Source organism: Paenisporosarcina quisquiliarum (genome assembly GCF_043641925.1).
GTDB lineage: Bacteria > Bacillota > Bacilli > Bacillales_A > Planococcaceae > Paenisporosarcina > Paenisporosarcina quisquiliarum_A.
Window position 1 is genome coordinate 1 of sequence record NZ_JBHZRU010000024.1, and the last position, 56761, is coordinate 56761.

The 56761-nt window shown below is 39.0% G+C and carries 55 protein-coding genes, 2 tRNA genes and 1 pseudogene; 55 read left to right on the plus strand and 3 right to left on the minus strand.

From position 1 onward, the window contains the following. Positions 1-1120: 1120 nt before the first annotated feature. The 10 genes from ACHUE4_RS15300 to rsmI all read left to right on the plus strand — a co-directional run bounded on the left by ACHUE4_RS15300 (position 1121) and on the right by rsmI (position 8276). Positions 1121-2548: an aminotransferase class I/II-fold pyridoxal phosphate-dependent enzyme gene (locus ACHUE4_RS15300; protein WP_394191594.1), complete on the plus strand. Its 1428-nt coding sequence runs from the start codon at positions 1121-1123 to the stop codon at positions 2546-2548. Further along, a complete protein-coding gene (gene tmk, locus ACHUE4_RS15305) occupies positions 2545-3189 on the plus strand; it encodes a dTMP kinase (protein ID WP_394191596.1) in 645 nt (214 codons plus the stop codon). Before ACHUE4_RS15300 ends, tmk begins: the two co-directional genes overlap by 4 nt. 56 nt (positions 3190-3245) lie before the next feature. After that, positions 3246-3575: a cyclic-di-AMP receptor gene (locus ACHUE4_RS15310; RefSeq protein WP_394191598.1), complete on the plus strand. Its 330-nt coding sequence runs from the start codon at positions 3246-3248 to the stop codon at positions 3573-3575. A 20-nt stretch (positions 3576-3595) separates the two neighbouring features. Continuing rightward, a complete protein-coding gene (locus tag ACHUE4_RS15315) occupies positions 3596-4036 on the plus strand; it encodes a YaaR family protein (protein WP_394191600.1) in 441 nt (146 codons plus the stop codon). Between the two features lie 72 nt (positions 4037-4108). After that, positions 4109-5113 (plus strand): DNA polymerase III subunit delta', encoded by a 1005-nt coding sequence (gene holB / locus ACHUE4_RS15320; protein WP_394191602.1) that lies wholly within the window; start codon positions 4109-4111, stop codon positions 5111-5113. Next, positions 5106-5933, plus strand: a complete 828-nt coding sequence (locus tag ACHUE4_RS15325; RefSeq protein WP_394191604.1) for a PSP1 domain-containing protein — start codon at positions 5106-5108, stop codon at positions 5931-5933. Before holB ends, ACHUE4_RS15325 begins: the two co-directional genes overlap by 8 nt. 12 nt (positions 5934-5945) lie before the next feature. After that, positions 5946-6311, plus strand: a complete 366-nt coding sequence (gene yabA, locus ACHUE4_RS15330; protein ID WP_394191606.1) for a DNA replication initiation control protein YabA — start codon at positions 5946-5948, stop codon at positions 6309-6311. A 63-nt stretch (positions 6312-6374) separates the two neighbouring features. Further along, positions 6375-7121, plus strand: a complete 747-nt coding sequence (locus ACHUE4_RS15335) for a tRNA1(Val) (adenine(37)-N6)-methyltransferase (RefSeq protein ID WP_394191608.1) — start codon at positions 6375-6377, stop codon at positions 7119-7121. Then, positions 7108-7383: a GIY-YIG nuclease family protein gene (locus ACHUE4_RS15340; protein ID WP_394191610.1), complete on the plus strand. Its 276-nt coding sequence runs from the start codon at positions 7108-7110 to the stop codon at positions 7381-7383. Before ACHUE4_RS15335 ends, ACHUE4_RS15340 begins: the two co-directional genes overlap by 14 nt. After that, the gene (gene rsmI / locus ACHUE4_RS15345; RefSeq protein WP_394191612.1) at positions 7380-8276 is read left to right on the plus strand and encodes a 16S rRNA (cytidine(1402)-2'-O)-methyltransferase; all 897 of its coding nucleotides are present in this window, start codon (positions 7380-7382) and stop codon (positions 8274-8276) included. Before ACHUE4_RS15340 ends, rsmI begins: the two co-directional genes overlap by 4 nt. A 25-nt stretch (positions 8277-8301) precedes the next feature. Here the strand turns inward: rsmI and ACHUE4_RS15350 are convergent, their stop codons facing one another. Then, positions 8302-8580, minus strand: coding sequence for an AbrB/MazE/SpoVT family DNA-binding domain-containing protein (locus tag ACHUE4_RS15350; RefSeq protein WP_394191614.1), 279 nt, complete (start codon positions 8578-8580; stop codon positions 8302-8304). A 339-nt stretch (positions 8581-8919) separates the two neighbouring features. Between ACHUE4_RS15350 and metG the strand changes: the two genes are divergently transcribed. From metG to ACHUE4_RS15485, 28 genes and pseudogenes are all read left to right on the plus strand, one after another. Beyond that, positions 8920-10881 carry a methionine--tRNA ligase gene (gene metG, locus ACHUE4_RS15355; protein ID WP_394191616.1) on the plus strand — a complete coding sequence of 654 codons (1962 nt, stop codon included), beginning with the start codon at positions 8920-8922 and terminating at the stop codon, positions 10879-10881. A gap of 263 nt (positions 10882-11144) precedes the next feature. Next, positions 11145-11915: a TatD family hydrolase gene (locus ACHUE4_RS15360; RefSeq protein ID WP_394191618.1), complete on the plus strand. Its 771-nt coding sequence runs from the start codon at positions 11145-11147 to the stop codon at positions 11913-11915. 130 nt (positions 11916-12045) lie between these two features. Beyond that, positions 12046-13254, plus strand: a complete 1209-nt coding sequence (locus ACHUE4_RS15365) for a ubiquitin-like domain-containing protein (RefSeq protein WP_394191620.1) — start codon at positions 12046-12048, stop codon at positions 13252-13254. A gap of 120 nt (positions 13255-13374) precedes the next feature. Next, on the plus strand, positions 13375-13941 hold the full coding sequence (gene rnmV / locus ACHUE4_RS15370) for a ribonuclease M5 (RefSeq protein ID WP_394191622.1): 567 nt from the start codon (positions 13375-13377) through the stop codon (positions 13939-13941). Beyond that, positions 13934-14815 (plus strand): 16S rRNA (adenine(1518)-N(6)/adenine(1519)-N(6))-dimethyltransferase RsmA, encoded by an 882-nt coding sequence (gene rsmA, locus ACHUE4_RS15375; protein WP_394191624.1) that lies wholly within the window; start codon positions 13934-13936, stop codon positions 14813-14815. Before rnmV ends, rsmA begins: the two co-directional genes overlap by 8 nt. 160 nt (positions 14816-14975) lie before the next feature. Beyond that, positions 14976-15239 carry a biofilm formation stimulator Veg gene (veg, locus tag ACHUE4_RS15380; protein ID WP_394191626.1) on the plus strand — a complete coding sequence of 88 codons (264 nt, stop codon included), beginning with the start codon at positions 14976-14978 and terminating at the stop codon, positions 15237-15239. A 109-nt stretch (positions 15240-15348) separates the two neighbouring features. Next, positions 15349-15537: a small, acid-soluble spore protein, alpha/beta type gene (locus ACHUE4_RS15385; RefSeq protein WP_394191628.1), complete on the plus strand. Its 189-nt coding sequence runs from the start codon at positions 15349-15351 to the stop codon at positions 15535-15537. A gap of 287 nt (positions 15538-15824) precedes the next feature. After that, a complete protein-coding gene (gene ispE, locus ACHUE4_RS15390) occupies positions 15825-16691 on the plus strand; it encodes a 4-(cytidine 5'-diphospho)-2-C-methyl-D-erythritol kinase (protein ID WP_394191630.1) in 867 nt (288 codons plus the stop codon). A gap of 56 nt (positions 16692-16747) precedes the next feature. Next, positions 16748-17578: a pur operon repressor gene (gene purR, locus ACHUE4_RS15395; RefSeq protein WP_394191632.1), complete on the plus strand. Its 831-nt coding sequence runs from the start codon at positions 16748-16750 to the stop codon at positions 17576-17578. Beyond that, on the plus strand, positions 17578-17952 hold the full coding sequence (locus ACHUE4_RS15400; RefSeq protein ID WP_394191634.1) for a RidA family protein: 375 nt from the start codon (positions 17578-17580) through the stop codon (positions 17950-17952). Before purR ends, ACHUE4_RS15400 begins: the two co-directional genes overlap by 1 nt. Positions 17953-18406: 454 nt before the next feature. After that, positions 18407-18601, plus strand: a pseudogene (locus tag ACHUE4_RS16625) (IS110 family RNA-guided transposase); the annotation flags it as partial. Positions 18602-18947: 346 nt separating this feature from the next. After that, positions 18948-19244, plus strand: coding sequence for a septation regulator SpoVG (spoVG, locus tag ACHUE4_RS15405; protein ID WP_394191636.1), 297 nt, complete (start codon positions 18948-18950; stop codon positions 19242-19244). Positions 19245-19404: 160 nt separating this feature from the next. Beyond that, positions 19405-22422 carry an efflux RND transporter permease subunit gene (locus tag ACHUE4_RS15410; RefSeq protein WP_394191638.1) on the plus strand — a complete coding sequence of 1006 codons (3018 nt, stop codon included), beginning with the start codon at positions 19405-19407 and terminating at the stop codon, positions 22420-22422. A gap of 168 nt (positions 22423-22590) precedes the next feature. Then, positions 22591-23961, plus strand: a complete 1371-nt coding sequence (glmU, locus tag ACHUE4_RS15415) for a bifunctional UDP-N-acetylglucosamine diphosphorylase/glucosamine-1-phosphate N-acetyltransferase GlmU (protein WP_394191640.1) — start codon at positions 22591-22593, stop codon at positions 23959-23961. Between the two features lie 17 nt (positions 23962-23978). Next, positions 23979-24938: a ribose-phosphate diphosphokinase gene (locus tag ACHUE4_RS15420; protein WP_394191642.1), complete on the plus strand. Its 960-nt coding sequence runs from the start codon at positions 23979-23981 to the stop codon at positions 24936-24938. A gap of 74 nt (positions 24939-25012) precedes the next feature. After that, the gene (locus tag ACHUE4_RS15425) at positions 25013-25654 is read left to right on the plus strand and encodes a 50S ribosomal protein L25/general stress protein Ctc (RefSeq protein ID WP_394191644.1); all 642 of its coding nucleotides are present in this window, start codon (positions 25013-25015) and stop codon (positions 25652-25654) included. A gap of 290 nt (positions 25655-25944) precedes the next feature. Then, positions 25945-26508, plus strand: a complete 564-nt coding sequence (gene pth, locus ACHUE4_RS15430; protein ID WP_394191646.1) for an aminoacyl-tRNA hydrolase — start codon at positions 25945-25947, stop codon at positions 26506-26508. A gap of 55 nt (positions 26509-26563) precedes the next feature. Further along, complete coding sequence (locus tag ACHUE4_RS15435) at positions 26564-26791, plus strand: anti-sigma-F factor Fin (protein ID WP_394191648.1); 228 nt, start codon at positions 26564-26566, stop codon at positions 26789-26791. 66 nt (positions 26792-26857) lie between these two features. Continuing rightward, positions 26858-30400, plus strand: coding sequence for a transcription-repair coupling factor (gene mfd, locus ACHUE4_RS15440; RefSeq protein ID WP_394191650.1), 3543 nt, complete (start codon positions 26858-26860; stop codon positions 30398-30400). 89 nt (positions 30401-30489) lie between these two features. Then, entirely contained in the window at positions 30490-31026 is a 537-nt protein-coding gene (gene spoVT / locus ACHUE4_RS15445) for a stage V sporulation protein T (protein WP_394191652.1), read from the plus strand. Positions 31027-31168: 142 nt separating this feature from the next. Then, positions 31169-32791, plus strand: a complete 1623-nt coding sequence (locus ACHUE4_RS15450) for a putative polysaccharide biosynthesis protein (RefSeq protein ID WP_394191654.1) — start codon at positions 31169-31171, stop codon at positions 32789-32791. After that, positions 32791-34260 (plus strand): bifunctional methyltransferase/pyrophosphohydrolase YabN, encoded by a 1470-nt coding sequence (gene yabN / locus ACHUE4_RS15455; RefSeq protein ID WP_394191656.1) that lies wholly within the window; start codon positions 32791-32793, stop codon positions 34258-34260. Before ACHUE4_RS15450 ends, yabN begins: the two co-directional genes overlap by 1 nt. Further along, positions 34257-34547 carry an RNA-binding S4 domain-containing protein gene (locus ACHUE4_RS15460; RefSeq protein ID WP_394191658.1) on the plus strand — a complete coding sequence of 97 codons (291 nt, stop codon included), beginning with the start codon at positions 34257-34259 and terminating at the stop codon, positions 34545-34547. The genes yabN and ACHUE4_RS15460 overlap by 4 nt, the downstream gene beginning before the upstream one ends. 82 nt (positions 34548-34629) lie before the next feature. Further along, positions 34630-34929: a sporulation protein YabP gene (yabP, locus tag ACHUE4_RS15465; RefSeq protein WP_394191660.1), complete on the plus strand. Its 300-nt coding sequence runs from the start codon at positions 34630-34632 to the stop codon at positions 34927-34929. Beyond that, the gene (yabQ, locus tag ACHUE4_RS15470) at positions 34926-35384 is read left to right on the plus strand and encodes a spore cortex biosynthesis protein YabQ (RefSeq protein WP_394191662.1); all 459 of its coding nucleotides are present in this window, start codon (positions 34926-34928) and stop codon (positions 35382-35384) included. Before yabP ends, yabQ begins: the two co-directional genes overlap by 4 nt. A 63-nt stretch (positions 35385-35447) precedes the next feature. Beyond that, a complete protein-coding gene (locus ACHUE4_RS15475) occupies positions 35448-35870 on the plus strand; it encodes an FtsB family cell division protein (protein WP_394191664.1) in 423 nt (140 codons plus the stop codon). Between the two features lie 129 nt (positions 35871-35999). Next, positions 36000-36422 carry a S1 domain-containing RNA-binding protein gene (locus ACHUE4_RS15480; protein ID WP_394191666.1) on the plus strand — a complete coding sequence of 141 codons (423 nt, stop codon included), beginning with the start codon at positions 36000-36002 and terminating at the stop codon, positions 36420-36422. Between the two features lie 794 nt (positions 36423-37216). Beyond that, positions 37217-37684, plus strand: coding sequence for a DinB family protein (locus ACHUE4_RS15485; RefSeq protein ID WP_394191668.1), 468 nt, complete (start codon positions 37217-37219; stop codon positions 37682-37684). Between the two features lie 43 nt (positions 37685-37727). On the opposite strand, the gene ACHUE4_RS15490 is transcribed toward ACHUE4_RS15485, so the two are convergent. Next, positions 37728-37799 (minus strand) — tRNA-Glu (locus ACHUE4_RS15490). Between the two features lie 184 nt (positions 37800-37983). Continuing rightward, positions 37984-38057: transfer RNA gene (locus ACHUE4_RS15495), tRNA-Met, on the minus strand. A gap of 184 nt (positions 38058-38241) precedes the next feature. Between ACHUE4_RS15495 and ACHUE4_RS15500 the strand changes: the two genes are divergently transcribed. The 17 genes from ACHUE4_RS15500 (at position 38242) to lysS (ending at position 56438) form a co-directional block, all read left to right on the plus strand. Beyond that, positions 38242-40659: a SpoIIE family protein phosphatase gene (locus tag ACHUE4_RS15500; protein ID WP_394191670.1), complete on the plus strand. Its 2418-nt coding sequence runs from the start codon at positions 38242-38244 to the stop codon at positions 40657-40659. 28 nt (positions 40660-40687) lie between these two features. Next, a complete protein-coding gene (tilS, locus tag ACHUE4_RS15505; RefSeq protein WP_394191672.1) occupies positions 40688-42103 on the plus strand; it encodes a tRNA lysidine(34) synthetase TilS in 1416 nt (471 codons plus the stop codon). Continuing rightward, on the plus strand, positions 42097-42639 hold the full coding sequence (gene hpt / locus ACHUE4_RS15510; RefSeq protein WP_394191674.1) for a hypoxanthine phosphoribosyltransferase: 543 nt from the start codon (positions 42097-42099) through the stop codon (positions 42637-42639). The genes tilS and hpt overlap by 7 nt, the downstream gene beginning before the upstream one ends. A 130-nt stretch (positions 42640-42769) precedes the next feature. Further along, complete coding sequence (gene ftsH, locus ACHUE4_RS15515) at positions 42770-44794, plus strand: ATP-dependent zinc metalloprotease FtsH (protein ID WP_394191676.1); 2025 nt, start codon at positions 42770-42772, stop codon at positions 44792-44794. 145 nt (positions 44795-44939) lie between these two features. Further along, positions 44940-45704 (plus strand): type III pantothenate kinase, encoded by a 765-nt coding sequence (locus ACHUE4_RS15520; protein WP_394191678.1) that lies wholly within the window; start codon positions 44940-44942, stop codon positions 45702-45704. An 18-nt stretch (positions 45705-45722) separates the two neighbouring features. After that, positions 45723-46604, plus strand: a complete 882-nt coding sequence (hslO, locus tag ACHUE4_RS15525; RefSeq protein WP_394191679.1) for an Hsp33 family molecular chaperone HslO — start codon at positions 45723-45725, stop codon at positions 46602-46604. Further along, positions 46588-47526, plus strand: a complete 939-nt coding sequence (locus ACHUE4_RS15530) for a peptidyl-prolyl cis-trans isomerase (RefSeq protein ID WP_394191680.1) — start codon at positions 46588-46590, stop codon at positions 47524-47526. Before hslO ends, ACHUE4_RS15530 begins: the two co-directional genes overlap by 17 nt. Before the next feature lie 200 nt (positions 47527-47726). Continuing rightward, positions 47727-48650 carry a cysteine synthase A gene (gene cysK / locus ACHUE4_RS15535; RefSeq protein WP_394191681.1) on the plus strand — a complete coding sequence of 308 codons (924 nt, stop codon included), beginning with the start codon at positions 47727-47729 and terminating at the stop codon, positions 48648-48650. 287 nt (positions 48651-48937) lie between these two features. Beyond that, complete coding sequence (locus ACHUE4_RS15540) at positions 48938-50356, plus strand: anthranilate synthase component I family protein (protein ID WP_394191682.1); 1419 nt, start codon at positions 48938-48940, stop codon at positions 50354-50356. Next, entirely contained in the window at positions 50353-50946 is a 594-nt protein-coding gene (gene pabA, locus ACHUE4_RS15545; RefSeq protein ID WP_394191683.1) for an aminodeoxychorismate/anthranilate synthase component II, read from the plus strand. Before ACHUE4_RS15540 ends, pabA begins: the two co-directional genes overlap by 4 nt. Beyond that, positions 50946-51788: an aminodeoxychorismate lyase gene (gene pabC, locus ACHUE4_RS15550; protein WP_394191685.1), complete on the plus strand. Its 843-nt coding sequence runs from the start codon at positions 50946-50948 to the stop codon at positions 51786-51788. Before pabA ends, pabC begins: the two co-directional genes overlap by 1 nt. Before the next feature lie 11 nt (positions 51789-51799). After that, on the plus strand, positions 51800-52651 hold the full coding sequence (gene folP, locus ACHUE4_RS15555; protein ID WP_394191687.1) for a dihydropteroate synthase: 852 nt from the start codon (positions 51800-51802) through the stop codon (positions 52649-52651). Positions 52652-52664: 13 nt separating this feature from the next. Next, a complete protein-coding gene (gene folB / locus ACHUE4_RS15560) occupies positions 52665-53033 on the plus strand; it encodes a dihydroneopterin aldolase (RefSeq protein ID WP_394191689.1) in 369 nt (122 codons plus the stop codon). Further along, the gene (gene folK / locus ACHUE4_RS15565) at positions 53030-53548 is read left to right on the plus strand and encodes a 2-amino-4-hydroxy-6-hydroxymethyldihydropteridine diphosphokinase (RefSeq protein ID WP_394191691.1); all 519 of its coding nucleotides are present in this window, start codon (positions 53030-53032) and stop codon (positions 53546-53548) included. The genes folB and folK overlap by 4 nt, the downstream gene beginning before the upstream one ends. Next, positions 53500-53733, plus strand: a complete 234-nt coding sequence (locus ACHUE4_RS15570; RefSeq protein WP_394191693.1) for a helix-turn-helix domain-containing protein — start codon at positions 53500-53502, stop codon at positions 53731-53733. The genes folK and ACHUE4_RS15570 overlap by 49 nt, the downstream gene beginning before the upstream one ends. Beyond that, positions 53730-54755, plus strand: a complete 1026-nt coding sequence (gene dusB / locus ACHUE4_RS15575) for a tRNA dihydrouridine synthase DusB (RefSeq protein WP_394191695.1) — start codon at positions 53730-53732, stop codon at positions 54753-54755. The genes ACHUE4_RS15570 and dusB overlap by 4 nt, the downstream gene beginning before the upstream one ends. A 192-nt stretch (positions 54756-54947) precedes the next feature. Further along, complete coding sequence (gene lysS, locus ACHUE4_RS15580; RefSeq protein WP_394191697.1) at positions 54948-56438, plus strand: lysine--tRNA ligase; 1491 nt, start codon at positions 54948-54950, stop codon at positions 56436-56438. Positions 56439-56761 lie beyond the last annotated feature (323 nt).

The following is a 56761-nucleotide window of genomic DNA, read 5'->3' on the forward strand; positions in this document are numbered from 1 at the left end:
GTCGCTAGGCACTAAGAAATCAGTACCGAGAGGTACTGGTTTTTTTGTGTTCTTTTTTAGGTTTAGCGTGGTAGGGGGAGTCTTGCATTCTCCATTTCGCGGGTGGTATTCAAGGATTGGCTGATGGTGTTCTCCATTTGGACGGTGATATTCTAGCATTCGCATGGGCTATTCAAGGATTCGGGCATCCCATTCTAAAATTCACGAAATCCAAACAATTGAACGCGCAAGAATGATGTCAGTTGGCGCACCAATTGACACGTTTTCTGTACGTGCGGTCTGATTTACTGGATGAATGGCAGTACAGGTTGTATTTTTTTAAGTATAAAGTGGTCAGAAAAAAGACATTCTCCATTTCGCGGGTCGTATTCAAGGATTGGATGAGGGTATTCTCCATTTGGCCGGTGTTATTCTAGATTTCGAATGGCCTATTCAAGGATTCGGACATCCTATTCTAAAATTCACGAAATCCAAACAATTTCACGCGCAAGAATGGTGTCAGTTGGCTCACCAACTGACACGTTTTCTGTTCGTGCAGTCTGTTCTTCTGGATGACAGGTTGGAGTTTTTTAAGTATAGAGTGGTAAGAAAAAGACATTCTTCATTTCGCGGGTGGTATTCAAGGATTGTATTCTCCATTTGGCCGGTGCTATTCTAGAATTGACAGGGCCTATTCAAGGATTCGAGCATCCCATTCTAAAATTCACGAATTCCAAACAATTTAACGCGCAAGAATGGTGTCAGTTGTCTAACCAACTGACACGTTTTCTGTTCGTGCGATGTTTTCTACTGATAAACGCACTTGAAATGTTGTAAGCAGCACAATTTTTGGCATGTTTTATTATCTATGCGGTGTGTTGATTGAAATGAAGGGGGCGACTCCGAGGGGAAACAGCACGAGCTGAAGACCCTGGCGCGGTTCTTGAAGGAACAAAGACTAAGAACGCCACATTGTGTGGCAACGTCTTTGAAACCAACATCCTGTTTTCCTCGTGCCCCCGGAAAGCGTCCCCCGCAATGAAAATCAGCCACATTGTTCATTAGTTCAAGATATAATTATCAGCCTAACTGATCAATACTGTATAATTGTTACCATATGGGAAGAACGGAGACGTTAATAATGGGGAAACGACCAATAGTGGAACGGATGGTTCAATTTTATGAGAATAAACCGGTCTCTTTTCATGTTCCTGGACATAAGCATGGATTATTAACCGAATTACCACGTGCATTTCGTGATGTGATGAGGTTTGATTATACGGAGTTAAGTGGACTGGATGATTATCATCATCCGGAAGACGTGATTGAGGAAGCTCAAGTTATGCTGGCGAATGCGTATGGAGCAGATCAAAGCTTCTTTTTGGTGAATGGATCGACTGTTGGGAATTTGGCCATGGTTTATGCAACCTGTACAGAAGGCGATTTCGTATTGGTTCAGCGTAATGCCCATAAGTCGATATTTCATGCACTGCAATTAGTGGGTGCAAATCCGGTGTTTTTAACACCTGAGTGGGATGGAAAGACCGAAACAGCGACTCATATTAGTGAGGATACGTTAAAAAATGCACTGGACATGTATCCTGGCGCAAAAGCATTGATTTTAACGCATCCGACTTATTATGGCGTTATTAATCCATTAATGAAGAAAAGCATTGAACTTGCTCACGCATCGAATATGCCAGTGCTTGTCGATGAAGCGCATGGAGCTCATTTTAGTGCCAATGAAACATTCCCTGCCTCTTCGCTTGATCTAGGAGCCGATGTGGTCGTTCAGTCGGCTCATAAAACGTTACCAGCATTGACGATGGGATCCTATTTACATATTCAATCAAAGCGCGTGTCATCCAAAAAAGTAAATACATATTTGAGAATGCTCCAAACGAGCAGTCCTTCTTATTTATTATTAGCTTCACTAGATGATGCTAGAGATTATATAGAGACTTTCTCGCAAGAAGATGCCAATTCTTTTATTCGCACGAGAAATCAATTTGTAAGTGGATTAAACTTAATTAAGAATTTAAGCATCGTTGAGGTTGAGGATCCACTGAAGTTGCTACTGAGAGTGAATGGGTATTCGGGATTTGAATTACAAAAGAAGTTAGAAGAACAGGGAGTCTATGGTGAATTAGCTGATATGACGCAAGTGCTTTTCATCTTACCTCTAGTAAAAAGAAAACATACATTTCCATTTGCCGATATTCGGGTGCGCATTAAGTTAGCCGTTGAACAGTTGATGAAGCAACCGAAAAGCAAAATTCAAATTGATTATACACATGATTTAGAAGCTATTTCTCGACTTGCAACGTCATACAAAGAAATGGACGAGCATGGTTCTGAATGGATTCTTTATTCGAAAGCGGTGGGTAGAATTTCTGCTGGTATGGTAATTCCTTATCCACCAGGGATTCCGCTTTTCATTCGCGGTGAAAAAATTACGACGAATAAATTAGAAATGCTTGCTGATTATTTAGCGAGTGGGGCAACGATACAAGGGGAGCATGATTTAAGCCGGAAACAGTTGCTTGTTTTGAAGGAGGAAATTAAATGAATACTACTGGATTTTTTATTACCATTGAAGGACCTGAAGGGGCTGGGAAAACGACGGTTATGCAAGATGTGTTTGAGCAGCTTCAATCTGAAGGATATGACCTTATTTCAACGAGGGAGCCAGGGGGCATTCGAATTTCAGAACGAATTCGTGAAATCATTTTAGATAATGAGTTTACTGAAATGGATGGTCGAACGGAAGCCTTGCTGTATGCTGCTGCTAGAAGACAGCATTTAGTAGAAAAAATTGAGCCAGCTTTGGCACAAGGGAAGATTGTTTTATGTGATCGTTTTGTCGATGCGTCTCTAGCTTATCAAGGATACGCACGTGGACTAGGAATAGATGAAGTGTTATCGATTAATGAATTTGCTATCGGTAAACTAATGCCAGACCTCACGTTATATTTTGACGTTGAACCAGAAATTGGTCTTAATAGGATTGCGAAGAACGATAGTAGGGAATTAAATCGGCTAGATGTCGAGAGTTTAGCGTTTCATCAGGCAGTTCGTACGGGGTATCAAGAAGTCGTGAAAAGGTATCCGAATCGTATTCATGTGATCGATGCATCACAGTCACAAGAAGAAGTAACAAATTATGTGCTGAATGTTCTGAAAAAAACTCTTGAGTCACGCATGAATTGATGCTTCCATTCATGTTATAATAGTAGGAAGTATTTCCGAAAAAAGGGGATGAGCTTATGAAGTTAATAGTAGCGGTTGTTCAAGATCAAGATAGTAATCGATTATCAAGTGCTTTAACAAAAGGTGATTTTCGTGCAACAAAATTAGCAAGTACAGGTGGTTTTTTACGATCTGGAAACACGACATTCTTAATCGGTACAGATGATGAACTAGTTGGAAAAGCACTCGACTTGATTCGTGATAATTGTCGATCTCGAGAACAGATGGTTGCGCCAGTTTCTCCAATGGGAGGAAATGCTGATTCGTATATCCCTTACCCAGTTGAAGTAGAAGTAGGCGGAGCTACAGTGTTTGTACTTCCGATTGAACAATTCCATCATTTTTAAGACACGGAGGTTGATTTCACATGAAAATTAACCAAGACGTTCGTGTAGGTGTAGATAAGCTTCGCAAAGATTCATCACAACCATTGCAACCTGCGAATCGGTTTGGACAATTAGTAGCAAAACAAGAAAATAGAATGCAGACCGAACAGTTAACTAGATTATTAGGTGATATTTCGACTGCAGGTGACCGTTTAGCGAGGTCACGAAATCTGCGTGAAATGGCCAAATTTAAAATGTTGGTTAAACGTTTTTTATCGGAAGCGGTAGATTACGGGATGGGTTTGAAACAATCACATACATGGAACCGCTTTGGTGAAGGTAGACGATTGAAAATCATAGAAACCATTGATGAAAAGTTGGTTGAGCTTGCACAAGAAATTTTAGTGCAAGAAAAAGAATCAATTGATTTATTAGACAAAATAGGTGAAATTAAAGGATTGTTAATCAATCTTTACACGTAAAATCCCGTGTCTTCCGGATGTCCGGGACACGGGTTTTTTAAAAAAATTCAGCAACAAAGGTGTGAGCAAAACGTGATACAGTCTATTTCAGAAGTTTTAAAGCTTCAACCGGTTGTAATGAAACAACTTCAAATGATCTACCAAAAACAACGGATTGCTCATGCCTATCTTTTTGAAGGTGGTAAAGGCACCGGGAAGCAAGCAGTAATGCGGGCTTTTGTAAAATTATTATTATGTGAAAATCCTCTTCAAAATGTTCCATGTGAAACGTGCCGAGGATGTAGAAGGTTTGAATCAGGAAATCATCCAAACTTTATGGTTGTTGAGCCTGATGGCCAAGATATTAAAAAAGATCAAATTTTACAAGTTATTATGGAAATGAATAAAACGAGTCTCGAGGCAGGCCGTAAAATATATGTGATACAAAGAGCGGATCGCTTAAATCCTTCTTCTGCGAATACGTTATTAAAATTTCTAGAAGAACCAGAAGGACAAGTTCATGCCATCTTACTTACGGAAAAACCATATGCAATCTTACCAACCATTCGATCTAGGGTTCAACAAATTTCGTTTCCTTCAATCCCTAGAGATGAACGAGTGAAATCGTTGATTCAACAAGGTTTAACAGCCTCGATGGCTGCAACCGTTTCAATGGTTACGAATGATATTGAAGAGGCTTTGGTGTTAGCAAAAGATGAGCAGTTTGCACAGGCTCGAAAAACAGTGTTAAAATTAGTAGAAGTTGCTGAAACTAATGTTCATGAAGCGATGCTTTGTGTCCAAGAAGATTGGCTTCCAACGTTTAAAGAAAAAGAGGAAACAGAGCTGGGGCTAGACTTGTTACTATTCGCATATCGCGATTTAGTGGCCGTCAAAGCAAATCCTGACGCAGTGTGTACTTATCCGGATATCATGCATTTCTATCAACAACGCGTTCTTCATGTTACATATGAGCAGTTGTCCGATAAAATACAAGCGATTTTAAAAGCGAAGCAACAATTGCATCGCAATATGAACCGGACGTTGTTAATGGAACAGCTAATGCTGAATCTGCAGGAGGGGTTTTCTTTTGTATAATGTGGTAGGTGTCCGCTTTAAGAAAGCGGGTAAAATATATTATTTCGATCCAATTGATTTTGCTTTAGAAAAAGATCAATATGTCATAGTAGAAACTGCTAGAGGTGTGGAGTATGGTAAGGTCGTTGTTGCTATTAAACAAGTAGATGAACACGATGTTGTATTGCCACTTAAGCAAGTTGTACGTCCCGCTGATGAGCGCGATCGTATTCAAGTTGAAGAAAATCAATCCGAATCTCAACGTGCATTTGATTTAGGAACAGAGAAAATTGTTGAGCATTCACTTGAAATGAAGTTAGTGGATGTTGAATATACATTTGACCGTAATAAAATCATCTTTTATTTCACAGCTGAAGGTCGAGTTGACTTCCGTGATTTAGTGAAAGATTTGGCTTCTGTATTTAGAACGCGAATTGAACTTCGTCAAATTGGTGTGCGGGATGAAGCTAAGATGTTGGGTGGTATTGGTCCTTGTGGCCGAATGCTTTGTTGTTCCACGTTTTTAGGTGATTTTGAGCCTGTATCCATTAAAATGGCGAAAGATCAGAACTTATCACTTAATCCTTCAAAAATTTCTGGGTTATGTGGTCGTTTGATGTGCTGTTTAAAATACGAAAACGACGATTATGAACAGGCGAAAGAACTGATGCCTGATATGGGTGCTCGGATTTCTACTCCAGATGGAGCGGGTAAAGTTGTTGGCTTAAACTTGCTTGAAAGAATTTTGAAGGTAGAATTGTTCGATGAACAAAGAATCCTTGAGTATTCGATTGAAGAAATTATGCAACATGCTGAAAAACCAGTGCAACTGACCGAATAATGAGGTGATTTCTTGAAAGAACGTAATTTCTTAGATACGGTCATGGAATTTGAGAAGCAACTTGAATCCTTGCAAAGTCAATTTCATGCCTTAAAAGAATTTGTTGCTTTAATGATGGAAGAACACCAGTCATTAGAACAAGAAAACCACAATCTTCGTACACATCTTGATGCCATCCATTTAGCAGAAGAGGAATTGCGTAAGCAATCTGAAGAAGAAGTTAAACGGGTGAGTCCTATGGATATTGGCGAAGGGTATGATAACTTGGCACGATTATATCAGGAAGGTTTTCATGTGTGCCATGTACACTTTGGAAGTTCGAGAAAAGGCGAAGACTGTTTGTTTTGCCTATCTTTTTTAAATAAACAAAACGGGTAATGAAAGGCTGATTCCACTAATTTCGTGGATGTCGGTCTTTTGTTTTGTTGGAGGGTTAAGAGTATGGATATACAATTAAGAGATGATGAACGAATGGATTACTTACTGGCTGAGCAATTAAGAATTATACAAAGCCCCTCCGTGTTTTCGTTTTCTTTAGATGCGGTTTTATTAGCCAAGTTTACATACGTGCCAAGTAAAAAAGGGAAGATTGTGGACTTATGTAGTGGAAACGGTGCCATTCCTCTTTTCTTAAGTGCACGAACAAAGGCACCGATCATTGGGGTAGAACTTCAGGAACGGTTAGCTGACATGGCTATACGAAGTGTTGCTTATAATGAGTTGCAAGAGCAAATTCACATTATAGAAGGGGACGTAAAAAACATTCCCGAACAATTAGGGATTGAAAAGTATGATGTCGTCACCTGTAATCCCCCCTATTTTCCCTCAAATGAAGCAAGCGATCAAAATATAAAAGAGCATCACGCTATTGCTCGTCACGAAATTCATTTATCATTAGATGAAGCGGTTCACTCTGCTAGTCGTTTATTGAAACAAGGTGGCAAGGCCGCGTTTGTCCATCGACCTGGTAGATTGCTCGACATTGTTACTTCTATGAGAGCACACCGATTAGAACCTAAAAGGATTCGATTTGTTTATCCGAAAGTGGGGAAGGAAGCCAATACCCTATTAATAGAAGGAATAAAAGATGGCAAGCCTGATTTAAAAATTCTTCCTCCTTTGTACGTTTACGGTGAAGCGGGAGAATACACAGAAGAAGTTCGGATGATGTTATATGGAAAAGAATAATCAACATACATTCTATGTATTGGAGTGTGGAGATGGGAGTTACTATGCGGGGTATACAAACGATTTAGCTCGCCGTGTAGACGTCCACAATAAGGGGAAGGGTGCAAAGTATACGAGAGCACACTTACCCGTTACATGTATTTTTCAAGAGAATTTTGAAACGAAACAACAAGCTTTAAAAGCAGAATATGCTTTTAAGCAATTAAAGAAAATAGATAAGATCAAGTATATGGAGAGTAAAACGAAAGGTGAGGACCAATGAAATCACAAAAAAGTTTTTCTCAAACGCAAACATCAGGCACGTTGTACTTAGTAGCAACTCCTATTGGAAACTTAGAGGATATGACTGTAAGAGCTATACGTATGATGAAAGAAGCAGACATCATTGCAGCAGAAGACACCCGAAACACGAAAAGATTATGTAACTACTTTGAAATAGACACGCCATTAATAAGTTATCATGAGCACAATCTAGAATATGGTGGAGATAAGTTATTGGATTTATTAAGAAATGGAAAATCGGTTGCTTTAGTCAGTGATGCAGGATTGCCATGTATTTCTGATCCGGGAGCGGATATTGTAGCGAAAGCATTAGAAGAAGAGATTACTGTCGTACCGGTCCCTGGAGCAAATGCAGCTCTGAGTGCGTTAATTTCTTCTGGTTTGTCTACACTGTCTTTCTCTTTCTTAGGTTTTTTACCAAGACAAAAAAAAGACAGGAAAGCAGCATTAGAGAACATAAAGTATAAGCAAGAGACGATGTTGTTTTATGAAGCACCTCACCGACTAAAAGAAACGCTACGAGATGCAGAAAGTATCCTTGGATCATCGCGTAAAGTAGTGTTAGCTCGTGAAATCACGAAGAAATTCGAAGAATTTTTAAGAGGCACTTTAGAAGAAGCAGTGCAGTGGGCGGAAAATGAAGAAATTAGAGGCGAGTTTGTCCTAGTATTTGATGGAGCTTCTGATGAAGATCAAGAAGTCGTAGAAAATTGGTGGTCTTCATTGACGATTGCAGAACATGTGGAGCATTTAATTAATACAAAACAATTATCTTCAAAAGAAGCCATTAAAGCTGTATCGATTGAGCGCCAATTATCAAAACGAGATGTTTACCAGGAATATCATATACAAGATGAAAAAAATCCGGAATGACAAAGTCATCCCGGATTTAATATTGTTATTTCGTAATATTAGATTGAATTTCTTTAACTAACATTTCTGCGCCTTCTTGGCTTAAAATTAATTTACCGCCCACTAATTTTAAGTTGTCATCTGATACTTCACCAGTAACAACACAAGTCATGTTAGGTAGGTATTTTTTCAAGATGATTTTGTCGTCATCTACATAAATTTCTAATGCATCTTTTTCTGCGATTCCTAGTGTACGGCGAAGTTCTATTGGAATAACTACGCGACCTAGTTCATCAACTTTACGAACGATTCCTGTTGATTTCATATAAGCACTCCCTTTTCCTATAAATGTGATTCGTCAAATTTCGACATTTCTCTCTTGTCTGTTACTTATCATACCAACAACTACCATATACGTCAATAATTAATGTTTTGACTTCAAACTACTTTTTGGTATTTTTGTGATAATAAGTAAAAATATTAGTACATTTATGATAGAATATTTATTTTGACACAAAAAGTTTACAAAAAATGATAGGAAATGGGCCTAATTTTACGATAATTATTTTTCGACAAATTTCGCAAAACTTCTAATATTGAAACCAAACCAGCACTCCTATAGAATAGAGATACTATATTTTAAAGTCTGAAGGGACGAACAATCGTGAGCAATGAAAATAACAAATCTTTTTATATAACTACCCCTATTTACTATCCAAGTGGAAAATTTCATATCGGTACAGCTTATACAACCGTTGCCTCTGATGCAATGGCTCGTTATAAACGCCTAAGAGGATATGATGTTCGATTTTTAACAGGAATGGATGAGCACGGCCAAAAAATTCAAGAAAAAGCACAAGAAGCGGGCTTAGCTCCTCAAGAGTATGTGGATGGTATTGCCGAAGCTGCGAAAAAAGTATGGGACTTGATGGATATTTCTCATGACGACTTTATCCGTACAACGGAAACGCGCCATAAAGAAGGCGTGAAGAAGATTTTCCAAACATTTTTAGATAATGGAGATATTTACAAAGGGGAATATGAAGGTTGGTATTGTACACCTGATGAAACCTTCTTTACTGAAAGCCAATTGGAAAATGGGAATTGTCCGGATTGTGGACGCGCTGTGCACAAAGTTAAAGAAGAGTCTTACTTCTTTAATATGAAAAAATACGCAGATCGTTTGATTCAATATTATGAAGATAATCTAGAATTCATCGAACCTGAGTCTAGAAAGAATGAAATGATCAATAACTTCTTGAAACCGGGATTAGAGGATTTATCGGTTTCACGAACTTCATTCGATTGGGGAGTAAAAGTTCCAGGCGATGACAAACATGTCATTTATGTATGGGTTGACGCACTGTCAAATTATATCACTTCATTAGGATACCGATCTGATGACGATTCTTTATTCAATAAATTTTGGCCAGCTGATGTTCATGTTGTAGGGAAAGACATTGTTCGATTCCACACGATTTATTGGCCTATTTTCTTAATGGCTCTAAATTTACCATTACCTAAAAAAATATTCGCTCACGGATTCATTATGATGAAAGACGGTAAAATGTCTAAGTCAAAAGGGAATGTTGTTCAACCTGAAATGTTAGTAGAACGTTACGGATTAGATGCGACTCGTTATTTCTTGCTGCGTGAATTACCTTTTGGGGCAGATGGCGTCTTCTCACCTGAAGCTTTTGTGGAGCGTACGAATTTTGATTTAGCAAATGATTTAGGAAATCTGTTAAATCGGACAGTTTCCATGATGAATAAATACTTTGATGGTGTCATTCCGGTGGAAGGGAATGAACCAACAGAATTTGACGCTGCCTTACAACAACAAGCAAAAGATGTCATCGAAAAATACGAAGTTAATATGGATAGAATGCAATTTAGTATGGTATTAAGTGACGTGTGGTCGCTTATTTCTCGATCAAACAAATACATTGACGAGACTCAGCCGTGGGTTCTTGCGAAGTCGGAAGATGACAAAGCGAAACTAGGTTCAGTTATGTGGCATCTAGCGGAGAGCCTTCGTCAAACAGCCGTTTTGCTGCAGCCATTTTTAACAAATGCACCTAAACAAATCGCAGAACAACTTGGTTTATCTGCCGATTCATTATCATGGGACTCTCTTTTGGATTCGTCAACTATTGCAGTTGGAACAAAAGTTGTTGAAAAAGGTGTGCCAATCTTCCCTCGTTTAGAAGTAGAGCCGGAAGTTTCCTATATTCAAGAACAAATGAGAGGTCCGGTTTCTGCAGAAACCGAGATTCCAGAAGTTGAAGAAGTACCGGATATTCCTGAAATTACAATTGATGATTTCTTAAAAGTGGATTTAAGAGTGGCGACGGTTTTAGCGTGTGAAGCCATTCCAAAAGCGGATAAATTATTAAAACTACAAGTAGATTTAGGGTACGAACAACGTCAAGTCGTATCAGGAATTGCCAAACATTACTCACCAGAAGAATTAGTAGGTCAAAAAGTAATCGTTGTTGCTAATTTAAAACCTGTTAAACTTCGAGGGGAAATGTCTCAAGGTATGATTTTAGCAGGAGAAAAGGACGGTCTCTTAACTTTAGCTACAGTTGATCCAACCTTAGAAAATGGTGCACAAGTAAAATAAATAAAGTGTTTTTCAGCCCCTCTTGGAATTCCTCGAGGGGCTTTTATTTGTGTTTCAAAACACAAACGTGCTATCTTAAAAGAACGTTTTGGGTATTAATAGGTTATTTTTACTGGAAATAAATATTTCAATACCCATAAAAAGGGTCGAAAGTCTTTGGTGTCATTTAAAAAACATGCCTTTGTCATCATAATGTCATGAATCTGAGATTTCTGAAATCGTGATGAATTTTATAATTGATACCATGTGAAGGAGAGTCTGAAATGTTTATTGATACACATGTTCACTTAAACGCAGAACAATACAATGAAGATTTACAAGATGTTATTGACCGTGCATTAGAAGCTGGTGTCAACCGGATGGTCGTTATTGGATTTGATCAAAAAACGATTAAACGAGCGATTGAACTAGCTGAAGAGTATGAGTTTATATATGCAGTCGTGGGCTGGCATCCGGTAGATGCAATTGACTGTACAGATGAAGATTTACAGTGGATTGAAGAACTAGCTTCTCACCCTAAGGTCGTTGCAATAGGTGAAACAGGATTGGATTATCATTGGGACAAGTCTCCTAAAGAAATACAGCAACAGGTTTTTCGTAAACAAATTCAATTGGCGCAACGTGTCAATCTACCTCTAGTCATACATAACAGAGATGCAACTGAAGATGTTATGCGAATTCTGCAAGAAGAGCAGGCTGAGAAAACGGGAGGTGTCATGCATTGCTTTGGTGGCAGCGTTGAGACTGCTAAAACATGTATTGACATGAATTTCATGATTTCACTTGGAGGACCTGTTACATTTAAGAATGCAAAAAAACCAAAAGAAGTGGCAACGGAAATTCCATTAGAGTGGTTAATGATTGAAACAGACGCTCCGTATTTAGCACCTCACCCACATCGCGGCAAGCGCAATGAGCCTTCACTAGTACCACTAGTTGCTGAAGAAATTGCACGATTAAAAGGTGTTTCAATAGAAGAAGTAGCACAAGCAACAACAGAAAATGCAAAACGTTTTTACAAAATACCTGTATAAAATACGGGAATCTATCCAATACTTGGTATGCGGAGGTTCCAATCAACCAGAATAGTATGACTAATTCCTATTGGTTGACAGTCTATTTGTAAGTCTTTATAATCATCCGAGTGATAAGGAGGCGTTTTTCATGACAAATAAATCCATGAGAAACCTGTTCTTTAAAACATTGAGGAATAAACAAACTGGAATTGCAATTGTTGCAGTTCTTATGTTTGTATCTGTATTATCAGCCGTCCTATATGTTGGGACTAAACATACCGTAGCACTTTCAACGAACGGTAAACAACAAGAGATTCAAACTCATGCAGATACAGTTGGAGAGTTATTAGCAGAGCAAAACATACTAATTTCCAACGCTGATTTAGTGTCACCCTCAGTGAACACTTTAATTGAAGATGGTCTTTCAGTTAAGTGGGAGCAGGCAAGTGAAATAACAATTACAGTTGATGGTCAAAAACAAACACACACTACAACTGCTAATCAAGTAAAAGATATATTAACAGAAGCAGGTATCAAGGTTTCTGAGCACGATAAGTTAACACCTAAGCTAGATGCGAAGGTCGGATCTGATGGAATCATTGCGATCGAAAAAGCGTTTGAAGTAACGTTACAAGAAGGCGTCAATGAGAAAAAAGTATGGTCCACTTCGACTACGGTCGCTGACTTTTTAAAACAACAAGAGATTCAGATGAATGAATTCGATCGTGTCGAACAAAGAATGGAAGAACTTGTGATTCCAAACGATGTTATACAAGTTGTTCGCGTAGAAAAGGTCACCGATGTAGTGGAAGAAGCAACGAATTTTGCTGTTGAAACAAAAAAAGATAAAGATTTGCTTAAAGGGAAAGAAAAAGTAGTACAAGAAGGTAAAAAAGGATCAGTTGAACGTACTTTTGAAATTATTAAAGAAAACGGGAAAGTAGTTTCTCGTAATTTGAAAAGTGAAAAAGTAGTTCGTGAACCTTCTAAGAAAGTTGTAGCTGTTGGAACGAAAGTTGTTACAGCGAGTGTTTCACGTGGATCTTCTAGCGCTGCTCCAAGTGGTGGTAAAGAATTTTACGTAACGGCAACTGCCTATACTGCATATTGTAATGGTTGTTCTGGCATAACTGCGACAGGCATCGATTTACGCTCTAATCCAAGTTTAAAAGTTATCGCGGTCGATCCACGAGTAATTCCTTTAGGCTCTAAAGTTTGGGTTGAAGGATATGGCTATGCAGTTGCAGGTGATACTGGTGGAGCAATAAAAGGCATGAAAATTGACTTATTCGTACCATCTACTGAACAAGCTTTTGGGTTTGGTCGTAAGAAAGTTCGAATTAAAATATTAGATTAAGGTCAGGCTTTCCCTGCGTTTTGGGGAAAGCTTTTTTCGCTTTTAAAGTAGCATCTCTATACAGGTTCCTATTACCGAAGTAAAATGAGGTATAACGCTGTTCGGAAATGAGGGTTTATCTTGAATATCGAAGAATTCATAGTAGTTGAAGGAAAAGATGATACGACTGCCATCAAACGTGCAGTTCATGCAGATACAATCGAAACGAATGGATCGGCTATTTCTGCAGATACGTTGAAACGTATTAAACTTGCACAAGAAAAAAGAGGCGTAATCGTATTTACCGATCCTGACTACCCAGGTCGTCGAATTCGAGCGATTATTGAAGAGCAAGTTCCCGGCGTAAAGCACGCGTTTTTACCGAAAGAAAAAGCAATTGCTAAAAATGGTAAAAGTTTAGGAATTGAGCATGCTACAAATGAAGATATTCGTGCATCCCTACAAAATGTATATACCCCAAAAAGAGAAAATGTAAAATGGGACGATATTCCTTTATCTGAATTAATGAGAGCGCGTCTTATTGGACACCCAGAATCTAAAAAGCGTAGGGATCAACTAGGATCTCTACTACAAATTGGCTATACAAATGGCAAGCAACTTCAAAAACGTTTAACGATGTTTCAAATAGACCGTCAACAATTTCAATTAGCTATTGAGCAACTTGATCAGGAGGAACACCATGCATAAAGATATTGCTACACCCATCCGCACACAAGAGATATTAAAAAAATATGGATTTTCATTTAAAAAGAGCCTAGGACAAAACTTTTTAATAGATCCAAATGTTTTACGAAATATTGTAAGCCATGCAAACTTAACAAAAGAATCAGCTGCCATTGAAATTGGACCGGGTATAGGCGCTTTGACAGAACATTTAGCGCGAACAGCTGGTCATGTTGTGGCATTTGAAATTGACCAACGCTTATTACCGGTATTAGAAGATACTTTATCGCCTTACGACAATGTCTCTGTTATTCATTCAGATATTCTTAAGGCAAATGTATTAGACGTAATGAAAGAAAAAATTTCGGGTTATCAAGATGTCATGGTGGTGGCAAATTTACCATACTATGTAACGACGCCTATTTTGATCAAATTGTTAATGGAGAAACTCCCGATTCGTGGGATGGTTGTTATGATGCAAAAAGAAGTAGCAGATCGCATAACTGCTGTTCCAAGTACAAAAGCCTACGGTTCTTTATCGATTGCCATTCAATACTATATGAAGGCCGAAATTGCCATGACGGTTCCTAAAACGGTGTTTATTCCACAACCGAATGTGGATTCAGCCGTTATTCGTTTAACGCGTCATGAAAAAGCGATTGTTTCTGTTAAAGATGAAGATTTCTTATTCACAGTTTCTAGAGCTTCTTTTGCACAGCGTCGAAAAACGATTCTCAATAATCTGCAATCACAATTACCAAATGGAAAAGCTAAAAAGGATTTAATTTTACAAGCACTTGAAACTGCAGGTATCGATCCTACCCGAAGAGGAGAGACATTATCCATTAAAGAATTTGCAGGATTAGCAGATGAGTTGTTGCCGAACTTTAAGGATTAATTCATTGTGTTACAATAATGAAACATTTTCTTTTAAAAATAATATTATTTCTAAACAAAAGTTATTGACAAGAGGAATTGTACATTGTTAAAATGATTAATTTGGTTGACAATTTATTCTGTTTCTGGTATGATTAGATTTACAGTGAGGTGTAAGCGAAATGCCAAAAACTTTAGCGGACATTAAAAAGTCTTTAGATTGTCATTTAGGTAAACGTTTGCAATTAAAAGCAAACGGCGGTCGCAAGAAAACGATTGAGCGAGCAGGTATTTTACGTGAAACGTATCATGCAGTGTTTGTTATAGATCTAGATCAAGATGAAAATGCTTTTGAGCGTGTGTCTTACAGCTACACAGATATTTTAACTGAAGCAGTAGAAATTACAATTGTCGACGAAATGGAATCATTAGTTGTCGGCAAATAAGTTATAGCACTTATGAATATTCTTCAAACACTCATGGACAAAATGTCCATGAGTGTTTTTTTGTTTTTAGGTCATACTAGGTTTGTCAGTTCTGAAGGAGGAAAACCGATTGCCACGTAAAAATGGTGTGATGTCGGATCGACTGAAAGTGGAAATAGCGAAGGAACTCGGATTTTATGATGTCGTTGAGCGAGAAGGTTGGGGCGGAATTAAATCACGTGATGCTGGAAATATGGTAAAACGTGCAGTTGAGATGGCTGAAACTGGATTAATGAACGGAAAAAATCAGAGCAAATAAGTAGCGAAATCCAATATGAACTGACAAGGGGCGGAGAAATCCGCCTTTTTCTTTGAAATGAAACAATTTTGAATCGCAAATTCTTATACACATGATAGTTGGTACGTCTTAAAAAGTCTTTAATTTCCAACGACTAATTAAATAAACAATAAAATTGTTCAATTTAAACAAAAATACCTTTTATGTATAAGTTTCACATACGTAGGGTGTTTTTTTATAACATGCTAAATGTAGGACAAGCTGTGGTAAAATGGGGATACTTATTACTCTGAGAAGGAGACATTCCTATGCTATACGTAAAAGCACCTGCGAAAATCAACTTAACTTTGGATGTCCTCCATAAAAGACCGGACGGATTTCATGAGGTAGAAATGATTATGACAACTGTGGATTTGGCCGATCGCATCGGCTTAGAATCACGTGAAGATGGAATCATTAAAATCATTTCAGCTGATAGGTACGTACCAGATGACCAAAGAAATTTAGCTTATCAAGCTGCTAAGTTATTAAAAGATACTTATAATGTTCAAGCTGGCGTCTCTATTGTGTTAGAAAAGAGAATACCTGTAGCCGCTGGATTAGCGGGAGGAAGCAGTGATGCGGCAGCTACGCTTAAAGGTTTAAATCGTCTTTGGAATCTTCAACTAACGGCGGATCAATTAGCTGAACAAGGTGCGAAAATTGGTTCTGATGTTTCTTTTTGTGTATACGGAGGAACTGCTTTAGCCACGGGAAGAGGCGAGAAAATTCAAGAGCTTCCTTCTCCGCCTAATTGTTGGATTATTTTAGCTAAACCTTCAATTGGTGTATCCACAGCTGATGTTTACGGAGGCTTAAAAGTAAACGAAATTATTCATCCGAATACAACGGAAATGATACGAGCAATTAAAGAAAAGGATTATGAATTAATGTGTGCGACCATGGGGAATGCTTTGGAAAGCGTCACATTGAAGTTATACCCTGAAGTTTCTACTATTAAAGAACAAATGATGAAGTTTGGAGCAGATGCTGTTCTAATGAGTGGAAGTGGTCCTACTGTATTTGGCCTCGTTCAACACGAATCGCGTGTCAATCGAATTTACAATGGGTTACGAGGATTTTGCGATGAAGTATACGCAGTTAGGCTGATAGGTGAACGAGATACACTTGCCTAAAGCCGTATAATTGTGTTAACTTACGTATAAATCATTCGTGTTTAGGAGAGGGTTCCGTGAAGTGGAAACGTAGCGAGCGTCTTGTTGATATGACGCATTATTTATTAGATCACCCACAACAATTAATTCCATTAACCTTATTTGCAGATATGTACCAATCGGCTAAATCTTCTATTAGTGAAGACCTTACAATTGTTAAAGAAACATTTGAGGAAAAAGGCATAGGTCTGTTAATGACAGTTCCTGGAGCAGCAGGCGGCGTGAAATATATTCCGAAAATGAGGGATGATGCTATCCATAAAGTCATTGAAGACTTTATGCAAGAGTTAGGTCATTCTGATCGTCTATTACCTGGTGGCTATCTTTATATGACCGATTTGTTAGGGAATCCACAATTAATGAATCGAGTAGGTAAGGTATTTGCTTCGGCGTTTGCAAATACACCAATCGATGTCATTATGACAGTGGCGACTAAAGGGATACCTATAGCCCATGCAATTGCAAAGCATTTAAATGTCCCAGTGGTCGTGGTTCGTCGCGATAGTAAAGTAACTGAAGGTTCAACAGTAAGTATTAATTACGTTTCTGGATCTTCCCGTCGTATTCAGACGATGGTTTTATCAAAACGAAGCATGAAAAGTGGCCAAAGGGTTTTAATTACCGACGACTTTATGAAAGTTGGAGGAACCATGAATGGAATGAAAAACTTGCTGGAAGAATTCAATTGTCATTTAGCAGGGGTTGCCGTTTTAGTGGAAGCCATACATGCAGATGAAAATTTAGTGGATAACTATTTATCACTTGTAAAACTTCATGAGGTTAACGAAAAAGATCGTACAATTGCTTTAACTGAAGGTAATTACTTTTCGAAAGGTGGAAATGAATAATGAAACCAGTATCAACCACAAACGCACCGGCTGCAATTGGCCCATATGTACAAGGTATGATTGTTAATGGACTATTTTATAGTTCGGGACAAATCCCATTGAACCCTGAAGGTGTAATGGTAGAAGGTTCAATAGAGGAGCAAACACATCAAGTATTCGCAAACTTAAAGGCAGTGCTTGAAGAAGCTGGATCGTCATTATCACAAGTTGTGAAAACGACGGTTTTCATCAAAGATATGAACGATTTTGTTGTACTGAATGAAATCTATGCCAAACATTTTGGTGACCATAAACCAGCTCGTTCAACAGTTGAAGTTGCTCGATTACCAAAAGACGCTAAAGTCGAAATCGAAGTCATCGCAGTCGTTTCATAAGGTAGTCAACCATAGGGGAAATCCCCTATGGTTTTCTTTTTGTCTAATTTAGATAATGGTTACGAGATTATATTACCTTGTGAAAATTTTGCTTATCTATTTTTTTGCTTATACTAAATTGATTTCCGTTGCGGGGACGCTTTCCGGGGGCACGGCTCGAGCCTGTAGTCTCTCCCTCGTGCTGTTCCCCCAGGAGTCGCCCCTCCACTACAATCAATTCATAAAGTATCCATTTCTTAATAAAAATTTCTGCATCATTTCTACTTATATCCTAGTCTCTTTCTTTTTGTAATTTTTTTAGGAAAGACCTCAAAGATGCTGCTTATGTAAAGTAAATATCTAGGCAATTTACTTTTGTAATTAAAACTACTAATCAGGAGTATGTTCTGATCTATAAATACAACTCGCTCCATTTCAATCAGCAAAACCATATTTATCATACAGAGTTTGCAATGTTAAGAACATGATTTCCTGGCGGGCAAAGACCCAAAATACAATTGTGGATTATTACGATAAATTAAAAAAGCAACCCAATGGAAAGCTCCATAAGGTTGCGATGATTGCGTTTATGAATAAGTTCTTGAAAGTGGCATTTCACCTTATTCAAAACGGCCTTCTGTACCAGTACGAAACAGGCAAAGCATCGTAACTGAATTTATATAAAATTATAGCATATTAGCCCCTGCGAAAAAAATAGGAACCGGCAAGTTTGTTTGACATGCTTATTTATACAATTTGCATGGTGCCTGGAGTGTAGGCGCGTGACTCCTGCGGGAACAGCGCGAGTGAAGCGGCTGAAGCCGTGCCCGCGGAAAGCGAGTGCCGAAACGGAAAGCACTAGGCTTATATCAGTGTGCTACCTTTATTTTTTAATGAAAATGTAACCTTATTCACAATTTTTAAAAAATTCCGTGAAAAAAGAAGGAAAAATGTCACAAACGTAGAATATAGTTGTCAGAGTCTGTAAGGCATCTAAGAAGAAAGGTGGTGAGAGAATGGAAGTAACAGATGTAAGATTGAGACGTGTGCAAACCGATGGCCGTATGCGAGCCATTGCTTCCATTACACTAGACAGCGAATTTGTGGTACATGATATTCGTGTGATTGATGGAAATACAGGGTTATTTGTCGCGATGCCTAGTAAAAGAACACCAGATGGAGAGTTTCGAGATATTGCCCATCCTATCAATAGTGGTACTCGAACGAAGATCCAAGATTCAGTTTTAAAAGCATATTATGAATCTAGCGAAGAGGATATCATGCCATACGAAGAGGCAGGAGCAGGAGCTTAATGAAAGGCATAATCAGACGAATCATTCATACAATGATTTGTCTTTTTATTTTGCTGTGATTATAGGTCTATTGGAAAACACATTGTTAATGGCTTAAATCCACTCGTACGTTGTATAAATTTAGGTATAGATATATTTTAAGTGGAAGAGAGTGATTTGTATGAGTTTTTTAACAAGGTTCAGTTTGAAAAACGCGGTAGCGGTCTTTATTATTTCTTTTTTATTGATTGTATTAGGCTTGTATTCCTTTACTCGGTTGAAAATAGATTTATTGCCGAATATTGAATTCCCTCAACTTTCAGTGCAAGTTGTTTACCCTGGCGCATCTCCAGACGATGTGGACCGTCAAGTGACCACACCTATTGAAAATCAATTGAAAGGTATCGAAGGAGCTACTACAATTCAAAGTGTTTCTTACGAGACCATTGGCATTATTAACTTAGAATTTCCTTTTGGTACAGATTTAGATCGAGCGGAACAACAAGCGGAAACGGCCATACGTAGTTTGGAATTACCTGATGGCGTGGAGACAGAAATTAGCAGACTGTCCTTTGGTGCGTTCCCAATCTTTAATATCTCCTTATTTGGAGATGAACAATTAGAGGATTTGTTGAACAATGAAGTGATTCCAGAGTTAAATAAAATCCAGGGCATTAACTCCGTATCTATCGGGGGCTTAAATGAAGAGCGTTTACAGATTACGGTTAACCAACAAAAAGCAACTGAAGCGGGTTTAACGCTTAGTCAAATCAAAGAACAAATTGAGCAGCAAATTTTATCTTTCCCAGCTGGTACCATTAATGAAAATGATATTAATATTCCAGTTCGGGTTGAAGAAAAGCTCGACACAATTGAAAAATTAAAATCCCTTCAATTGTCTTCGTCATTTATGTCCCAAGAGAATAAAGTCGAATTGCAAGAAATAGCAACCATTGAGGAAGTTTCCACTCAATCTGAAATTACTCGGTACAATCAAGAAGAGTCTTTATCCATGGCTGTAACAAAAAAACAAGATGCTAATACAGTAGAGGTTGCTAAGCGAGTTATAGAAGTACTAGATAAGTATGAAAATCGTTTAGAATATGCAGTTGGCTTCGATTCAGCAGATGGAATTGAGAAGTCAGTTGAAACACTTGTTAAAGAAGGTTTACTAGGTGCGCTCTTTGCATCGATTGCGGTATTGGTTTTTTTACGTAATTTCAGAGCGACGATTATTGCAATCATCTCCATCCCCTTATCATTACTGATTGCAGCGATTTTCTTAGCCCAACTTGATATTAGTTTGAATATCATGACATTAGGTGGGATGGCAGTTGCCGTAGGGCGTGTTGTAGATGATAGTATTGTTGTTATTGAAAATATTTTCCGACGTTTGAGAAAATCGGATGAACCGATGTCGAATGAACTAGTGGCTTCATCCACGAAAGAAATTTTACGGGCTATTACAGCGTCGACATTGACGACAATTGTGGTGTTTTTACCCATCGGTTTTGTGAGTGGAATTACAGGTGAATTTTTCTTACCATTTGCTTTAACGGTTATTTTTTCACTTGCCGCTTCTTTATTAGTTTCCATCACCATTGTGCCGATACTTGCGAGATTTGCATTTAAAAAAGTCTCTCATGAGGAAAAAGAAGGAGCTATGCAACGCTTTTATGAGCGTGTTATTTTATGGTCGTTAAATCGGAAAGCGATTATCTTGGTGTTATCCGTCTTGTTACTTGCCGGTTCTTTTGCATTAGTACCGAGACTAGGTTTTACATTTATTCCGAATGAAGAACAAAAACTTGTTCAGGCAAGTGTGGAATTGCCATCATCAACTTCGTTAGAACGAACAAATGAGGTTTCGTTAGAAGTAGAAAAATTATTTGCGGATTTGTCTGACGTAAAAGATGTAACGACCGCAGTAGGATCTCGGGACTTTGCGACGGGTATCAAATTGGAAAACAGAGCAGGATACATTTTAACGTTAAATGAAGGTGCGAATGTAGTTGACTTTGTTGAGTTGGTACAAGATGAAATGGAAAACATCGTTGAAGAAATTTCACCTGAATCGACCATTTCAGTTTCAGAATTATCTACAGGTGGACCTCCAACAAATAACAACGTTTCTGTCGATTTATTCTCTAATGATTTAGAAGCACTTGCTGAAGCTGCAGCAGATGTGGAAGCTTATATGAATTCGGTCGATTCTTTGAAATACGTGACAAATAATTTTTCCGAGAAACAAAAACAACTCGTTGTCCAAATTGACTCTGAAAAAGCTGATGAATATGGTGTTTCTGGATTCCAAATACTTGGAACAATCGCAGACCAAACAAAACCTGTTACTGTTGGTACACTAACATTAAATGATTTAGACCGTACCGTTCAGTTATCATACGATGAATCCTTAACAAGTATTGAAGAACTAAATACATTAACGGTATTCAGCGCAGCTGGACCAGTTGAGCTTCAAGATTTGGCTGTAATTGAAGAAATTGAATCAGTAACGGCGATTCAAAAATTAGATGGGAAAGTCTTTGCTCGCGTCGAAGCACAAATCGATGCGGAAAATATTCAAAAAGTATCTTCCGAAGTAGAATCGGGAGTATTAGAAAATGTTGATTTCCCTGACAGTGTTAGTTTAGAAAGTGGAGGTGGTGGTGACGAAACCGTTGAGATCTTCCAGCAACTTGGTCTTGCCATTGCTAGTGCAATTGGTCTTGTGTATTTAACGATGTTAATTACCTTTGGGCAAGCAAGAATCCCATTTGTCATTTTGTCTTCACTCATTTTTGTCCCTATTGGTGCATTAATTGGTCTCGTTATTGCTGGGGAACCTTTATCTGTAAGTGTTATGATCGGTTTCTTAATGTTAATCGGAATTGTGACAACCAACGCGATTGTATTGGTTGATCGAATTAATCAAAACCGAACAGACAAAGGAATGAGTATCCGTGATTCACTAGTGGAGGCAGGGAAAACAAGATTACGTCCAATTTTAATGACGGCTTTTGCTACAGTAGCAGCTTTAATCCCGTTAGCACTTACGACTTCTTCAGGTACATTGATTTCCAAAGGTTTAGCCATTACGGTAATTGGGGGATTAACATCTTCTACTGTATTAACATTAGTGATTATTCCAGTGATGTACGAAATTTTTTATTCGAGACAAGTCAAACGTGAAAAAATATAGCATTATTTTAAAGGATTTCCACCTTTTGGGTGAGAAATCCTTTTTTTGAACAAAAATCATTAATAATAATGGTTTTGTCATCATTTTGTCAAGCTTCATTTCCTTGAAAGTCGCGGGTTTTTCGGCTATAGTCAATAGAGGAAATGAGCAAATTGGAGGACTTAAAATATGGCGAATACATATGCAGTTGTTTTGGCTGCTGGTCAAGGAACAAGAATGAAGTCCAAATTATATAAAGTTTTGCATCCTGTATGTGGGAAACCAATGGTAGAGCACGTGGTGGATCATATTCAAGAGCTAGGTGCAGAACGTATTGTGACCATCGTTGGTCATGGTGCTGAAATGGTACAAGAACAACTTGGAAATCGTAGCGAATATGCTCTTCAAGAAGAACAACTTGGAACAGCACATGCGGTTTTACAAGCCGATTCTGTATTAGGTAATCTTGAAGGAACAACTCTGGTCATTTGTGGAGATACGCCATTAATTCGCCCAGAAACGATTCAAGCTTTATTACAACACCATCAAGAAACAAGTGCAAAAGCGACAATATTAACGGGAATTCCTGAAGACCCTACTGGTTATGGACGTATTATCCGTAATGCGGAAGGTCATGTAGAACGCATTGTCGAGCAAAAAGACGCTTCTTCAGAAGAGCAACTCGTGAAGGAAATTAATTCTGGCACATACTGTTTTGATAATAAAGCCTTGTTCGATGCATTAAAATTAGTGAAAAATGAGAATGTACAAGGTGAGTATTACTTACCTGATGTAATAGAAATCCTAAAGCAACAAGGTGATATCGTTTCTGCTTATGCAACTTCTGACTTCGAAGAAACACTTGGTGTCAATGATCGAGTGGCACTTTCGCAAGCAGAGAGCATCATGAGAGCTCGTATTGTTGAAAAACATATGCGTAACGGCGTGACGATTATTAATCCAACGAATACGTATATTAGTGCAGACGCGATAATTGGGTCAGATACTGTTCTTCAACCAGGCGTAATGATTGAAGGTTCGTCTGAAATTGCGGGAGAATGTATCATTGGACCGAATAGTCACATTGTAGATAGTAAAATAGGCGATCGCACGACCATCCATTCTTCGGTTGTAACGAAAAGTGTGATTGGTTCGGATACAGCGGTTGGACCATTTGCACATATACGTCCAGATTCAGAAGTGGGCAATGAAGCGAAAATTGGTAACTTTGTTGAAATCAAAAAAACGAAGCTTGGAAACCAATCGAAAGTATCACATCTTAGCTATATTGGCGATGCTGAAGTTGGAGAGCGCGTAAATATCGGTTGTGGAACAATCACAGTAAACTATGATGGCAAAAATAAATTCCTAACGACAATTGAAGACGATTCATTTGTAGGATGTAATTCAAACCTTGTTGCACCTGTAACAATTGGTGAAGGTGCTTATGTAGCAGCGGGGTCAACAATTACTAAAAATGTTCCAGCTCAAGCTTTGTCAATTGGCCGTGCACGCCAAGAAAACAAAGAAGGTTATGTGAAAAAATTAAAATTAAAATAACAGGGGGATCATCCATCATGGCTTATCAATATGCTGATACGAAGTTGAAAATCTTTTCACTGAACTCAAACGAACCACTTGCAAGAGAAATTGCAGAAGAAGTAGGTCTTCCTTTAGGTAAGATTTCCGTTACACGCTTTAGTGACGGGGAAATTCAAATTAACATTGAAGAAAGTATTCGTGGTTGTGATGTTTTCATCATTCAATCTACATCTGCACCTGTTAATGAAAACTTAATGGAATTGCTAATTATGGTTGATGCAGTGAAACGTGCTTCGGCTCGAACTGTGAATGTAGTTCTCCCTTATTACGGTTATGCACGTCAAGACAGAAAAGCACGCGCTCGTGAGCCAATCACAGCGAAATTAGTAGCTAACTTACTGGAAACAGCAGGCGCAACTCGTGCAATCGTTTTAGATTTACACGCACCACAAATTCAAGGATTCTTCGATATCTTAATCGATCACTTAATGGGTGTACCAATCCTGTCTGACTATTTCTTAGAAAAAAATATTGATCCTTCAGAAATCGTGATTGTATCCCCAGATCACGGTGGAGTAACAAGAGCACGTAAAATGGCGGATCGTTTAAAAGCGCCAATTGCGATAATTGATAAGCGTCGTCCGCGACCAAATGTTGCGGAGGTTATGAATATTGTGGGTAACGTCGATGGCAAAATCGCGATATTAATTGACGATATTATCGATACAGCTGGAACAATCACAATTGCTGCGAATGCATTGGTTGAATCAGGTGCAAAAGAAGTGTATGCATGTTGTACACACCCTGTCTTATCAGGTCCAGCTATTGAGCGCATCGATAACTCAGTAATTAAAGAATTAGTCATTACGAATTCAATTGAATTACCGGATGAAAAGTATTCAGCGAAGATTAAACAATTATCTGTTGGTCGCTTATTAGCTGATGCAATTGTTCGTGTGTATGAACAAAAATCAGTTAGTACTTTGTTTGATTGATGTAGTGTAGGTTTCATTTCTCCTAATTTGGGTAAACATAGTAACAGAATGACTCATATAGGAGAGTGGAGAATTTGACTACAGTTAAAACACAGACACGTGAAACAGGTAAACAATCGAATTTAACAGAATTACGACATGAAGGATTTGTTCCGGCAGTCGTTTATGGATACAAAACAGATTCAACAACGATCGCAGTAAGTGAAATTGACTTATTAAAAACATTACGTGAAGTAGGACGTAATGGCGTTATGAAATTAGACGTTGATGGAAAATCAGTTAATGTAGTATTAAGTGATTATCAAATGGACGTTTTAAAAGGGAAGTTTGTCCATGCAGACTTTTTAGCCATTAATATGTCTGATGAGTTAGATGTTAACGTTGCAGTTCATCTTACGGGTGATTCAGCAGGAGTTCGCGAAGGTGGCGTATTAAACCAACCGAATCGTGAGCTTACAGTAAAAGTTAAACCATCTGAAATTCCAGATTCAATTGATATTGATGTAAGTGAGTTAGCGATTGGTGAAACATTAACAGTCGGTGATGTTCGTGAAAAAATCAATTTCAATGTAATGAATGAAGATGATTTCACTTTAGCATCGGTTGGAGCACCTCGTTCTGATGAAGAGTTGGAAACAACAGCAGACGAGCCAGCAGTTGATGAATCAGCTGAAGTTGAAGAAGTTGAAGGCGAAACTACTGAAACGAAGGAATAATATGATAAAAGGGGTTGTCTGCGGACAACCCCTTTTCTTACATTACAACGTTTTTTTGAATATCAACATAAGGCGGCGACTCCCGAGGGGATAAGCAAAATCTTTAGAGTCTGGCCTGAGCTTACTAAAGACAGCGGCTGTTGTAATGAAAATTAGCCACTTCTTAAAAAAGTTTACTTCAATCGAAAGAAAAATGACTTCAGCTTGCACCAGATGCAGGCTGAGGTTTTGTTTGTGATAAAATAGAAGATAGTATTTTGCGTTAATCACGAAGTAAAGGGTGTACCACAATGAAAATGATTATTGGACTCGGAAACCCGGGTAAACCATATGAACATACTCGACATAATATAGGTTTTGACGTGATAGATGAATTGTCAAAACGTTTTAATTCGCCTCTTATGCAGATGAAATTTAAAGGTATGTACACAATTGTCCATCATCCTGAAGGAAAATTCATCTTAGTAAAACCTCTTACCTATATGAACCTTTCTGGAGAGTGTGTCGTTCCGTTAATGGATTATTACGATATTGCTGAGAAAGACATCGTGGTCATCTATGATGATTTAGATTTAACGGTTGGCAGACTGAGACTTCGTCAAAAAGGAAGTGCAGGCGGCCACAATGGTATCAAATCCATGATTCAGCACTTAGGTACTCAAGAGTTTAATCGAATTCGTGTTGGAATTGATCGGCCACCAGCTGGCATGAAAGTTCCGGATTATGTTCTTCAAAAATTCTCGAATGATGAAAAACCTTTAGTGGCAGATGCGATTAAAAAAAGTTCAGATGCTTGTGAAGAGTGGTTGAAATCACCTTTTCTCGAAGTGATGAATCGATTTAATGGAGTTTAACGCATAAATTATCGTCCGCCGGTCTATACTTTGAAAAAGGAGGCCGGTGAGCACTATGGCAATTCGCGTAAAGTGTCGCCACTGCGACACACTAATGGGATATTTACCCTCTGAATCGGCTGAACGCAATAGTCGAGTTAAGGAACTAAAAGAAGAATTTGCAGAAGAATTTATTATGCAAGATGAGCAAGGGAAAGTAACAATTAAAAGTACGTGTGAGCATTGTGAGCAATCTCTCAAACTTTTCCCTAACTATTATGCCATTAATAAATGGATTCAATGACTATAGAAATTGCTTTGGCACAGATTCGTGCTCAAAGCCTTTTTCTGTTTAAGTAGGAGGAACAATATGAAACCCTTCCAGCAAGTATTTTTGCAGGATCAACATATATCGTCTTTTATTACAGCTGTTCAAAAAGGGCAAGACCAACAATTAATTACGGGTCTATCTGGAGGAGCACGTCCCGCTTTCATTCATTCCCTTTCAACAGAGACTGAAAAACCGATTCTTGTCGTTTCTCCTAATCTGTTACAAGCACAAAAGCTATTTGAAGATATGGTGAAACTATTAGGGGAAGATGAAGTTCGGCTATATCCAGCAGACGAACTGATTGCGGCGGATATCTCTGTCTCAAGTCCTGAGCTTCGAGCACAAAGAATCGAAACACTCGATTTCATGCTGTCTCAAAAGAGCGGGATTGTCATTACGCCAATAGCTGGACTAAGAAGACATATGCCTAATCTCGAGCAGTGGAAAGCGAGTCGTTTAGAAACTAAAGTTGGTGAAGAAGTTGTGATTGGCGAGTGGATGGACCAGCTAGTTGCGATGGGGTATTCGAGACAACCAATGGTCACGACTCCCGGAGAATTTGCTTTACGTGGCGGTATTTTAGATATTTATCCTATTTATATGGAAAACCCAGTTCGTCTTGAATTCTTCGATACAGAAGTAGATTCGATTCGAACATTTTCCGCTGAAGATCAACGTTCACTTGAAAAAAGAAAGGACGTTTGTATTTTACCGGCAACCGAATTTGTTTGGACGAAACAACAGTTGCTGCAGTTAGCAGAGAAATTAGAAGTTTCATTGGCTAAGAGTTTAAAAAAAGTCAAGAAACCTGAAACAAAAGAACTTCTGCTTCAACAAATTGGGCACGATATTGATTTATTAAAACAAGGCGATGTTCCTGAACAAATGACGAAGTATATCTCCGTCCTTGAAGATACACCAACATTTTTAGGCGATTATTTCGCTGAAAATGGGTTGGTTTTATTTGATGAGCTTGGAAGAATCCAAGAGGTGACAGAATCTCTTGAAAGTGAAGAAAAAGATTGGTATATTTCAATGCTCGAAGAAGGCAAGACGGTCCATGATGTAAAACTTTCTTTTAGTATGAAAGAAATTTTAGGCATGCTCAATCAAAAGAAGCTCTACTTCTCTTTATTTGCGAGAACGTTTTCTGGCATTTCATTCAAAAAAGTAGTTTCTTTCTCTTGTAAACCGATGCAACATTTTCATGGGCAAATGAATGTGCTGAAAAACGAAATGGAACGCTGGGTAGCTGGTAAGTTTTATGTATTCATCCTTGCTGAAGGAAAAGAGCGACAACAGAAAGTCCAAGATGTATTGGACGATTATGAGATAGCTGCACGCGTCATCAGCCAGTCGACTAGTCCGAGTCAACCGGGTACTTATATCATTGATGGTGAATTATCAAACGGATTTGAATTACCCTTACAGCGACTAGCGGTATTAACGGATGAAGAGTTGTTTAAACAGCGACCGAAGAAAAAATCACGTCCTCAAAAAATGACGAATGCTGAACGTATTAAAAGCTACTCGGAAATTAAACCTGGTGATCATGTTGTACATATTCATCACGGAATTGGAAAGTATATTGGGATAGAGACATTAGAAATTAATGGGATTCATAAAGACTATCTCCATATTCGATATAGAGCAGAAGATAAATTGTTTGTGCCCATTGATCAAATTGATCAAATCCAAAAATATGTAGCATCTGAGGAAAAAGAACCGAAGCTACATAAGTTGGGTGGAGCCGAATGGAAAAAAACTAAAATCAAGGTTTCAGCAGCTGTTCAGGATATTGCGGATGATTTAATCAAGTTATATGCGAAGCGAGAGTCTGAGAAAGGGCATGCGTTTGAAGAAGATAACGATATGCAACAAGCATTTGAATCTGCGTTTCCTTATGAGGAAACGGATGATCAATTGCGTTCAATTGAAGAAGTGAAAAAAGATATGGAACGTGAACGTCCTATGGATCGCCTTGTTTGTGGAGATGTAGGGTATGGGAAAACGGAAGTAGCAATTAGAGCTGCGTTTAAAGCTGTTCAAGACAGTAAGCAAGTCGCGTTCCTGGTTCCTACTACGATTCTTGCGCAACAGCATTACGAAACCATGAAAGAGCGGTTTGCTGACTTCCCTGTGGAAGTGAGCTTACTAAGTCGTTTCCGATCTAAAAAACAACAGACTGAAACGATGAAAGGTTTAAAAGCTGGCACAATTGATGTAGTCATTGGTACGCACCGGATTTTATCGAAAGATATTGTGTATCATGACCTTGGGTTACTTGTGGTGGATGAAGAACAACGTTTTGGTGTGACACACAAAGAAAAAATCAAACAAATGAAAACAAATGTAGATGTTTTAACGCTAACTGCGACGCCAATACCGAGAACGCTTCATATGTCGATGATTGGCGTGCGAGACTTGTCTGTTATTGAAACGCCGCCTGCAAACCGATTCCCAGTGCAAACGTATGTAATGGAGCACAATGGCGCTTTGGTAAGAGAAGCGATTGAGCGAGAAATGGCTCGTGGAGGCCAAGTGTTCTATTTATATAATCGTGTGGATGACATGGCAAAAAAAGTAGATGAAATTCAAATGCTTGTTCCAGAAGCAAGGGTTGGGTTTGCACATGGTCAAATGACGGAAAGAGAACTGGAGTCTGTCATTTTAAGCTTTTTAGATGGAGAATACGATGTATTAGTGACGACAACGATTATTGAGACTGGGATTGATATCCCAAATGTAAATACATTAATTGTTCATAATGCCGATCGAATGGGTTTATCCCAACTGTATCAATTACGTGGTCGTGTCGGACGTTCAAACCGCGTGGCGTACGCTTATTTCATGTACCAACGTGACAAAGTGCTAACAGATGTTGCAGAGAAAAGATTACAAGCCATTAAAGAATTTACAGAGCTTGGTTCTGGATTTAAAATTGCAATGCGTGATTTATCCATTCGTGGAGCAGGGAATTTACTAGGTTCACAACAACATGGCTTTATTGATTCTGTAGGGTTTGACTTGTATTCTCAAATGCTTCAAGAAGCAATTGATGAAAAACAAACCGGTGTTAAAAAAGAAGAAAAAATTGATTTGGAAATCCTTTTACCTTATGATGCCTACCTACCGGATTCGTATATTCCAGATGGATTCCAAAAGATACAAATGTATAAACGTGTTAAAGCAGTTGAAAGTGAAAAAGATTATGAAGATTTATTGGATGAATTAATGGATCGATTCGGCAATATGCCACTAGAAGCTGAACGTCTAATGCGTATTGCTCGAATGAAAGTGTGGGCTAAGGTTGCTGGAGTAGAATCCATTAAAGAGAAAAATGGGCAACTGGTTGTCAAAATTTCTTCAAATGGAACAGCCTCAACGAATGGCGCGGCACTTGTGGAAGCTTCTATGGCGTATGGCCGAACAGTTGGGTTCCAAATGGATCAGAACCAACAATTAGTCATGACAATTAATGAAAAGAACTCAGGGAAGCATCATCCATTTGACGTTTTAGAAGCGATGATGAAGGTTTTACCTGAGGTACGAAAAGAAAGTAAGCCCATTGTTGGCGTGTAATCCCGCCGTTGCATAATTTGTCCAAACTTGACTCATACTATGATGGAAATCAAGTCAAATTGAATTCTGTCGAAAGTGAGGCAACATGGATGAAAGCTACAGGTATCGTCAGACGGATTGATGATCTCGGTCGTGTCGTCATTCCGAAAGAAATTAGAAGAACCCTACGTATACGTGAAGGAGATCCTCTTGAAATTTTTACTGATCGAGACGGAGAGGTCATTTTAAAAAAATATTCACCCATCAGTGAGCTTGGAGATTTTGCTCAAGAATATGCGGAAACATTATTCGCAACTCTTGGAACACCGGCATTTATTAGTGACAGAGATGAAATGATTGCGGTGGCAGGCGTCCCTAAAAAGGATTATATGAATCGCCGTATTTCACCGCATACGGAAGAAATTTTAGCCATGCGATCCATTGTGTCTGAAAAAATGGAGAAATCTGTTGAATGGGTCCCAGGACAAATCGAGCAAGTGAAATCGTATTGTATTGCCCCAATTATTTCAAGTGGTGATCCAATAGGAGCGGTCTTCTTATTATCAAAAGTGCATTTTATCGGGGATACCGAAATAAAAGCAGTCGAAACAGCTGCCCATTTCTTAGCTAAACAAATGGAACACTGACAATCAAAAAGGTCTTATTTCCGGATGGATTTCGGGAATAAGACCTTTTTTGATTGCCAACTATGCAGAGAATCCCGTCCGTTAAATAACAAGTTGTTCGTGCTATAATGTGGATATTGCTTAAATGGAACGAGGAACATGTATGAACAACCAATGGACGATGAAAAAATTTATGAGAGGCGCTGTTTTATTAACCATTGCCGCCCTTTTAGTGAAAGCATTGAGCGCCATTTACCGTGTTCCTTTTCAAAACATTGTCGGGGATCAGGGTTTTTATATTTACCAGCAAGTGTACCCATTCATTGGCGTATTGACGGTGTGGACATCCTATGGCTTTGCTGTAGCGATTTCAAAATTATTAGCGGACAACCAAACTTCAGAGGATGTTGGTCAGCGCAAAACAATCATCAGCGTAGCATTTATATATGTAAGTATTATTTCTATCTGTAGTTTCTTAGTACTCTTTTTAGGAGCGGGTACATTAGCGTCTTGGATGGGAGACCGAAATCTCGCACAGTTGCTCAAAACAGGTTCAATTGTTGTATTACTTATGCCGTTTCTAGCGTTATTAAAAGGTTCGTTTCAATCAAAAGGACAAATGGAACCGATCGCCTATGGTCAAGTAGTAGAACAAACAATCAGGGTTATTGTCATTTTAGTAGGAACCTATTTGGTTATGAAAAATGGTGCATCCCTTTATACCGCAGGAAGTACGGCATTATTTGGTGCGTTTGTTGGAGAAATAGCCGGCATCGTCTTGCTTGTTATTTATTTAAAATCAAAGAAACCAACTTCTTATTTCAAAGGGCGAATGATCGTTACGCCAATAAAACCTATAATAAAAGATTTAACAGTTATTAGTTTAAGTGTCAGCATGAGTTCGCTTATATTGTTGTTCTTTCAATTGGTCGATTCCTTTACGGTTTTTCGATTACTAACGGACAATGGATTGTCGAGAATACTAGCTATGGAAACGAAAGGGATATACGACCGAGGCTTACCATTAGTGCAAATGGGTATTCTAATCGCATCAACTCTGTCTCTATCAATCGTACCGCTAATCGCTCATACAACTCATAAAAAAAGCGGTCGAAATGCAACCCCTTATGCTCAACTGACCTTTAAAATTGCCTTTTTGTTTGGTGTTGCGGCATCCTTAGGACTCATTTTGGTATTGCCAGCAGTAAATGAAATGTTATTTGAAACGCGTGACTTATCTCCGACGTTAATGGTTTTTTGTGCTCAAATTTTCTGGTTGTCTTTGCTTCTAACGATGACTTCAATTTTACAAGGTCTTGGAAAAGTCATCATGCCGGCTATTATTTTGGCAATAGGATTATGCTTGAAAATCATCTCTAACTTTATCTTACTGCCGACGTATGGCATTATGGGTGCAGCGATAGCGGGCAATATTGGGTTTGGCTTTATAACCCTTGGTCTTTATATGTACTTAAGAAGTATATGGACCATCCGATATGCGTCACTTCGATTTTATGGACATGTCCTTATTGGTTCACTATTAATGATTGTCAGTGTAACCGGTTGGACGTTACTTGCAGATGGATGGCTTTTTGATGGCTTTTCAAACCGTCTTGCCGCTATGTTTACAGCAATTAGTAGTGTGCTGATTGGAGCGGGAATATTTTTAATTTACATTGCAAAAAGTCGTATTATTGCAGAGAAAGAATGGTTTTTATTGCCCATGGGGCGCAGAATGGCGATGATGCAATTACGCTTTAATACGAATAGAAAGGGGTCTTTATAATGAAACAGATCACGGTCATTGGCTTAGGGGCTGGCGAGTTAGATCAGCTACCACTTGGGTTGTATCGTATGTTAAAAAATGCAACGAGACTTTTTGTTCGCACGGCTGAACATCCGGTGTTAAAAGAATTACAAGATGAAGGATTAACATTTGAAAGCTTTGACTCTGTCTATGAATCACATGAAGAATTTGAAATGGTTTATAAAGAAATAGTGGAGACCCTTATATTACGTGCAGAAGAAGCACCTCTTTTTTATGCGGTTCCAGGACACCCTTTGGTCGCTGAACAAACGGTTCAATGGTTAATCGAAGCTGAAAAAGATGGACGAATTGAACTTCAAATCGTTGGTGGTCAAAGCTTTTTAGATCCAATCTTTAATGCATTACGCATTGACCCAATTGAAGGTTTCCAACTACTAGATGGCACGATGTTTAAACGGGACGATGTGCAAATGAAGCAACATGTGCTAATCGCACAAGTTTACGATACATACAGTGCTTCAGAAGTGAAGTTGACACTAATGGAGAAGTATCGCGATGATTACCCAGTGACGATTGTAACTGCAGCAGGAACTAGTGAAGAAAAACTTCGTACTGTTCCGTTATTTGAGCTAGACAGAGCGGCAGAATTAAATAATTTAACTACTGTGTACGTTCCACCTGTATTGGAAATGGAAGATCGCTTAAAAGAATGGTCTACATTTAGAGAAATCATTGCAAAATTGCGTGCTCCCGATGGATGTCCGTGGGATCGTGAGCAAACCCATGAAAGTTTAAAGAAATATTTAATAGAAGAAGTGCATGAATTTTTACAAGCTGTTCATGAACAAGATGATGATGGCATGATTGAAGAACTAGGTGATGTCTTACTTCAAGTGTTTTTACATGCTCAAATAGGAGAAGATGAAGGGTATTTCAGTTTAGAGGATGTACTCGATTATATTTCTTCGAAAATGATTCATCGTCACCCTCACGTATTTGGGGAACTAGAGGTAGAGGATTCAGAAGAAGTGTTACGTAATTGGCAACAATTAAAAACACAGGAAAAAGGGCATGCATCTAAAAAGGTGTTAGAAGGTCAGCGCCGTGCGGAATCTTCACTCCTGACTTCGTATAATTTCCAAAAAGCAGCCGCTAAGGTAGGATTTGATTGGCCAAATGTCGAAGGTGCATTAGAGAAGTTCGAAGAAGAGTGGAATGAATTGAAAGCCGAGCTAGAAAACGGGGATCAGGCATCTCGTTTAGATGAACTTGGCGATGTTTTATTCACAATCATAAATGTAGCTCGATTTTATGGACTTTCTCCAGAAGAAGCAATGATTCATGCGAACCGTAAGTTTGAAACACGTTTTCTTGAGGTAGAAGAAAGTGTAATCAATGGAAAAGGTGAATTCAATGCTTATTCTCTAGAGGAATTAGAAGAGTTTTGGCAAGTAGCGAAACAAAAACAAAGGGGAGAAAATGAATGAGATTAGATAAATTTTTGAAAGTTTCACGATTAATTAAACGCAGAACGTTAGCAAAAGAAGTAGCCGATCAAGGACGCATTACCATCAATGAAAAAGTGAGTAAAGCAAGTTCAGTAGTTAAAGTAGGAGACGTACTTGGGATCCGTTTTGGTCAAAAAGTAGTCACTGCACGTATTGAGATGTTAAAAGAAGCTGTGAAAAAAGATGAGGCAACCATGATGTATACCATCTTAAAAGAAGAAAGACTTGAAAAAGTAGAACCAGAATTTATTGATGACGAAGATTAAAAGAAAGCATGACCAAACTTGGTCATGCTTTTTGTTTTCTCTGCATAGAATGAAAGGAATGGACAAGTAAAGGAGGAATTTTATGCAATATCAAGGAGAACACGCACCTATCGCAATTCCGTCTGGAGATCATGTAGTCAGTTTACGCAATCGAAAACGTATGGACTTAACGTCTGTTAAATCGATTGAACGATTCGACCAAGAGGAATTTGCGGTTCGAACATCACAAGGTCATTTAAGCATTAAAGGCGACGAGCTACGAATTGTTCACTTAGACGTGGACAAAGGATTATTAACGCTCGAAGGTCATGTGAAAACATTCCAATACGATGAAGAAGAAAATGAGCAAAGCAAAAACTTCCTTCATAAGTTGTTTGGATGACACTTTCTTATCAATTTTTAAGCCTGTTGGCCATGGTCGCAAGTGGCGTGGCTACAGGCTTTTTAGTTGAAAGTTTTCGAGATTTGGCCTTTGCCTTTAGACCTAACTTTTGGATTCGGAAATACCGTTTTTTCTTTGAAATTATGTTATGGGCAATACTTGGGTGTGCAAGTTATGTTCTATTATTTTATTTGCGTGATGGTGCTTGGCGAATTTACGATCCCATGGCTCAGATTGTTGGAATTGGGTGTTATGAATTGTGGTTTCGCAAACCGTTAATGTTCATAAGAAGACTATTTTTGCATCTAATTGTTCGTCCGATTTGGTGGGTTATTCATTTGTTTATTACCATCATTAGGTCAGTGGTTCGCGTATTTTTGAAAATAATCCTTATAATTATTAATCCAATAATTAAATTGTTTAAAAAAATGTATCCTATTACCCTACAAAAATAGTGTACAATCATGTATACTAGCAACTACTAATCATATGACAAATTTTGGCGGGGAGTGAACGAAATGGCAAGTCGGAAACAGCATAAAGAAGAGTATCGCAACGTGGCTTCCATTAATAAAGACTATGTTCGTTCAGTAGAACGCCAAGAAAAACGTCAAAAAGCTCATAAAGTACGTCTTTTCCGTAGACTTGGCTTTTTTGCTTTACTGGTAGTAGTCGTAATGAGTTGGTTAACCATGACGATGTTTTCACAAAAAAACGCGTTAGCTGCAAAAGAACAACAAAAATTAGAAGCGAAGCAAGAGCTCGTTGACATATTAGAAGAGCAAGAAATGTTGAAATCACAAATTGTGAAGTTGAATGATGATGAATACATTGCAAAGCTCGCTCGGAAAGAATATTTCTTATCAGATGAGGGAGAAATTATATTCTCTATTCCTGAAAAAGAGGATGCAGATAAGAAAAACAAGGATTCTAAAGAGTAGTCTTTATTGACACTCTTTTTTTGTTGGCTATAATTAAGTATGGATACTTGTATTTTACAAGGTCCACTATTAAGATGACTAGGCTTCTAAAAGGAGCCCGTTTAATATTTAAGGAGGAGCATTTTTTTTATGTCAATTGAAGTAGGCAGCAAAGTAGAAGGTAAAATTACAGGAATCACAAACTTCGGCGCATTCGTCGAACTACCAGGTGGCTCAACAGGTCTTGTACACATTAGTGAGGTTGCGGACAACTATGTAAAAGACATCAATGAGCATTTGAAAGTCGGAGATATGGTTGAAGTAAAAGTGATGAATGTCGAAGCTGATGGCAAAATTGGTTTATCAATTCGTAAAGCCAAGCCACAAGCTGAGCGACCAGAACGTCCTCAACGTCCACGCCAAAATAGTCGTCCGAATGATCGCGATCGTCCGTTCAAAGAGAATTTTGAGCAAAAAATGGCACGTTTCATGAAAGATAGTGAAGAGCGTTTATCCACTTTAAAACGTGCAACTGAATCGAAGCGTGGCGGACGCGGCGCTAAACGAGGATAACTTGCTGGCTGTTTTGATCGTAGAAAAAGTGTTTATTGGAACACCCTTGCATTTGCAGGGGTGTTTTTTGTTGCATTTATAAAAAAGTTTAATGTTTTGGATATCAGTGTAAGAAAAGACGTAGCTTGCATCATTTTTGTCCAACTTCAGACTGTAGACAACTAAAAAATGTTGATTTCCATTGCGACGGACGCTTTCCGGGGGCATTGCTTTAGCCGCTTCCCTCGCGAGCTCAGTCCAGGGTCTAAAGCTCAATGCTATTCCCCTCGGAGTCGCCGTCTCTATTCCAATCAACAGCAATTCCTGTAAAAATAATAAATTAATATTCATATAGGAGAATCAAGTATTGTTTAACATGCCAAAGCTATCAACTTATTACACTAAAGAAATAAGTAATGGCGAAACGTAAACTAAATATTTACTTAAACAATCATTTATAGCCAATTAAATTAACATATCAAATCGATTTGTAAGCATTTTTGTGCAATCCCCTATAGTTAGAAACTGGTCGACTATTTCTGAAGACTCCTGCGGAAAAACGAAAGACGCTAGACCCCACAGGCAACGAATTGTGCACAATTCGTTTGCGACGAGTAACCGCAGGAGCATAGGTCTTTAACAGCCGAGGAGGCTCGCGTTTCGTCCGCGGAAAGCGAAAGAAATAGCCGACCACTTTCTATTCGATTAAATGTATGATTTAAAATCAAGCGTAAAATTATACATAAACAACTATTGAAAATTAAAGGATTTCGAAGGAATGTTATCGAAAAAGACTCATAAGGAGTGATAAAGAAATGAAAGCGCAAATACTAGATTCACACGCAAAATATCAAGAATGGTTGGATTCGTTACATGAGTTAACTACTGAACAAGCCATGAGTCCATATATGCCTGGAAAGTGGTCACCTAATGAAATCGTCATGCACTTAGCGGAATGGGATCGTTTTACACAAGAAGAGCGACTACCTAATATGAAAGAAGGTGCAAAACTTGAAAAATTCCCAGCCTTCGAAGAGTTTAATGCAAATGCTGCAGCACGTGCTCAGAAACAAACATTTGAAGAAACCATCTCTTATGCGAAACAACAACGTAAGCAAATTACGCAAAAGCTTGAAGCGATAAACGAGCAGGAATGGACAAAAGAATTTTTCATTGGAGAACATGCTTTGTCGATTCAAAGCTACTTTGCAGATTTTGCGGAACACGATGAACATCACAAGCGACAAATTGAAGGTGTCAGAGGAGTTAAATCAAACGAATAGAAAAAAGGCACAAGAGAAATTTTTCTCTTGTGCCTTTTATGTATGACCCCTACGGGATTCGAACCCGTGTTACCGCCGTGAAAGGGCGGTGTCTTAACCGCTTGACCAAGGGGCCTCGTTATTGTCTAGTTACAAGCGCCAGCCCGCACCTAAGCTTAGGCCCACAGGATGTGGGTCATGAAGACGTTCCGACATGACGTCGGGAATTTAGCCTTCCAACCTTAGCGGAAACAGGTTTCCGATTCGTCTCTTCCAGCGCCGGTGTCGGGCTAGAGTGGCACTTTTCACTTTTCTTAGTATGGCGGCCGAGGGGATCGAACCCCCGACCTCACGGGTATGAACCGTACGCTCTAGCCAGCTGAGCTAGGCCGCCTTTTTGAAGAACATTTTAAATAATACAATCCAATAGATGAAGTGTCAAGATGTGTTTTGAAAACTATTCACAAATCTTCTGTTTTTTCGTCGAAAAGTTTTTTTGTGTGGTCGTCACGAAAAGACAAACTTTCTTCAATCCCTCTCCTATAATGAACATCATCGTAGTGGAAGGGATTGGTAGCATGAAATCTTGGACAAGTGAAAGTATAGGGAAAAATCATACGTGGACAAGGTGGATCCATGTAATCAAAAAGAAAAAGTTGAAAATTTGGATAGCCAGTCTTGTCCTACTTTTCTCCTTTTTCTTATCGAAAGCGGTTTTATTCGAAGCGGCAGTGCCGTTCTTCTTGCCGGTTTGGGCAGTGGTGGCTCTACGTTATCCAGCCTTTTTGCCCTTTGTTTGGATAGGGGGAATTTCCGGGAGTTTAACGCTTGGGATCGGTCAAATGATGATTCACCTTCTACAAGTTGGCGGATTCCAGTTGTTCTATAATTTATTGCGCAAGAAAAAGTTAATTCCTCTTCAGGTGGCATTAACGGTTTTGATTATTCAACTTGGCTGGCAATGGGTTTCTTATAGTGGGGAAATTCCATTATCCGTATCGTTGCTCGTCTTGTATGAGAGTATTTTGTCAGCGATTATGACGGTCTTTCTTTCACAATTATTTGTTCCGATGCACGCCATATCCACGGCAAAGTGGACATTTGAACGAATTGGTGCGGCAATTATGGTTTGTGCCCTGTTATTCACGGGGATGAATGGGTTAGTGATTGGAATGGTTTCGATTCCGTTAATCCTCGTTCATCTAGGCATTTTAATATCCGTTCATATGGGAGGTATTTTCGTAGGAACTGCTGTGGCTACAATTATCGGAACGATCTTAAGCATTTCGCAACTATCTTTTAGCGGGATGATTGCGGTCTATGCTTTAACGGGCTTGTTTGCGGGACTCTTTCAAAGTAAGGGGCGCATATGGATTTCGATTGGGTCGTTGGGAGCTGCCATCTTTTTCTCGATATATGATGCGTCCTTGCCATTAGACTCTGTTTACTTCGTTTCATTATCATGTGCTATTGGCTTATTCTTTTTAGTGCCTTCAGCTTGGTTAACATATGCACAAAATCAATTATTCCCGAAACAGACGTCCGTATTATTTAAGCGTCAACAATGGTTAACCGATCGAGTGAATCATCAATTGCAGGATTTTCAACAATTTGTCGACTTCATTACCCAGTTGGTGAATGATCGTTTTCCAGTTGCTAAAGAAACGGCTGCTACCGAACAAAATGTAGAGTATTCAGTGTGTCATTCTTGTTTTAGACAAGCTAAGTGTTGGGGCAATGAAGGGCAAGGTATGTGGCCGATCGTTCAAGATTGGAAAGACATGCGCAACCATGCGAAATCGGGTGTTCGCTATCGAATGAATGAGCGCATTCAAGAAAAATGTGTCCGTTCGAGCGGACTTATCGAATCGCTAGAAGAAGAATATTCATCTAACAAGCTATCAGGTCATTATGCGCACGGGAAAAAGATGCTTGCTTTTCAATTAAGAGACATGAGTCAGCATGTCAGCGAGTTGATGGCAGATCTTCAGTTAAATGACGTTAACCATGAATCAGAAGAAGAAAGAATTTCAAGACACTTGGACGAGGCTAAGGTTTCGCATTTTCAAATAGATATATTATCGGAAGAAGCAGGAAATCGAAAAATTGTGTGTTGCATACCGCTTAAGCAAGCAGACTGGGAAACGAATCAAATGATTGGTGAACGGCTAATCATCCCAATTCTTCATGAATTATATGATGAACCTTTTGAAATTAGTCGTACTTCTGAAATTTTAGATCCTTTTCCACATATCCAGCTAACGTTCCAATCGGCTGTTCGATTCACTTATGAGTATGGTGTTTACAATCGATCGTCTCAAAATACCGTGTATTCAGGAGATACTCACAGTGTTATTCCTTTGCATAAAGGGTTAGTTGCTTTTATTTTGTCAGACGGAATGGGACAAAATATTGAAGCATATCAAGAAAGTAGACGCGTGATTCGTTTACTTAGAGAATGCTTACAGCATCATATGAACCCGGAAACGGCCATGCACACCTTGCATTATGTTATGTCGTTAAAACAACATTCTGATTTGTATGCAACAGTGGACTTAGCTTTACTTGATTTACAACAAGGGAAACTGTGGTCGTTTAAAGCAGGAAGTATGTCGACCTATATTTTACGAGGAAACGATTGTTTACGAATTGATAGTCAAAGTGTACCGATTGGATTTTTACCAGCATTGTCTTTGGATGCAGAAGAACGTATCGTAAAAGACGGGGATTTAATCGTCTTGCTATCTGACGGAATGTTTTCCCCTGATTATTCATTAGATGAGCAGGAGGCGGAATTAATTCGGTTGATGAGAAAGCATGAAGGAACACCATGTTCATCATTAGCAGATGTATTAGCAGCCGAATTCGCACGAAAATTCCCTGCAGATGAAGACGATCGAACATTACTAGTCGTTCGAGTGAGACATGCCATACCGGAATGGTCACTATTTTCTCCAGCTTATCGAAATATTAAGCGAGAAAGAATGATAAGATAGAGGATATAAACAAGGAGGTGACAAGAAGATGGTTTTTCGGTTAGATGTGTTGAATTATATAAAAAAACATCAATTAATTAACAAAAAAGACCGTCTTCTTGTCGCGTGTTCAGGAGGAGCGGATTCCGTTGCGCTCCTCACATTTTTATGGAATGAAAGAAAGTCACTTGATATCGAACTTGCTTGTGTACATGCAAACCATGGCTTAAGAGGACTTGAATCTGATGCAGATGAAGATTATGTTAAACAACTTTGTGCAGAATTAAATATTCCGTTTTTTCACAGGACATTGACCATTCAACAGATTGTTGAGGAGACGAAAGGGAATATCCAAGATATTTGTAGACAAGAACGGTATATGTATTTTGAAGAAATTATGGTAAAACATGATTACACAACCTTAGCAGTGGCACATCATGCAGACGATCAAGCTGAAACCATTTTAATGGGTTTAACGAGAGGTTCTAAAGCGGATGGGATGCCTACTAAAAGGACATTTTCGAATGGGCAATTGATTCGTCCTTTCCTTTCTGTTACTCGAGACCACATAGAAGAATATTTAATGATTTATCAAGTATCGTATCGTGAAGATTCCAGTAATAAAAAAGATACATATACAAGAAATCGAATACGTCATCACATTCTTCCTTTATTGCAAGCAGAAAATCCGAGTGCCACCATTCAGATGGCGCGTTGGGCGGAACAACAACAACTTGAAAGTGCATTCCTCGAAACGTTGGCACAAAAAGAATGTGAACAAATCATCTTGAAAAATTACGATTCGTCATTTGAGGTGGATTTACAAAGATTTCAAAGCGTTCCGACTGCTTTACAAAAAAGAGTCATTCTACTACTATTAAACTATCTATATCCAAAGCAAAATATGTGGTTCAGTCAATCGTTAATCGATCAAATTCATGACCAGTGTCTCGAACGCGACGGTTCAAAAGAAATAGCTCTTCCAAATGGAGGAAAAGTACGCCGTCAATATTCGATGATGCTTTTTTCATTTCCCCAAGAAGATTTACAAATAGATGTGAATTTACAAGAGGTTATGTTTGGTCAATGGATGGATGTCGGCTATGATACACGTATGCGTCTTGAAGAAAGGCAAGAAGAGGAGCTCGAATTCGTTGGAGCTTGGTATATCACTTTGAATGAAAAAGAGATGCCATTATCCCTTCGACCTAAAAAAGACGGAGATCGTCTGTTGTTACAAGGAATGACGGATCCAAAACGTGTATCACGTATAATGATTGATGAAAAAGTATCAAGGTTTGACCGAGATTCTTTTTTAGTATTAGTTACCAAGGATGATGAATTATTGGGTTTACCAGGACTTAGACTTGGATACCGCTTTTCAAAAACCCCACCAGCTGGCTGGACACATCGAATCGTAATAGAAAATGAGGCACCAAAGCCCAAGGAGGAAGAATTATGTTAGAAAAAGATATCCAAGAAGTTCTGTTATCAGAAGAAATTATACAAACGAAAATTCGTGAATTAGGCGCAGAGCTATCTGCTGATTATAGTGACAAATTCCCACTAGCAATCGGCGTGTTAAAAGGTGCAATGCCTTTTATGGCTGATTTAATGAAGCGCATGGACATATACATGGAAGTAGACTTCATGGATGTCTCAAGTTACGGAAATGCGACAGTATCTTCGGGTGAAGTGAAAATCGTCAAAGATTTAAACACAAGCGTTGAAGGTCGCGACATTCTAATCCTTGAAGATATTATCGATAGTGGCCTAACATTAAGCTACTTAGTGGACCTGTTTAAATATCGTAAAGCAAACTCCATCAAAATCGTAACACTTCTGGATAAACCAACGGGCCGAAAAGTTGATTTACATGCTGATTATGTTGGTTTTGAAGTACCTGATGCGTTCGTAGTAGGGTATGGTTTAGATTACATGGAGAAATACCGTAATTTACCATATGTTGGTATTTTGAAAAAAGAGGTTTATTCGTTTTAATAAACCTGCCGTAATTTAGTCAAAGTTTCCGTTTTAAGGTTTGATATGTAAGGCTTTTCGTTGTACGCAAATTTCTACGTATGATAAGATTACAAATAGTTTTTCTGTATATTTTGTGAGGAGGCTCGGGATGAATCGAATATTTCGATACACCATATTTTATTTATTAATTTTCCTCGTTATTATTGGTATTTTTGGTACATTCAACAGCGGAAAAAACCCAACCAAAGAAATCAATTATGGCGATTTTATTACTGCTTTAGAAAGTGGTAAAGTAACAGAATTCAGCATGCAACCGGATGCTGGAGTGTATGAAGTTCGTGGTAAAATGGAAGGTTATGGCGAAGAAGACGAATTCGTTACAAACACTCCTTTAAACAACCCGGATCTTCAGGGTAAAATTGATCAAGCAGTTAAAACAACTGATGTGAAAGTTTTAGCAGCACCTGAAACTAGCGGATGGGTGCAATTCTTTACAGGTCTAATTCCATTCATTATCATTTTCATCCTGTTCTTCTTCTTATTGAACCAAGCTCAAGGCGGCGGAAATCGTGTCATGAACTTCGGTAAGAGCAAAGCGAAACTTTATGATGATAAGAAAAAAGCGAAGTTTGAAGATGTTGCCGGAGCGGACGAAGAAAAACAAGAGCTTGTTGAAGTTGTTGATTTCTTGAAAGATCCTCGCAAATTTGCAGAAGTCGGAGCGCGTATTCCAAAAGGTATTTTACTAGTGGGACCTCCAGGTACAGGTAAAACATTACTTGCACGTGCAGTTGCAGGTGAAGCAGGCGTACCTTTCTTCTCAATCAGTGGTTCAGACTTTGTTGAAATGTTCGTGGGGGTTGGGGCATCTCGTGTGCGTGACCTTTTCGAAAATGCAAAGAAAAATGCACCATGTATTATTTTCATTGATGAAATTGATGCAGTAGGTCGTCAACGTGGAGCCGGTTTAGGTGGAGGTCACGATGAGCGTGAACAAACCTTGAATCAGTTACTTGTTGAAATGGATGGATTTGGAGCAAACGAAGGAATTATTATCGTAGCTGCAACGAACCGTCCTGACATTTTAGATCCAGCACTTCTTCGTCCAGGTCGTTTTGACCGTCAAATTACGGTTGGTCGTCCAGACGTTAAGGGTCGTGAAGCAGTACTTAAAGTTCATGCTCGCAATAAACCTTTAGAAGATCATGTGGATTTAAAAGCGATCGCACAACGTACACCAGGATTCTCTGGTGCTGATTTAGAAAATCTATTAAACGAAGCAGCACTTGTGGCGGCTCGTCGTAATAAAAAGAAAATCGATATGGCGGATATTGATGAAGCTACGGACCGCGTTATTGCGGGACCAGCTAAAACAAATAAAGTTATATCTGAAAAAGAACGTAATATTGTGGCTTGGCATGAAGCGGGTCACGTTGTCATTGGTTTAACATTGGATGATGCTGAAATCGTTCATAAAGTAACAATTGTCCCTCGTGGTCAAGCAGGCGGTTATGCAGTGATGCTTCCAAAAGAAGATCGCTACTTCATGACGAAACCTGAATTATTGGATAAAATTTCGGGATTACTTGGTGGACGTGTTGCTGAAGACATCGTTTTCGGTGAAGTTTCTACTGGTGCTCATAATGACTTCCAACGTGCAACGAGCATTGCTCGTAGCATGGTTACTGAATACGGGATGAGTGACAAACTTGGACCGATGCAGTTTGGTCAAGCGCAAGGAGGAAATGTCTTCCTTGGACGTGACTTTAACTCTGAACAAAATTATTCGGATGCGATTGCTTATGAAATCGACCAAGAAATGCAACGAATGATTAAAGAGCAATACGTTCGAACGAAAGAAATTTTAACTGAGAAGCGTGAGTTACTTGATTTAATTGCAACTACATTACTTGAAGTAGAAACACTTGATGCTGCTCAAATTAAACACTTAAAAGATCATGGTACACTTCCGGAACGTGAGTATGAAACATTAAATGGCAAGACGGAAGAGAAGAAAGATGTTACTACTGATGCGGTTGTCGATTCAACGACAAACGATTCAGCTGACATTCCAGATGTGACTGGTGCAGCAAACGATCCTTCAACAGGTGATTTACCTTCTGAGGACACAGCAAGTGAACCGTCTAAAGGTATTCAAGAAGATCGTAAATAATCAATAACCCATAAAAGCTGATTGACTTCCTCTTGCGGAGTCAATCAGCTTTTTTCTAATGCTCAAATTATGGTATGATGACTTCGAGAAAAGTCGCGATTCAACTTTATGTGATTTGAGTGGCAAGGATAAGTGAGGGACATAGATGATACTTGTATTAGATACAGGAAACACAAACATTGTTTTAGGGGTTTACGACAAATCTGACCTCATTCATCATTGGCGTATGGAGACAGATCGTTATAAAACGGAAGATGAATATGGCATGCAGGTAAAAGCTTTATTTGACCATGCAGGTATTCAATTTTCTCAAATAGATGGCATTATCATTTCATCCGTCGTTCCACCGATTATGTTTTCTTTGGAGCGCATGTGCCAAAAGTACTTTGGGCTAAAACCATTAGTTGTAGGTCCTGGCGTTAAAACGGGGTTAAATATTAAATACGAAAATCCGAGAGAAGTAGGAGCGGACCGTATTGTAAATGCCGTTGCGGGTATCCATGAATATGGGCCACCACTCATTATCGTCGATTTTGGAACAGCCACAACCTATTGCTATATTAATGAAAAAGGTGAGTACATGGGTGGTGCTATTGCACCAGGTATAGGGATATCAATTGAAGCTTTATTCGCAAGAGCATCGAAACTTCCGAGAATTGAATTGACCCAACCTGAACATGTAGTAGGCAAAAATACCATATCTGCCATGCAAGCCGGAATTGTTTATGGCTATGTTGGACAAGTAGAAGGTATTGTTAATCGCATGAAAGCACAAAGTAAGTTAGAACCAACAGTTATTGCTACTGGCGGTATGGCAAGTTTAATATCGGCGGAATCGACTGTTATAGATGTGATTGATCCTTATTTAACATTAAAAGGATTGCACTTAATTTATCAACGAAACCAATAAGAATAGAGGGTTAACCAAATGAATGATTATTTAGTTAGAGCATTAGCATTTGATGGAAAGGTACGTGCTTTTGCTGTCAAAACAACCGATACAATTGCAGAAGCGCAACAACGCCACGGAACATGGCCAACTGCATCAGCCGCATTAGGTCGTTCAATGACTGCAGGCGTTATGATGGGAGCTATGTTAAAAGGTGAAGATAAGTTAACGGTAAAAGTTGAAGGGCAAGGACCAATCGGAGCTATTATCGTTGATAGTAATGCAAAAGGAGAAGTCCGTGGATATGTAACAAATCCTCAGACGCATTTCGACTTGAATGAACACGGGAAATTAGATGTGCGTCGGGCTGTTGGTACTGACGGTATGATTACGATCGTTAAAGATTTAGGCATGCGCGACTTCTTCACAGGTCAAGTGCCGATTGTTTCTGGAGAATTGGGAGAAGATTTCACTTACTATTTCGCAGCATCTGAGCAAGTGCCTTCCTCAGTGGGTTTAGGGGTTTTAGTAAATCCAGATAATACAATTTTAGCTTCAGGTGGGTTCATTATTCAATTAATGCCTGGAATTGAAGATGAAACCATCACGGTTATTGAAGAGAAATTAAGTAAGATGGAACCAGTTTCCAAATTATTGGATAAAGGCTTATCACCTGAACAATTGTTACAAGAAATTTTAGGTGAAGAGAATGTGGAGATATTAGAGCAAATGCCAGTTATGTTCGATTGCAATTGTTCAAAAGAGCGATTTGGAACGGCCATTTTAAGCCTAGGAGAATCAGAAATTCGTGAAATGATTGAAGACGACGGCCAAGCCGAAGCGCAGTGTCACTTCTGTATGGAAACATATCACTATTCTGAAGCAGAATTGGAAGCTTATATCGATGAGATCAAGTCATAATCGCGAGCGTCGACCTGAACAAGGTCGACCAACAAAAAAGACGTTAAAAACAAAACCTGTATTAGTTGTACTAGGTTTGTTGTTAGCTGGTAACCTTTTATGGTTTATCGCTTGGTTAATACCGAACGGACCTTCAGGTGGAAATGAAGAAGTAGCTTCTGTTGACGGAAATCCCATTACACGTGAAGACTGGCTGGTTGCGATGGAAGAGCAATATGGTCAAGAAACTCTTTTGGAATTAGTGAATTCGAAAGTGATGGAAACGGCTGCTAAAAAGTACGATATCAACGTGAGTGAAGAAGAAATCGACTTAGAATTAGCACTAATCCGTTCAGCTCAAGATGCTTCTGATTCTTCTCTTCAAGCCTTAAATGGAGAGGTTCAAAGACAAAAAATCCGTTCTCAACTCATATTAGATAAGGTTTTAACGAAAGACATCGTGATTAATGACGACGAAATCGAGTCCTTTTTCAAAGAAAATCAAGCGCTCTATAATATTCCGACAACCTACCGAACACGTATGATGATTCTTCCGACTGCTGATGAAGCAAAATCGGCAGTTAAGGAATTGGATAACGGTTCTTCTTTTGATGTATTGGCAAGAGAACGGTCACTAGATAGTGCATCTGCTAGTTTAGGAGGCGATATTGGATACATTACGTCCCAACAGGAAAATATGGATCCAGCCATTATCTATGCAGCCACCAAACTGAAAGCAGGCGAGTGGAGTGACTCTCTTAATCTAGAGGATGGACGAATTGCTGTTGTTTATGTAGAAGACGTAGCCGAAGGAAAATCGTTTAAATACGATCAAGTAAAAGATCATATTAAACGTGAGTTAGCACTTGAGCAATTACCTCAATCGGTATCACCAGAAGCTTTTTGGAAAGAATTCGACACCGAATGGTTTTATAGTGAATAATATGTATTCATTGAATACTATGTTATGAGATTGGAAGAGTGTATTCTTCTAAATCGCTTCGATATGCGAATAGAGTTTTACTAGATGAGCAGTTTTCTGAAGTCTTTCAGAAGACTGCTTTTGTTGACAGAATATAATAATTATTGATACGATTGCATATAATAAAACCCATTAACATACTTGGGATTAGGAGTGAGCGCATGGTTCGCATTGGTAATTCAGTTACGGATTTAGTAGGAAAAACCCCTATCGTAAAGTTAAATCGTTTAACGGGTCCTGAAGACGCAGAAATTTACTTAAAACTAGAATATTTTAATCCGGGGAGTAGCGTGAAAGACCGTATTGCCCTTTCGATGATAGAAGCAGCAGAACAAAACGGAGATATTAAACTCGGTGATACCATCATTGAACCAACAAGTGGGAACACGGGTATAGGGATAGCAATGATTGCAGCTGCTAAGGGTTATAAGACGGTTTTAGTTATGCCAGAAACCATGAGTTTAGAGCGACGCAACTTGCTTAGAGCTTATGGAGCTGACCTAATATTAACTCCTGGTCCAGATGGCATGAAAGGCGCAATTGCTAAAGCTACAGAATTAGCAGAAGAAAATGGCTGGTTTATGCCACAACAATTTAACAATGAAGCAAACCCTGAAGTGCACCGATTAACAACAGGCCCTGAAATTGTAGAAGCTATGGATCATTTGGATGCTTTTATTTCTGGAATCGGAACAGGTGGAACGATTACTGGTGCAGGCGGTGTCTTGAAAAAGAACTTCCCGGGTATTGAAATTGTTGCAGTTGAACCAAAGGACTCGGCAATTCTATCAGGTGGTCAACCAGGGCCGCATAAAATTCAAGGGATTGGTGCTGGATTTGTCCCTGAAATTTTAGACACAAAAATTTACGATACAATCATTCAAGTATCGAATGAGGACGCTTATGAAACAGCGCGTAAAGTCGCACGTGAAGAAGGTATTTTAGGTGGCGTATCTTCAGGTGCTGCTATCTATGCGGCAGTTGAAGTGGCGAAGAGATTAGGTAAAGGCAAAAAAGTCTTGGCTATCCTTCCATCAAACGGTGAACGTTATTTAAGTACACCACTTTATCAATTTGAAGATTAATAAGTGAACATTTGAGGAGGGAACGGAAACGTTCTCTCTTTTTTAATTGTGTGGAAAAAGTGAATTTTTGAATGTGCTGGGTGAAATGAAGAATGAGCCTGACGAATTCTAGAATAGCACGTCCGAAATGGAGAATGGACCGGTCGAAATCTAGAATGGAACCAGTGAAATCTAGAATCCACTCTAATCGCCTCGCCTCAAACGACGAACTGTGCTTTTTTTGTAGCGTTTTAACAGCGATTCACGATAAGATGATAGCAACAATTGTATTCAGGAGGAGTTTGAATATGGAGCGTGTTCCATTACATACAGCATCTATGACTTGTTCAAAAGATGAGTTTTATGATGCATACAAAGAACTGACGAAAAATGAATCACATCATATATTACTTGAAAGTGGAAGAGGCGGGCATTTGTGTGTAGCTGGTTGGAATCCATTAGCTGTTGTGAAATCTGTTGAAGTGGGTTTACATATTGAATGGCGAGACGGCTCATCCGAAAATCGAATGGGAGAACCCCTACATTTAGTAGAACAACTAGTCGCTGAACATGGATTTGCGCATCAAGCTCATTTGCCAGACTTCCAAGGCGGAGCGGCTGGTTTTATTACCTATGATTACGCTCGTCAAATCGAAGTGTTGCCAAATGAAACGGAAGATGATTTGGAGATTCCTGATATTTACTTTTACTTACTTGATCAATGGGCAGTTTTAGATGTAGCGAAAGAACAGCTTCATTTGATGAGTTTGGCATCTAGTCCATCTACATTAGATGAAGATATCGAACGGTGGAAAATTGCTGTGAAACAAGGTTTTGAAACACGCGTTTTTTCACCAGGAGTTGGAACTGAAGTTAAAGAAGATCATGCAGAGCTACATGTATCCGTAACGGGTCCTGTATTTGAAGAGGCTGTTAGACGAATTCAAACGTATATTGAGCAAGGCGATGTATTTCAAGTAAATCTATCGGTACGTCAGTCAAAGGAATTGTCTGTATCACCAATCTCTATGTACGAGGCGTTACGTTCATTTAACCCATCTCCATATATGGCTTTTATTCAGTCACCTGATTTTGCGGTCGTTTCAGGGTCACCTGAACTACTTGTTAAGAAAAAAGGCGAAGAATTATCGACGAGACCGATTGCTGGTACTCGTCCTCGAGGAAAAGATGAAGCGGAAGATGAATTGCTTGCAAAAGAATTAATAGATAACGAAAAAGAACGTGCAGAGCACGTGATGTTAGTGGATTTAGAGCGCAATGACCTAGGTCGTGTATCTGCGTATGGTTCGGTCGAAGTGAATGAATTCATGGTTATCGAAAAGTATTCGCACGTGATGCACATTGTTTCAAACGTAAGAGGAACACTAGCACCTAATACATCTAACGCAGAAGTGGTTCGTGCGGTATTCCCAGGTGGGACAATCACTGGTGCGCCTAAAATTCGTACGATGGAAATCATCGAAGAGTTAGAACCAGTTCGACGTGGGTTGTACACAGGCTCTATTGGGTGGTTTGGTTACAATGGTGATTTAGAATTCAACATTGTCATTCGCACGGCCTTTATTAAAGATGGCATGGCGCATATCCAAGCTGGAGCGGGAATCGTTATTGACTCAATCCCAGAGAATGAATACATTGAATCGTTAAATAAAGCAAAAGCGGTTTGGCAAGCAAAAGCGATGGCAGAAGGAGTGGGAAGCGTATGATTTTAATGATTGATAATTACGATTCATTCACTTATAACCTCGTACAATATTTTGGAGAGCTTGGTCAAGAGCTTGTTGTTAAAAGAAATGATGAATTAACACTCGAACAAATCGAAAAGATGAACCCAGCTATGATCGTCGTTTCACCAGGTCCATGTAGCCCGAACGAAGCGGGGATTAGTTTACAAGTGATTAAACACTTCGCAGGGAAAATCCCGATTTTCGGCGTCTGTCTAGGACATCAATCGATCGGACAAGCCTTCGGAGGGAATGTAATTCGTGCTGAGCGATTAATGCACGGGAAAACCTCGCTTATGCATCATGATGGCAAAGGGGTTAATGCAGGGATGCCAAATCCTTTTCACGCGACACGCTATCATTCGTTAATCGTAGAAAAAGAAAGTTTACCTGACTGTTTAGAAGTCACTTCGTGGACAGATCAAGGGGAAATCATGGGACTTCGACATCGTGAATTAGCGGTTGAGGGTGTTCAATATCATCCGGAATCGATTATGACCGAACAAGGCAAAAAGTTATTGCAGAACTTTATTCAAACGTATTGCCATACGGCAAAGAAGCAGGAAGTGTAATGTGGGCATGGATGAACGGGGAATTCATAAAAGCGGAAGATCTTCGCATTTCCCCGTTTGACCACGGCTTTTTATATGGCCTCGGTTTTTTTGAAACCTTCCGAACGTATAACGGTAAAATCTTTTTAGCTGAAGAGCACTTAATGCGTTTAAAGCAAGCGCTGGTTGATTTTCATTTACAGGTAGAACTGGATGTCGAGATGATTTCTGGCATTGTGATGGAACTAAATCACCGTGCTAACGGTGAAGATGGCTATTTTCGATTAAATGTTTCAGCTGGAGTTCATGACATTGGTTTGCAACCGTCTGAATACCAAAATCCAACGGTCATTCTTTTTCGAAAACCTTTGCCAGTCAATGTTAGAGGTACTGAAAAAACAGCTGTATGGTTAGAAACGAGACGTAATACACCGGAAAGCGCTACTCGACATAAGTCACACCATTACGCTAATAACGTTCGTGCGCGTTTAGAACTCCCTTCTTTAGCGGTGCATGAAGGGTTCTTTTTAACGGAGAACGGTTTTGTTGCGGAAGGAATTACATCGAATATTTTTTGGGTTCGTGATGGCGTTTTATTTACCCCTTCTTTAGAAACAGGCATTCTCGCTGGAACCATTCGTTCATGGGTGATTCAGTCTGCACATTCAATAGGTGTCGAAGTAATCGAGGGTTTATTCGAACCGAATGATTTGGAACAGGCAAGTGAAGTCTTTGTAACCAACGCTGTTCAAGAGTTAGTTCCAATAAAAACACTAGAATCTACAACCTTCGCTGGCAATGAAGGATCAGTTTATAAGAAGTTGCACCAACAGTACATCCAACAAGTGAACGAGTTAGAATAGGAGCGATCACCATGCAACTAGCACATTACACCAAACGGTTTGAACAAAACGGAATGGTTCTTGATTTTCATAAAGAAACAATCGTGATGGGGATTTTGAATGTAACACCGGATTCATTTTCAGATGGTGGTCAATTCGATGCGATTGATGCGGCGATTTTACATGCTAAACAAATGGTGAACGACGGAGCTAAAATCATCGATATTGGAGGAGAATCAACACGCCCTGGACATGACCCAGTTTCAACAGAGCAAGAAATTGCTCGCGTTATTCCAGTCATTGCGGAATTAAGTAAGGAATTAGACGTGATGATTTCAATCGATACATATAAAGCTGAAGTTGCTGAACAAGCTATTTTGGCAGGGGCTCATATGATTAACGACGTTTGGGGAGCGAAAAAAGAACCAGCCATCGTTCATGTAGCTGCGAAGTATCAAGTCCCGATTATACTGATGCATAATCGCGAAAATACCGAATACAACGATTTTTGGAATGAAGTAAGAAGCGACTTAGAAGAAAGTGTGCAACTTGCTAAAGATGCTGGAGTAGCAGAAGAGCATATTTGGTTAGATCCCGGAATTGGTTTTGGAAAAACGACAGAACAGAATATTTGGATGATGCAGCATCTTTCCGATTTAGCTGAGATGGGCTATCCAGTACTTCTGGGGACATCGAAGAAATCGATGATTGGCAATGTATTGGACCTACCTGTTTCTGAACGTTTAGAAGGAACAGCGGCGACAGTAAGTTACGGTGTTATGAATGGTTGTCATATTATGCGTGTCCACGACGTAAAAGGAATTGTGCGTACCGTAAAAATGATGGACGTATTAACTGGAAAACAAGTATTCGTAGAAAAGTAAGGGGGCCGCTTGTATGGATTATATTCATGTAAATGAAATGGAGTTTTGGGGATACCATGGTGTATTTCCAGAAGAAACGAAATTAGGTCAACGATTTCGTGTTAGTTTATCGTTAGCTCTTTCATTAAAAGAAGCTGGCGAAACGGATCAATTAGAAAAAACCGTCAATTATGCCGAAGCATTCAACATTTGCCGTGACATCGTTGAGGGAGAACCTGTGAAATTAGTTGAAACTGTAGCAGAGCGAATCGCTAGCGAAATTTTGTCTACTTTTGACGGACTAGTTAAAGGTTGTAAAGTTGTGTTAATTAAGCCTGATCCGCCGATACCGGGACACTATAAATCAGTTTCGATTGAAATTACACGTGGAGAATTTGTATGAATACAGCGTACCTATCTTTAGGTTCAAATATGGGAGACCGTCTGGATATGTTACAAGAAGCGGTCCGTATTGTAATGAACCAAGAAGACCTTCATATTTCGAGAATATCATCTGTATATGAAACAGCCCCTGTTGGCTTTACCGATCAAGCGTCGTTTCTAAATATGGTTGTCGAAGTGCAGAGTGATTTATCGGCGTTCAAAATATTGTCAATATGCTTAGAAACTGAACAAGTTCTAGGACGTATCCGTGAATTTAGATGGGGACCTAGATGCATTGACCTTGACATTTTGCTCTATAATGATGAAAATATGGAATCAGAGAATTTAATTATCCCTCATCCACGTATGCATGAGAGAGGTTTTGTTCTCATTCCTTTATTAGAACTGAACCCTAACTTAAATCATCCGATTACGGGTATGCCTTTCAGTCAGTATGTGGAAGAGCAGAAAGAAGGCGTGCACTTATGGAAAACATTCGATGGGGTAGACGCATTCGTGCATTCAGAAAATTAAAGGCGATTAAACAAACGGATTTTGCCAAAAGAATTGGCATATCAACATCCGTGGTAGGACAGATTGAACGCGGAACTCGAGTACCGACAGAAGAACAATTACAAATAATGGCTTCCGAGCTACATATAGAGGTAGAAGAGTTACTAGGAGAAACAAGTCAAAAAGGAAAGGAGGAGAAATATTGACTAAAATCAATGAAAAACCTTTTCAAATTGGTAACCATGTCATGGATAACCGAGTTGTTCTAGCACCGATGGCTGGAATATGTAACTCAGCATTCCGTTTGACCGTTAAAGAATTTGGGGCTGGACTTGTTTATGCAGAGATGATCAGTGACAAGGGTATCGTGCAAAAAAACGAAAGAACCATGAATATGTTATATATTGATGAACGTGAAAATCCATTGTCCCTTCAAATTTTTGGAGGCGATAAAGAAACATTGGTTGAAGCGGCAAAGTATGTTGACCAAAATACCAATGCAGATATTATTGATATCAATATGGGATGTCCAGTTTCTAAAATTATTAAATGTGAAGCGGGAGCAAAACTATTATTAGATCCTGAAAAGATCTATGAAATGGTGGCTGCTGTAGTTGATAATGTGAAGAAACCTGTCAGCGTTAAAATGCGCACAGGATGGGACTTAGACCATTTATATGCAGTTCAAAATGCACAAGCAATAGAACGAGCTGGGGGATCGGCGGTAGCTGTCCACGGACGTACACGTGTCCAAATGTATGAAGGGCACGCAGATTGGGATATCATTCGCCAAGTGAAGGAAAACGTTAATATTCCAGTAATTGGTAATGGTGATGTTGAAACTCCTCAAGATGCAAAGCGCATGCTTGAGCAAACGGGTGTTGATGGTGTTATGATTGGACGCGCAGCTTTAGGAGATCCATGGATGATTTATCGTACGGTCGAATATTTAGAATCTGGTGAATTAAAACCTGAACCTTCTGTACGTGAAAAGATGGATGTTTGTTTATTACACTTCGAACGCTTACTTGCACTGAAAGGTGAAAACATCGCTGTTCGTGAAATGAGAAAACATGCTTCTTGGTACTTGAAAGGGATTCGTGGAAACGGTAAAGCCCGTAACCTAATTAATCAAACAGAATCGGCACAAGAATTCCGTGCATTTATTAATGACTTCGCTGACGAGCACATGACTCTTGATCGCGAACTTGAAGTAAGTATTGTATAAAACTCGAAAGAGCTGTCACATTTTCTGTGATAGCTCTTTTATATAGAAGATATAATCTTCGGAATTATAGAAATTCATACAGAATTATAGGAAAAACGCGATTAAGCGTGAAGACCTTTGTGAAATTGTGTACAATAAGTTCATTATGTATGGCTAATCGGAGCTATCAAAGAAAAAAGGAGTGAAATGAATATGTCTCATTTAGATGAATTAAACGATCAACTTTTGGTGAGACGCCAAAAGATGACTTCTATAAGTGAAAGTGGGCTTGACCCGTTTGGTGGTCGTTTTGAAAGAACACATTTATCAGAAGAGGTACGATCTGAATTTGAAGCAATATCAAAAGAAGACTTAGAAGAACAAGGTCATGAAGTAACAATTGCCGGTAGAATCATGACAAAACGCGGAAAAGGGAAAGCTGGATTTGCTCATCTTCAAGATTTTAGTGGTCAAATTCAAATTTATGTTCGTAAAGATGCGATTGGCGAGGAAGCTTATCATTTATTCGACACAGCTGACTTAGGTGACATCGTTGGAATTACAGGAACAGTATTCCGTACTCAAGTAGGAGAACTTTCTGTAAAAGCGAAAGAGTTCACGTTCTTAACAAAAGCACTACGTCCAATGCCAGAGAAGTTCCACGGCTTAAAAGATGTCGAACAACGCTACCGTCAACGTTATTTAGATTTAATGACGAATGAAGATAGCAAACAAACATTCATTACTCGTAGTCGTATTATCCAATCCATGCGTCGTTATTTAGATGGAGAAGGCTTCTTAGAAGTAGAAACACCTTTAATGCATTCAATTGCTGGTGGAGCTTCAGCTCGTCCATTTATTACGCATCACAATGCACTTGATATGACATTGTATATGCGTATTGCGATTGAACTTCATTTGAAACGCCTAATTGTTGGCGGTTTAGAGAAAGTATACGAGATTGGTCGCGTATTCCGTAATGAAGGGATTTCGACTCGTCACAATCCAGAGTTTACGATGCTTGAACTTTACGAAGCGTATGCTGACTATAAAGATATTATGGCTTTAACTGAAAATGTCATCTCTCACGTTGCACAAGATGTGTTAGGAACAACGAAGGTTATGTATGGGAAAGATGAAATTGATTTGTCACCAGGTTGGAAACGACTTCACATGGCTGATGCTGTAAAAGATGCTACAGGAGTAGACTTCTGGGCACCGGTAACAAAAGAACAAGCTCACGCTCTTGCTAAAGAACATGGTGTTGATGTGAAACCTACTATGGAAGCGGGACATATCTTAAATGAATTCTTTGAGCAAAAAGTAGAAGAAACATTAGTTCAACCTACATTTGTGTATGGTCATCCAGTAGAGATTTCTCCGTTAGCGAAGAAAAATCCTGAAGATGGTCGCTTCACAGATCGTTTTGAATTATTTATTGTACGTCGTGAGCACGCAAATGCTTTCACGGAATTAAATGATCCGATCGATCAACGTCAACGATTCGAAGCTCAACTTGTCGAGAAAGAAGAAGGAAACGATGAAGCGCATGAAATGGATGATGATTTCATTGAAGCTCTAGAATACGGTATGCCACCAACAGGTGGATTAGGAATCGGTATTGACCGATTGATTATGTTATTAACAAACTCTCCATCAATTAGAGATGTTTTATTATTCCCTCAAATGCGTCATCGTGACTAAGATTTATAGAAAAGCTAGAAGAAATTCTAGCTTTTTATTTTTTTTGTAAAAAGGGGTTGCCTCTGCTTTTATATGGTGGTATATTAATCAAGTTGCTAATTTGAGTGCAACGTTGAAACGAAAAATGTTAATAAAAGTTGTTGACATTGAATTTCAAATTTGTTATTATATAAAAGTTGCTGTCGCGAGAGTGACCAACAAATGAACCTTGAAAACTGAACAGCAAAACGTCAACGAAATATAGCAATGATCGCTTAGGCGATCGGAGCAAAAACGTTTTCTTCCGCCGACACCTGTCGGTATCGAAAACAAACTTGAACTTA

Coding starts and splice junctions, on each gene's coding strand:
- ACHUE4_RS15520 (WP_394191678.1), top strand. CDS start 44,940: ATGATACTTGTATTAGATACAGGAAACACAAACATTGTTTTAGGGGTT.
- lysS (WP_394191697.1), top strand. CDS start 54,948: ATGTCTCATTTAGATGAATTAAACGATCAACTTTTGGTGAGACGCCAA.
- ACHUE4_RS15475 (WP_394191664.1), top strand. CDS start 35,448: ATGGCAAGTCGGAAACAGCATAAAGAAGAGTATCGCAACGTGGCTTCC.
- ACHUE4_RS15360 (WP_394191618.1), top strand. CDS start 11,145: ATGTTTATTGATACACATGTTCACTTAAACGCAGAACAATACAATGAA.
- tilS (WP_394191672.1), top strand. CDS start 40,688: ATGGTTTTTCGGTTAGATGTGTTGAATTATATAAAAAAACATCAATTA.
- pabC (WP_394191685.1), top strand. CDS start 50,946: ATGTGGGCATGGATGAACGGGGAATTCATAAAAGCGGAAGATCTTCGC.
- ftsH (WP_394191676.1), top strand. CDS start 42,770: ATGAATCGAATATTTCGATACACCATATTTTATTTATTAATTTTCCTC.
- ACHUE4_RS15365 (WP_394191620.1), top strand. CDS start 12,046: ATGACAAATAAATCCATGAGAAACCTGTTCTTTAAAACATTGAGGAAT.
- ACHUE4_RS15400 (WP_394191634.1), top strand. CDS start 17,578: ATGAAACCAGTATCAACCACAAACGCACCGGCTGCAATTGGCCCATAT.
- yabN (WP_394191656.1), top strand. CDS start 32,791: ATGAAACAGATCACGGTCATTGGCTTAGGGGCTGGCGAGTTAGATCAG.
- mfd (WP_394191650.1), top strand. CDS start 26,858: ATGAAACCCTTCCAGCAAGTATTTTTGCAGGATCAACATATATCGTCT.
- ACHUE4_RS15485 (WP_394191668.1), top strand. CDS start 37,217: ATGAAAGCGCAAATACTAGATTCACACGCAAAATATCAAGAATGGTTG.
- ACHUE4_RS15335 (WP_394191608.1), top strand. CDS start 6,375: ATGGATATACAATTAAGAGATGATGAACGAATGGATTACTTACTGGCT.
- ACHUE4_RS15500 (WP_394191670.1), top strand. CDS start 38,242: ATGAAATCTTGGACAAGTGAAAGTATAGGGAAAAATCATACGTGGACA.
- yabP (WP_394191660.1), top strand. CDS start 34,630: ATGCAATATCAAGGAGAACACGCACCTATCGCAATTCCGTCTGGAGAT.
- hslO (WP_394191679.1), top strand. CDS start 45,723: ATGAATGATTATTTAGTTAGAGCATTAGCATTTGATGGAAAGGTACGT.
- ACHUE4_RS15530 (WP_394191680.1), top strand. CDS start 46,588: ATGAGATCAAGTCATAATCGCGAGCGTCGACCTGAACAAGGTCGACCA.
- ACHUE4_RS15315 (WP_394191600.1), top strand. CDS start 3,596: ATGAAAATTAACCAAGACGTTCGTGTAGGTGTAGATAAGCTTCGCAAA.
- rsmA (WP_394191624.1), top strand. CDS start 13,934: ATGCATAAAGATATTGCTACACCCATCCGCACACAAGAGATATTAAAA.
- ACHUE4_RS15540 (WP_394191682.1), top strand. CDS start 48,938: ATGGAGCGTGTTCCATTACATACAGCATCTATGACTTGTTCAAAAGAT.
- ACHUE4_RS15410 (WP_394191638.1), top strand. CDS start 19,405: ATGAGTTTTTTAACAAGGTTCAGTTTGAAAAACGCGGTAGCGGTCTTT.
- rsmI (WP_394191612.1), top strand. CDS start 7,380: ATGAAATCACAAAAAAGTTTTTCTCAAACGCAAACATCAGGCACGTTG.
- folK (WP_394191691.1), top strand. CDS start 53,030: ATGAATACAGCGTACCTATCTTTAGGTTCAAATATGGGAGACCGTCTG.
- ACHUE4_RS15570 (WP_394191693.1), top strand. CDS start 53,500: ATGGAAAACATTCGATGGGGTAGACGCATTCGTGCATTCAGAAAATTA.
- folB (WP_394191689.1), top strand. CDS start 52,665: ATGGATTATATTCATGTAAATGAAATGGAGTTTTGGGGATACCATGGT.
- cysK (WP_394191681.1), top strand. CDS start 47,727: ATGGTTCGCATTGGTAATTCAGTTACGGATTTAGTAGGAAAAACCCCT.
- ACHUE4_RS15460 (WP_394191658.1), top strand. CDS start 34,257: ATGAGATTAGATAAATTTTTGAAAGTTTCACGATTAATTAAACGCAGA.
- ACHUE4_RS15480 (WP_394191666.1), top strand. CDS start 36,000: ATGTCAATTGAAGTAGGCAGCAAAGTAGAAGGTAAAATTACAGGAATC.
- spoVT (WP_394191652.1), top strand. CDS start 30,490: ATGAAAGCTACAGGTATCGTCAGACGGATTGATGATCTCGGTCGTGTC.
- pabA (WP_394191683.1), top strand. CDS start 50,353: ATGATTTTAATGATTGATAATTACGATTCATTCACTTATAACCTCGTA.
- glmU (WP_394191640.1), top strand. CDS start 22,591: ATGGCGAATACATATGCAGTTGTTTTGGCTGCTGGTCAAGGAACAAGA.
- veg (WP_394191626.1), top strand. CDS start 14,976: ATGCCAAAAACTTTAGCGGACATTAAAAAGTCTTTAGATTGTCATTTA.
- spoVG (WP_394191636.1), top strand. CDS start 18,948: ATGGAAGTAACAGATGTAAGATTGAGACGTGTGCAAACCGATGGCCGT.
- ACHUE4_RS15310 (WP_394191598.1), top strand. CDS start 3,246: ATGAAGTTAATAGTAGCGGTTGTTCAAGATCAAGATAGTAATCGATTA.
- hpt (WP_394191674.1), top strand. CDS start 42,097: ATGTTAGAAAAAGATATCCAAGAAGTTCTGTTATCAGAAGAAATTATA.
- tmk (WP_394191596.1), top strand. CDS start 2,545: ATGAATACTACTGGATTTTTTATTACCATTGAAGGACCTGAAGGGGCT.
- ACHUE4_RS15435 (WP_394191648.1), top strand. CDS start 26,564: ATGGCAATTCGCGTAAAGTGTCGCCACTGCGACACACTAATGGGATAT.
- ACHUE4_RS15420 (WP_394191642.1), top strand. CDS start 23,979: ATGGCTTATCAATATGCTGATACGAAGTTGAAAATCTTTTCACTGAAC.
- folP (WP_394191687.1), top strand. CDS start 51,800: ATGCAACTAGCACATTACACCAAACGGTTTGAACAAAACGGAATGGTT.
- yabQ (WP_394191662.1), top strand. CDS start 34,926: ATGACACTTTCTTATCAATTTTTAAGCCTGTTGGCCATGGTCGCAAGT.
- ispE (WP_394191630.1), top strand. CDS start 15,825: ATGCTATACGTAAAAGCACCTGCGAAAATCAACTTAACTTTGGATGTC.
- ACHUE4_RS15340 (WP_394191610.1), top strand. CDS start 7,108: ATGGAAAAGAATAATCAACATACATTCTATGTATTGGAGTGTGGAGAT.
- pth (WP_394191646.1), top strand. CDS start 25,945: ATGAAAATGATTATTGGACTCGGAAACCCGGGTAAACCATATGAACAT.
- ACHUE4_RS15350 (WP_394191614.1), bottom strand. CDS start 8,580: ATGAAATCAACAGGAATCGTTCGTAAAGTTGATGAACTAGGTCGCGTA.
- ACHUE4_RS15450 (WP_394191654.1), top strand. CDS start 31,169: ATGAACAACCAATGGACGATGAAAAAATTTATGAGAGGCGCTGTTTTA.
- ACHUE4_RS15300 (WP_394191594.1), top strand. CDS start 1,121: ATGGGGAAACGACCAATAGTGGAACGGATGGTTCAATTTTATGAGAAT.